Here is a 55,479-nt window from a genome sequence, read left to right as displayed (position 1 = left end):
GTCATACCCGTTACCGGTGCTGCTCCGCTATCGCGCGCTTCAGCACGCAGTAAATCCGTGCATCACTGAGATGCGCCACGTTAAAACGTACAAATCCACCGGCGGTCTGCGAGACGCTGAAGACATTCCCCGGTGCCAGAATGACCCCCTCTTCGCGGCAGCGCCGGGTCAGTAGCGTGGAATCCACGCCGTCCGGCAGGCGGCACCAGAGATAAAACCCGCCGCGCGGTACCTGCCACGGCACGATACCCAGCGTTGCCAGGCGTTCCACCGCCTCTTTTCTGGCGCGATCCAGCCGCGTTGTCACCTCCTGCAAATGCTTACGATAGCTTCCCCCCGACAGCACCCCGGCAATCAGTTCGCTGGCAAGCGGGCCTGGTCCGCCAAAATTGGTGGCGATCTGCAGGTTAACCAGTTCATCGATCCACCCGGCCCGGCAGGCAATATAACCACAGCGCACCGAGGCGGAGAGGGTTTTCGAAAAACTCCCGGTGCGGATAACGCGATCAAGCCCGTCGGGGATCGCCAGGCGCGGCGAAGGGTCCGGCTCGAAGTCGGCAAAGATATCGTCTTCAATGATCAGCGTATCGTGCAGCGCGGCGGCACTTAACACGCGATAGGCAGTCTGCGCAGAGAGGCAGGCACCCGTCGGATTATGCAGAGCGGAGTTAGTGATATAAAGACGCGGGCGCTCCGCAGCAAGAACCTGTTCAAAAACCGCGATATCGGGGCCAGTTGGCGTATAGGGTACGCCAGTGATCTTCACCTGGTGGGCACGCAGCAGCGCCTTAAAGTTGAAGTAGCAGGGGTCATCCACCACCACGCTGTCGCCCGGGCGCAGCAGATAGCGACAGAGTAAATCCAGAGCCTGGCTCCCCGACCCGGTCAGCATCAGCTGGTCCATCGAAGCAGACAGCCCTTCCCGGGCAAAACGCGCCAGCAAAAGACGCCGCAGTTTGGGCGACCCGTGGGAACTGCCGTAGTCGGTCAGCAGGGGGCTGTCGAGCCGGGAAAGCTGCCGCAGCCCTTTACGCAGTGCCTCATGAGGCATCCAGTCGTCGGGCAACCAGCCGCAGCCCGGCGTCAGTTCACCCACTGCTGCATCCAGCGACTGGCGGGAGACCCAGAAAGGATCGACATCCCGTGGCTGCCCGATGCGCGTATCAATCAGACTGCGCCCAACAAGCGGAGTGCCAGACACGTAAAAACCGGAACCGCGCCGTGCCCGGATCACCCCTTCTGCTGCCAGCCTCTCATAGGCTTCGACGACCGTAGAAGGTGACACGCTCCTGGCGGCAGCGAAGCGGCGCACCGACATCAGCCGGTCACCGGCTGCCAGCGTACCGGTCAGAATACTGCGGCGGATTTCGTCAATCAGTGTTTCGGTAAGCGTCATCGGTATCCCAGCCTGTCAGTGATCAACTGTATGGGAAAGACTCCCCATACAGAACAACTTAATTGTAGGGGTAGTGTATCTTCGAATCCGCCGTTCTGACCTCTACTATCCGTGGGATATGCCTGTTTTTATACTTACGCAGAGGACTTATGCAGCGAACAACATCAGGGTGGTGGAGTGGACTTTTTGGCGTGATGATTTTTAGCGGCTCCCTGCCGGCTACACGGGTGGCCATTGGCGGATTTTCACCGCTGTTTCTGACCTCTGCCCGCGCGGTGATTGCCGCACTGGTCGCCGGGGGACTGCTGCTGGCGCTGAGGCAGCGACGCCCCGGGCGCAGCGACAGGGTATCGCTACTGATGGTGGCTGCGGGAGTCGTCGTCGGCTTTCCCTTACTGACAGCCCTGGCCCTGCGCGAGATGACCGCCGCCTGTTCTCTGGTTTTTATCGGCCTGCTGCCGCTTTCCACCGCTATTTTCGCGGTGCTGCGCGGGGGAGAACGGCCAGCGCGGGCCTTCTGGCTGTTCTCCCTGCTGGGTGCCGGGATCGTGACAGGTTTTGCTCTCTCAGCAGGCGGAGGGGGATCGCTGACCGGAAACCTGATGATGGTGGCGGCCATTCTGCTGTGCGGACTGGGCTATGCGGAAGGGGCAGAACTGTCGCGCCGGCTGGGCGGCTGGCAGGTGATCAGCTGGTCGCTGCTGCTGTCGCTACCGGTAATGGTGGTGACGGGCCTGATGACTCTGCCGCACAGCTGGCAGGGGATCGGCGCGCCCGCCTGGTTCAGCCTTGGCTATGTCTCACTGTTCAGTATGCTGATTGGTTTTATTTTCTGGTATCGCGGGCTGGCGCTGGGTGGCATCGCCGGGGTCGGACAGCTCCAGCTGCTACAACCGTTTTTTGGTCTGTTGCTCTGCGCGCTGTTCCTCCACGAGCCGGTTGCCCTGAGTATGGTGGTCAGTGCGGCGGCGATTATTCTCTGTGTTGCCGGCGCGAAGCATTTCGCCTGAGCGCCATTCCACAATAATAAGGAGAACGACGCGGTTTTCTGAGCAAAAAAAACCAGACCGGAGTCTGGTTTTTTAAGGGTTTATGCTTCAGGGAAGGGCATCGAATTACCCGGTGCTTCCCGGTGAATATGCAGGAAGGTCAGGTGACGCTCATACTGGTCGAGAATGTCATTGATGATCTGCTCTTTGGTGTAGTCCATCAAATCGTTCCCCTGCGTACCCTCCAGCAGGAAGGTTTCCAGACGGAAGTAATCCGATTTGCCGCTGCGCGCCCGGTAGGTAAAGGCGGGTACCGAGTAACGCTGCGGCCAGATCTGATAGAGGAAGCTCTGCTCATCCGCCATATCAACCAGCAGTTCCAGATGGTTCAGACGCTCATCCTCCACCGCAGGCAGCTCATTCACCTGCACTTTGGCACCACGACGTTCCAGCTCACGCCCGACTTCTTCCATTGCCGGACGACAGACGTTATCCAGCATTTTTCGGGTGTGGGTCGTTCCCGGATAGTTCATCACGCGTGAAATGCGCTGTTTCCAGTTCAGGCGATCGTCACGCGATACCGCTACCGGTGGCGTGTTCACCGTGGCACTGGCCCGGCGGTGATCTTCAACCCGCAGTGATTTATACAGACCGGCCATCACAAAGAAAATCACAAAGCTGAACGGCAGCCCCATGATCACCGTGGTCTTCTGCAGCGCCGTCACGCCGTTAACCATCAGCATTCCCAGCGTCAGGACGCCAATGGTGACCGACCAGAAGATACGCAGCCAGTTTGGCGCATCATTGTTGATGTCCGCCAGACGCGAGGTAAAGTTGCCCAGCACCAGTGAACCGGAGTCCGCGGAGGTAACATAGAACAGCAGGCCGGTGATGGTGGCCACCGAGGCGCTGAAAGTAAAGCCAGGATACTGCGCCAGCAGACTGTAGAAGCCGCGCTCCGGGTGCGCCATGGTCTCTTCAGCGAAGGCCATATTGCCGTGAATAATCTCGTATAGGGCGCTGTTACCAAAGATCGACAGCCACAGCAGGGTAAAGATAAATGGAATGGTCAGCGTCCCTACCACAAACTGGCGGATAGTACGGCCGCGGGAAATACGCGCCAGGAACAGGCCAACAAACGGTGACCAGGCGACCCACCAGGCCCAGAAGAACAGCGTCCAGTTGTTCATCCATTCCGTTGGACGATCGAAGGCGAAACTGTTCAGCGTCATGCCCATAAAGCGGTTGATGTAATCCCCGACGTTGAGCACCAGCGCATTCAGCAGGAAGCTGGTATCACCGACGAACAGCACAAACAGGATCAGACCAAAGGCCAGCAGCACGTTGAGCTCTGACAGGAAGCGAATGCCCTTATTCACGCCAGAGGTGACCGAGATAGTGGCCATGATGACCGACAGCACGATCAGCCCGGCCTGCGCCGTCAGTCCTTCCGGCACATCAAACAGCACCTTCAGGCCATAGTTCAGCTGCACAACGCCGATGCCCAATGTGGTGGCAATACCAAAAATCGTCCCGAGCACGGCGGCGATGTCCACGGTATGACCGATTGGCCCGTTAATACGTTTACCGAAAATAGGGTACAGGGCCGAACGAATGGTCAGAGGCAGGCCGTAGCGATAGCTGAAGTAACCCAGGGCGATGCCCATCAGGGCATACATGGACCAGCCGGTCAGACCGTAGTGGAACAGCGTCCAGACCATCGCCTGACGCGCGGCTTCCATCGTCTGTCCCTGGCCCTCTGGCGGCATCATATACTGCGTGACCGGCTCGGCGACGGAGAAGAACATCAGATCGATACCGATACCGGCGGCAAACAGCATGGCTGCCCAGCTCATCAGGCTGAACTCGGGCTTGGACTGCTCAGGACCGAGCTTAATGGAACCAAAGCGGGAACAGGCCATAAAGATAACGAACACGATGTACAGCGTGGCGGCCAGCAGGTAATACCAGCCGAAGGTGTTGGATACCCAGTCGAGGGTACGATTAATCCAGCGATCGGAAAAATCAGTGAACAGAATAGTCGTCATGGAGAACAGCAGGATCAATACTGCTGAGGTGTAGAAAACCACGGGGTTGATACGATCTTTTTGAGGCTTTCCTGGTATTTCAGTCGTCGGCATAATGTCTCCGCAAAAAATGATCAGGGAAAGAACCTGAAGTCCGCTCTGCGAAGCGCGCATTAGCGCATACTGGGTAAAATCCGCCGTATATCCGCTAATTACACTGGGAGAACCATCAGGATGAATATTAGTGTAATTTATTGATTAATCGTTATAACTCTTGACTCAAATCGCCTCCGGAAAGTAAATTTTGTGTAAACAGAAGCACGAATGATAGTTTTTATTGATTGAGCATTCAATTAAAAAAATTTCAGCGTCTCAAATTGCCGTCTTTTTCCCCATTAAAACCGCATATCGCTTGACGATTCCCACCCGGTAAAATAAAACTATTTCCTGTCAGGGGAGTCTCGCCAGAGAGACTGAGAGGCTAATGAGCGATTTATCGCGGCGTAGCGACCCTTAGAACCTGACCCAGTTGATACTGGCGTAGGAAGACGCGTACCCTGATGACGGGCCAGCCGGCCACCCAGCGTACCCGCGCGAAGGCCTGTGTTTATTCCGCCTCAGCCTTTTTCCTTATCCTTATCACGGGTCTCATCTAGTTTTGAGAGGCTAACGTGACGCTATTGGTAACCCCCCTTCTCCCTGTCAGGATCCTTACCTCATGAGCCGCTGGTCTGTGATCGGTGACGGCGTTGCCGGGCTGTGCATCGCCACGATGCTGGCAGAGCACGGCCAGGCCGTGGAGGTGATCACTTCACCGCGGCATGATGCGGCATCCCACTGGGCAGGCGGAATGCTGGCCCCCTGGTGCGAAGGCGAAAGCGCCCCGGCGGAGGTTGTTGAGCTGGGCCAGCGGTCTGCCCCGTGGTGGTCTGCACGTGTCAAAGGCGTGGAGCATCAGGGCACCCTGGTAGTCGCCCCCCCGCGCGACGCGCCTGAACTCACCCGTTTTTCGCGCATGACGCACGCCCATCAGTGGGTGGAACCGGTCACGCTGGAACCCGCCCTGGAAGGGCGCTTTGCCCGCGGGCTGTTCTTTGCCGGCGAGGCCCATCTCGACCCGCGCAGCGCGCTGCAGCAGCTGCGGGCCAGCCTGCTTCAACACGGCGTTGACTTCCATCAGGACAAGCCCGGCGGCACGGTTATTGACTGCCGGGGGATCCACGCTGCCCACGAACAGCCGGGACTGCGCGCCGTTCGCGGCGAAATGCTGATCCTGCACAGCGATGAGGTGCAATTCTCCCGGCCCATCCGCTTACTCCATCCCCGCTTTCCCTGTTACCTCGTACCGCGCACGGGGGGGCGCTTTATGCTGGGGGCGACCATGGTGGAAAGCCACGATGACAGCCCGATCAGCGCCCGCGCCATGATGGAGCTGCTAAGTGCCGCTTACGCCATCCACCCGGCACTGGCCGAAGCCAGAGTGCTGGAAAGCGGCACCGGGCTGCGTCCGGCCTACGCTGATAATGTCCCTGCCATTCATCGCCATAACGGCGTCTGGTCCGTTAACGGCATGTACCGGCACGGCTTTCTTCTCGCGCCAGTGATGGCGGAAAACCTGATGCAGCAACTGATACAGGAAAACCTGATATGAAAATTCAGCTTAACGGCCAGCCGGTCGATACTGCCGCCCGCACCCTGGCGGAATTGCTGCGCGAACAGCAGATTGACGCAGGCTGTGTCGCCAGCGCGTTAAATGGACAGTTCGTGCCCCGCGCCCGCTATGAAACGCAGCCGATCACATCAGGCTGTGAACTCGAAGTCCTGTCACCCATGCAGGGGGGATAAACGATGTTTTATGATTTTGTACCCCAGTCACGTTTTCTGCTCGGTACCGCCGGGTACCCCTCTCCGGCGATCCTGCAGCAGGCGCTTGCGGCCTCCGGCAGTGAAATTATCACCGTCAGTCTGCGCCGTGAAGGCAGCCACGGTACAGCCTTTCGCGAGCTGCTGACCGGGCTGAATAAGCGGGTTCTGCCGAACACGGCGGGCTGTCACAGCGTGAAGGAGGCCGTCACCACTGCCCATATGGCGCGTGAGCTGTTTGATACGCGGTGGATCAAGCTGGAGGTGATCGGTCATGCCGATACGCTGCAACCCGACCCGTTCGCCCTGGTGGAGGCAGCGCGTATCCTCTGCGCCGACGGATTTCAGGTGTTTCCCTACACCACAGAAGACCTGATTCTGGGTGAAAAACTGATCGAAGCAGGCTGTGAACTGCTGATGCCGTGGGGCGCGCCAATCGGGTCGGGGCAGGGGCTGCGTAACAGAGAAGGGCTGCGCTCAATGCGCGCCTGGTTTAACGATATTCCGTTGATTATCGACGCCGGGATTGGTGCACCCAGCCAGGCAGCTGAAGCTATGGAGATGGGGTTCGACGGTATTTTGCTGAATACCGCCGTTGCCAAAGCGCAGGATCCGGTTCGGATGGCAGGGGCCTTTGCTGCTGCCATACAGGCCGGATGGGATGCCCGGCAGGCCGGTCTGGTCGAACGTCGCGATATGGCCAGCGCCTCGACGCCGATTTTTGGTATGGCGCAGTTTCACTCACGGGAGCTGTAGCCGATGAGCCGCTATCAACGACAGTCAATGTTGCCGGAAATTGGCGACGAAGGGCAGCAGGCCCTGCACCATGCGCGGGTGCTGGTGGTGGGCGCGGGCGGACTGAGTGCCACGCTGCTTCCGCTGCTGGCCGGGGCCGGTGTCGGTTACCTGCGGATTTATGATGGCGATCGGGTGGAGGAACACAACCTTCACCGCCAGACGCTCTTCGGGATGGGGGATATTGGCAATCTGAAAACAGCGTGCGCACAGCAGGCCCTATACAGGCGTAACCCCGAGTGTGTCGTGGATGTACGGCCACTGGCTCTGAGTGCAAGCCGGGTCGCCGAGGCGCTGGAAGGCATCGATCTGGCTATTGATGCCGCCGATAATTTCGCCGTCACTTATCTGCTCTCCGACGCCTGCCTGCCGCGTCGCATTCCGCTGGTCAGCGCATCTGTGCTGGGGCGGCAGGGCTATGTAGGGGGCTTCTGCGGCGGAGCACCCGGCTACCGTGCACTTTTCCCGCAGTTGCCAGGCAGCGCAGCGAACTGCAATACCGCCGGGGTGATGGGGCCGGCAGTGGCGACGCTGGGCGCACTTCAGGCTCAGATGGCACTCAGTATTCTGCTCGGATTTTCACCCTCACCGCTTGGCTGCCTGATTAACTGTGATTTCAGTACGTGGCATTTCCGGCAGTTTCGCTTTGACGGCGCAGATGAGCCGGACAGACCCGGCGTCCCCTTTATTGACAGGCCGTTGCTGACCAGCAGCGATTGTATTGTTGAACTGCGCAGCGAAGAGGAAGCCCCTCGCAGTATCAGCGATCGCGCTGTCCGCGTTCTGCCAGAGCAGATCGACCACTGGCAACCGCCAGCTGGCCGCCGGATTGTGCTGGTCTGCGCCAGCGGGCTCCGTGCAGCCAGCGCCGCCGCGCGCCTGGAACAGCGTGGCTTCAGGCACCTGGCGATCCTCGCGGCAAACCGTTAATAAAATGAGAGAAGGGATGTCTGAAATGAGCCGATAAACGCCCTTTTTCTATCGCTGGTGACCGCAGGAGATCCAATGCTGGGTGAAAATCTGCTCGCCAGCCGTGACATCATGCTGGAGGCGAGTAAACACAGCCTGATTTTTATAGCGCGGCAGGGCTGATATTGCGCAGGGTTTATTTGCATCTGCTCCTCCTGCTCAGTATCGTGTGCGCAATTTCCCCAGACTCGCCGGACTTAACCATGACCTCTCACGCTGCGAAAGATCCTTTGCATGGCCTGACCCTCGAAGCCCTGTTAATCAAACTGGAGGCGCGTTACGGCTGGGCAGAGCTGGCGAAACGCGTCAATATTAACTGTTTCAAGAGCGACCCCAGTATTAAATCGAGCCTGAAATTTCTGCGCCGCACCCCGTGGGCACGAAAAGAGGTCGAAGATCTCTATATCGCCTCGCTGGAGGAAGACGCTCGGGAGCAGGCAGCGCCGCCGGCCGATGACCCCTGGGCCAGCTGGCAGGGGAAAAAGTAACGCATCCTCTGCAGTCTTGCCTGGCGGCTGGCCAGCGCAGGGCACTCTGCTTTCTCAGGGCTGTTCTATCCTCCCCTGGCGGTGGGCAGGAAAATCATCCTCCCTCCCCATAAACGCCGCAGCAGCGGGTGAAAGCTGGCGATGCGCCAGCACCAGATCAAAGCGGGCATCCGCGTCCGGGAGAGGGTAGTAACGGATCCTGTCTGCCAGAAAATGGCTCATGCTCTGTGGAGCAAGGGTCACACCCGCACCAACCGCCACCAGGGAAAGCACGGCGTGCATGCCGAAGGCCTCCTGCGCCACGTCAGGGACAAATCCCGCCTTCGCGCACAGGCGGATCACCTGCAGATGAAACCCCCGGCCCTCCAGGCGCGGCCATAAAATAAAAGGCTCGTCGGCCAGCGCGGCAAGCGTCAGTTCTGACCGCCTGCCGAGAGGGTGATCCTGTGGTACGGCGATGCACAGGGCATCGCTGTCGAAGGGCGTCAGGCTGATGTCATCAGCACTGGCCACCGGGGGGATCACTACCCCCACATCCAGCGCCTCTTCACGCAAAGCGATAATTTGTGCCGCCGTTGTGGCTTCGCGCAGCTCGAGACGCACCTGCGGGTGTGTCAGGCGGAACTGGCGTATCACATCCGGTAAACAACCGTAAAGCGCACTGCCCACATAGCCCAGTCGCACAATGCCGGTTCGCCCGGCAGCCACATCACGGGTCAGAATGACGGCCTGCTCTCTTTGCTGCAACTGAAGATAAGCCTGAGCCAGAAAGGTTTTCCCGGCGGGCGTTAAGCCCAGCACGCGGTTACCACGTTCAATCAGGATGACATCAAGATCGTGCTCCAGTTTCTGTATGGCACTGGTCAGCGGAGGCTGTGACATATTCAGCCGCTTTGCCGCCCGGTGAAAATGCAATTCTTCCGCCACCGCGACAAACTGCTCCATCGCACGTAGCGTGATCGCTGAGGTATTACCCGTCCCCATCTCATCCCCCTCACGTCAATACGATATAAAAAATCTATCATGAATGCCGGTAAAGAGTATTTTTAATATCGCAGCAGCCCTCCCATACTTCCCCCTCATAGGTTTAACGTTGAGGAGAGAGCATGAATTTTAACAACAGTACGGTGCTGATCACCGGAGCAGGGCGAGGACTGGGCCTGGCCTATGCCCGCCTCCTGGGCAAACTGGGGGCAACGGTACTGATTCAGGATAACGGTGCCGCCAGCGATGGGGAGAGCGTCGATCCGCAGGTTGCGGAAGACGCTGCCGCCACGCTCCGATCGGAAGGGTTAACGGTGCGGGCGATAGCGGGCGATATCAGCACCCGGGAGGGCTGTTATGCTCTCTTCAACCGCGCGGAAGCCCTGACGGGACAGGTTAACACGCTGATTCACAGTGCGGGCTGGGTGGCGTATCAGCCGGTGGAAGCCATCGGGGATGCGGCCTTCGACAGGATGATGACCATTGCCGCAAAGGCACCGCTCTGGCTGGCACAGGCTGCCTGGCCCGGGATGAAAGCCGCAGGCTATGGGCGGATCGTCGTGACCACTTCCTGCCGGGCGCTTTATCCGCAGTATGTGCAGCACGGACTGACCGCTTACGCGGCGTCACGCATGGCGGTCGTTGGCATTATGCACGTGCTGGCCGCCGAGGGCGCAGAATCGGGGATCGTGGTGAATGCCGTGTCTCCCGTGGCGAAAACGCGGATGTGGGGAGTGGACGGCGAACCGGGTGATCTGCGGCCCGCAGACGTCGCGCCCGGCGTGGCTTTTCTGGCTTCCCCAGCCTGTCGCGAAGGTGGCTGGATACTGCGGGCGGCTAACGGCCAGTTTCATGCCACACGCGCAGCAGAAGCCAGTGGTGTACATTATCCTTACGATCTGCGCGCAGTGCATGCCGCCACGCCAGACGATGTTGCCGCAAACTGGGCGCAGATTGCCGTACATCATCCTGAGCCGCGCGGATGAATGCGGTATCTGTCGCCGTGGCAGGCGAGTTGCTTCTCGGGGAATCTCCGATCTGGCACCGTGCCGATCGGCAGGTCATCTGGGTCGATACCCCGGGCGGCGTTCTCCATCGCTTTGATCCGCTGACCGGTCACCACCGGACGCTGACCCTGCCCGCTCCGCTGGCGTTTGTCAGAGAAGCGCCGGACGGCGGGCTGGTCATCGGCACAGGCTGCCACATTGAGCGGATTGACCGCGCAGGCCGCAGACAGCGTATCGCCACCGCCCCCCACGCGCAGCCAGGTTACCGCTTCAACGATGCCTGTTTTGATGCCTGCGGCCGTCTCTGGGTCGGTCTTATCAATGAAGCGCTGACAGCGGGTTCAGGCTATTTGTATTGCCTGTCACCGGACGGGCGCTGGCAAACGATCGACGATGGTTTTACCCTGATCAACGGCCTCACCTGGCGTGATGACCAGCGGATGTTGTATATCACGGACTCCCTCGCCGGCATGATTTATGCCTGTCCCCGCGATCCCCTGACCGGGCGGATGGGGATCTGCAAGCCGCTGGTTACCCTCGCGCGTCAGTACGGCAAACCGGACGGGTTGGTGGTCGATCGCGAGGGTTATCTGATTAGCGTGCTTTTTGACGGGGCGGCTGTTGCCCGTATCTCGCCCGATGGTGAAACCGTTCGCTGGCTACCCCTTCCTGTGCCGCGCCCGACCAGCTGCACCTTTGATGGCAGCGGAACAACCTTATACATTACCTCAGCCCGGCTGGGCCTGTCTGCCCGTCAGCTGGCTCTCGCGCCCTGGTCAGGATCGTTGCTCAAAGTCGAATACGCCGTTGGGGATTTTCTGGAAAACATCGGTGATGTTATTACCCAAAACCGTTAATTTAACTTACTATATCGCCTTACTTTTTCGCCTTTATTTTCTGTCAGACTTCACCCCCTGACAGTTTTACTCTGGTCAGAACATTCGTTTTTCATCTGAACATGCCGCCCGACGGTAACGGCGACATATCAGGCTGGAAAACAACGAGGCATACGCTGATGTTTTCTCGCTTTTTTATCTATCGCCCGGTTTTTGCGTGGGTCATTTCCATTCTTATCATGCTGCTCGGTGCGCTGGCCATCTCGCAGCTCCCCGTGGAGCAGTATCCCGATGTTGCTCCGCCGTCGGTCAGCATCAGCGCCACCTACACCGGTGCCTCTGCCGAAACACTGGAAAACAGCGTTACCCAGATCCTTGAACAACAGCTGACCGGGCTGGATAATCTGCTTTACTTCACCTCCAGCAGCAGCTCACAGGGCAACGTCAGCGTTGATGTCACCTTCAGCCAGGGCACCGACCCGGACACGGCGCAGGTACAGGTGCAGAATAAGGTGCAGCAGGCGCTGTCGCGGCTGCCAACAGAGGTTCAGCAGCTTGGCGTCACCGTCACCAAGTCCCAGTCAAACTTCCTGCTGGTGATGGGCCTGTATGATACAACCGATAAAAGCAGCAGTTCAGATATCGGCGACTGGCTGGTCAGCAATATGCAGGAACCTCTGGCGCGCGCAGAGGGCGTCGGCGATATTCAGGTCTTTGGCGGTCAGTATGCAATGCGCATCTGGCTGGACCCGGCAAAACTTTACTCTTATGCCTTACAGCCTTCGGATGTAGCCGCCGCTATCCGGGCGCAGAACGTCCAGATTTCCGCCGGCAAGATCGGCGGACTGCCGTCACCTGACAATCAGCAACTGACGGCCACCGTGCGCGCGCAGTCGCGCCTGCAGACCCCGGAGCAGTTTCGCAATATCATCGTTAAAAGCGACCGTAGCGGGGCCATCGTGCGCGTCGGCGACGTTGCCCGGGTCGAACTCGGCAGCGAATCTTATGATATGAGCACCCGCCTGAACGGTCATCCTGCGGCCGGGGTGGGGGTGATGCTGGCACCGGGCGCAAACGCGCTGGACACGGCGAAGCGGGTAAAGGCCACCATCGCAGAGTATCGTCACTCCATGCCGGACGGGTATGAAGTCTCGTATGCCCTGGACAGCACCGACTTTATCAAAATCTCCATTGAGGACGTGGTGATCACCCTGATTGAAGCAATAGCGCTGGTCGTGGTGGTGATGTACCTCTTTTTACAGAATATCCGTGCCACGCTGATCCCCGCACTGGCGGTCCCCGTCGTGCTGCTGGGCACCTTCGGCGTACTGGCCGTTATGGGCTACACCATCAATACGCTGACGCTGTTTGCCATGGTGCTGGCCATCGGTCTGCTGGTGGATGATGCGATAGTGGTGGTGGAAAACGTCGAGCGCATCATGCACGACGAGGGACTCCCTGCCCGGGAAGCCACTGAAAAATCGATGAAGGAAATTTCAGGTGCCCTCGTGGCCATTGCCCTCGTGCTGTCAGCGGTATTCCTGCCGATGGCCTTTTTCGCCGGCTCAACCGGCGTCATTTACCGTCAGTTTTCCGTCACCATTATTGCCGCCATGACCTTTTCCGTGGTGGTGGCCCTGACCCTGACGCCAGCCCTGTGCGGCATGCTGCTGCGGCCCGTCACACCTCATCGCCGTGGCTTCTTCGGGGGCTTTAACCGGCTGTATGCCGCGACCGAACGAAAATACCGCCACAAGGTGCTGGGCACGCTGCGTCGCCCGGTGATGATGGTGGTGCTGTACGGTGCCATGGGGCTGATCCTCTTTGTGGTGTTCACCCGTCTGCCGGGCAGTTTCCTGCCTAATGAGGATCAGGGGAGCGTCATGCTGCAGGCAACGCTGCCAGCCGGAGCCACCAGCAGCCGCACGGAGGCGGTTAACCAGCAAATTGTCGACTGGTTCCTGACGGAGGAGAAAGACAATGTTGAGGTGGTCTTTACCATCAATGGCTTTAACTTCAGCGGGGCTGCACAGAACGCGGGTATGGCCTTTATCAAGCTAAAAAACTGGGATCAGCGTCCGGGGGCGGAGAACTCCGCTGAAGCTATTGCCGCCCGCGCGACGGCCGCACTGTCAGGCATCCGTGATGCCCAGATCTTCGCCCTCACCCCCCCCTCGGTGCCGGGCCTCGGGCAAAACAGCGGCTTCACCTATGAGCTGCTGGCCAGCGGGGGAACGCCGCGCAGCCAGCTGGAAACCCTGCGTGATACGCTGCTGGAAAAAGCCAGCCACCGCCCGGAGATGGCGGCGGTGCGCAGTAACGTTCTGCCACAGATGCCTCAGCTGCAGGTGGATATAGATATCAATAAGGCCGTGGTGCTGGGCCTGGCACCCGCCGACATTACCGACACGCTGACCGGGGCCTGGGGTGGGGCCTACATCAATGACTTTATCGATCGCGATCGCGTGAAGCGCGTCTATATGCAGGGCGACGCACCGTATCGCTCCGCGCCGGGCGACCTGGATAAATGGTTTATCCGCAATGCCGACAGCGGCATGACGCCGTTTTCCGCGTTTGCCACCACCCGCTGGACGGTCGGACCGGAAAGCCTAAACCGCTACAACGGCTCTGCCGCCTTCGAGATCCAGGGACAGAACGCAGAGGGGTACAGCTCAGGCGAGGCGATGGCTGCGCTGGAGGCGCTGCAGGAACAGCTACCGCCTGGCACGACAGGCGCATGGAGCGGACTTTCCCTGCAGGAAAAACAGGCCGGAGGGCAGTCCACTGCCCTGTATGCGATTTCGATTCTGATTGTTTTCCTATGCCTGGCCGCCCTGTACGAAAGCTGGGCGGTACCGTTCTCCGTCCTGCTGACAGTTCCGCTGGGCGTGCTCGGCACCGTACTGGCCGTCTCGCTGCGGGGGCTGAATAACGATATTTACTTCCAGGTCGCCCTGCTGACCACCGTCGGGCTGACCTCGAAAAATGCTATTCTGATTATCGAATTTGCCGAAGAAGCGGTCAGGCAGGGACGATCCCTCAGCGCTGCTGCGCTGCAGGCCGCGCGGTCACGCCTGCGGCCGATTATGATGACCTCACTGGCCTTTATGGCGGGCGTGGTGCCGCTGGCGGTGGCCACCGGGGCGGGGGCCAACAGCCGCATTGCCATCGGTACGGGGATTATCGGCGGAACGCTGGCCGGCACCGTGCTGGCACTGTTCTTTGTTCCGCTGTTCTTTGTGCTGGTGAAGCGTTATCTCACCGCGCATCGCCGATCAACCTGATGCAACGCTGCGGAAGGCAGGCCGCTACGGCTAGCGGCTTAACTGGATCCAGCGCCGTCCGGCCAGTACGGTCAGCATCACAATGGTGACGCCCGCCGCCAGGTGCAGGGTGAAGTCCAGCCGGTGCAGGTGAACCTCATGGCACAGCGACAGCAGCATGGATGACATAAAGGCTATGCCCGCCCCGGCCAGCGCCAGGCTCTGCCCGGGGCGCAGCGATCGGGTGCGGTACAGACAGGCAATGGAGATGGCGATCATCGGCAGGCTGGCACTGAGCATAAACAGATAGCAGTGCAGGCCTTCTCCCCAGTGCCCGGCGCCCGTCGGTGGCGAGGCCGGTACACTGTTCAGCAGGTTAATGGCCAGCCAGACAGCGGCCAGCAGCGCGCACCACTTCAACCCGGACGCCTGGCGACCGGCGATGCTGACGGTAAAGGCCGCGGCCATCGTGCCCGTGCCCGTGGCCAGCGACAGCAGCAGGGTGATCAGCGCCAGCCAGGATCCCGGCTGGGACCAGTCGGTAAACCGGCTGTGCAATGCCCAGCTGGTCAGCATGCCGCAGGGCAGCACGGCGGCGGCCCACGCGGCCACGCGCCAGGCCGTTGGCCAGGTGCGCGTGACCGGCCTGACAGTCTGGCTGAGTTCGTCGATCAGTTGGTCATGATTTCTCATCATTCCCCCGTCCATATTTACGCAGATTGAGCATGGCGCGATGTAACAGTGATTTCACCGCAGAAACCGACAGGTGGCTGGCCGCTGCCGTCTGTGCCAGACTTTGTTCACGCAGATGCACCGACTCCACCATCTCGCGCTGGCGCGACGGCAGCGCGCCCAGATAGCCGGTAAGCTCGTCATAAACGACACTCTCGTCCCCGACATCGGCCGCCTGGCGGAGCAGGGCGTCATCATCCTGAACCTCCGGGCGGCGGCCGCGCTGCCGCAGGGCATCAATCGCCCGCGCCGAGGTGATCGCAGCTACCCAGGGCAGAATGGGACGCTGAGGATCGTAGGTATGGCGTACGCGATGGATTGCCAGCAGGGCTTCCTGCACGACATCTTCCAGCAGGGCGTCATCGCTGATTTTTTTGCGCGCAAAGGCACGGATGGCCGGTACCATCGCTTTCAGCAGCTGGTTATAGGCCGCCTTGTCACCCGCCTGCGCCTGCGCCATCAGTCGCGGCCATTCCCGTGCGCGGGTATCAGTGCCTGCCATAAACGCTCCCGCCAGTCAGGGCATTCAGCGGGTGGTCAGCGGACATCGCAACAGCGTTCACTCATCGGTTCATTCACGTTTTCTTTCCGTTGTTTGCGGCATGTTCGAGTGCAGAGATCACGATGCGCGGCGTCAGTACCTGCGGCAGCACCACCGGTTTCCCACCGTCGGCAGGATACACCACGTAGAGCGGCAGGCCACCCCGGCCGAAGTCACTGAGTGCCTGTTCCACATCAGGATTGTACTTCGTTGAATCCGCAACCATATAGAGTGTGTTGGTCCGCGCCATCGCGGATTTCACCGCCTGCGTTGACAACGAGGTGCGATCGTTCACCTGACAGGTGATACACCATGAGGCGGTAAAGTTCACCAGGATCGGTTTCCCCTGGCCTTTGATCGCGTCAACATTCTGCGGAGACCAGGCGACCGCGGCTGCCGCGTCCGCACCTGCTTCCGCCTCCGGTTGAGCAGACAAGGACGTCAGGCTGGCCAGCGGGGGCACCATTATCAGCACAAACAGCCCCGTGGCGAGATGCTGTGGCCAGTGACGCCGCCCCATCATACGGCGTTTTTGCGCGATGCCATACAGCCAGGCGGCAAAGCTCAGTACGATGCAGCAGGCGAGGATCAGCGCCAGAGCCCCTGAACCCGCCTGACGTTCCAGCACCCAGATCAACCAGGCCACCGCGCCCAGCATCGGGAACGCCAGCGCGTGTTTCAGCGTCACCATCCATGCACCGGGAGCCGGTAAGAGGCGGGCCAGCAGCGGGAAGAAGGCGATCAGGGTAAACGGCGCGGCAAAGCCCAGCGCCAGGGCAGTGAAGATCACCAGACTCACCAGCGGCGGCTGAGTCAGCGCATAGCCAACAGCGCTGGCCATAAACGGTGCGCTGCAGGGAGTGGCAACAATAATCGCCAGCGCCCCGGTCAGCGCCGAGCCGGTCAGCCCGCCGCGACCGCCGCCGACTTCTCCCACCCGCTGCACGGAGAGTCCGACCTCAAACAGTCCGAACAGATTAAGGGCGGAAGCCAGCATCACGAGGATCAGCAGGGCGATCACCAGCGGCGACTGGAGCTGGAAGCCCCAGCCGACGGCCGATCCGCCGGCGCGGGCCAGTAACAGCACCCCCACCAGCAGCAGCATGGTGACCACAACACCGCCGAGAAACGCCAGCCCTTCCGCCCGTGCCTGAGCAGGCCGGTCGTGATGGCGGATCATACTCAGCGCTTTGAGGGAAATCACCGGAAAGACGCACGGCATCAGATTGAGAATAAGGCCGCCAAGAAAGGCGGCAGCAAGGGCAGTCAGCATAGCGTTACCTGCGTTGAGTCGGGACGTTACGCCGGATTGGCCTGGCGATATTTTTTCACGGCATCCATGGCTTTCTGGATATGTGTGTCCGGGTTTTTATCGGTATAACTCAGCAGGATTTTACCGTCCGGCGCAATCACGTACGACGTACGATCCGACAGAGTCTGCCCCTTCATCTGCATGGTGCTCTGGTACTCTGCAGCCACTTTAGCCCCCGGATCGGCGGCGACCGTGAACTTGTCACGACACTCCAGCTGGGAGAACTTCTCAATCTGATCCACATTCCCGGCGGTCACGCCGATAACGGTTGCGCCCTGCTTGCTGAACGCATCGGTGGCTTCGGCAAAGTCATGGGCTTCCAGCGTACAGCCCGCGCTGAAGGCGGCCGGGAAGAAGTACAGCACTACCGGGCCTTTCTTCAGGGCCTGCTGCAGCGAGAAGGTGGTCGGCTTACCGGCCAGCGCCGCCTTCAGCTGAAAGTCAGGGGCGTTTGCACCGGCTGGCAGAGCGGCAAAGGCAGACGTGACGGGCAGCGCCAGCCCGAGAAGGGCGGTGACAGCCAGCGTGCAGAGGGTTCTTTTCATACGCATAATAGTTCTCCAGTGTGAGGCAGGCGACAGCGCCCTGATAACCTTAACCAGAGTTTCGCACCGGACAGGACAAAGGTTGCGGTCGGAAGAAAATATTTTTCTCCCGACCGTCTGGCATTACGTCTGTATCCGTTTAAGGGTGTCATCGATGCGCTGCTGAATAGTGCGCAGCGTCTCTCGGGTGATCTGCCCGGGGAACATCTCGCCGGCCAGCCGGGTAAACCCGGACGCCACCTCACAGTGGCGCTGTATCACCTCCCCGGCCTGTGAGGCGGTCAGTTCAGCCTCCTGCTGCCCCAGCGCTAACAGGTGTGCGCGGCCAATATCCAGCGCTTCCCCCATCACATCCATCTGGTGATAACCACCCGGCCCTTCACACCAGGTGACATCATACGCCGGGGCCAGTTGCCACTGACCCGAAGCGGACATCAGATAGGCAAAGTTTTTGGGATGATCGTCGCGGTTGTTAAACACCACGTTGAACACCACCCGCTCAAACGCCAGCACCTTCTGTCGGACATCATGGGTACACAGCCCGGTAGCACGGAGAAAATTCGTATAATCCAGCGCCCCTGGCGTCTGGTAGTTGGCCCCGGTGAATGCGGCCAGACTCTGCATCGGCACGCGCAGGCCGTTCTGCCGGTCAAAACGCCGTGAGGCAAACGCGGCCTGGCCGTTGGGCAGGGCAAACCAGGCGGTCTCCGGCGTGCTGATACCGCACGCACGCAGGCACTGCGCATAAACGGCTTCAATCGCACAAACCTCAGGGTGTTCCTGCCGGGCGGGGAATTTAATCAGCCACGCCTCTCTGTCTGCACTGGCAACGGTGGTAAAGGCCCCGCTGGCGGCATCACGATACAACAACGCTTTCGGTCTCGCCCCCTGTGGTGAGCCACCCATCAGCAGCAGCCGCTGTAAAAATTGCCCGCCCTCACCGTCCAGCACTTCCTGCACCTCAGCCGAGAGCTGCGCCAGGGCAATATCTTCCGCCTGGCGGGTCTCCTCCTGCTGCGAGGGGACAAACGACATCGCGCCCATGGCGTTATCCCCGATCCAGGTCAGCCGCTCAAGAGGCCCGATGCGTGCCGCGTTTAGCCCGCGCTGGCGGAACAGCCTGTCCATCAGCAGCATACCCCAGCCGTCGGGCAGGGCATCATATACCGGGCCAGGCAGGCCCATCTGATGGGCCGGGAACGCTCTGCGCAGGCGTGGGCCGCTGAGCGGCAGAGTGAGCGAGGCCAGCTCCAGCCCACGGCGGACCGCCTCTTCGCTGTATTCAAACAGGATCTGCGGGCGTCCGGTGAGGGCGGTTGAGGAGACCAGGCTTCCCCACAGCCAGCGGTCACCCCATCCTTCGTACCAGACATCGACTTTACTCACCATCATGAATACTCCGTTTTACACGCTGGCGGGCCGTGTTTTTCTCATAGCGCAGCAGGTCGTCCAGGCTGTCGATTTTCGGCGCGAACAGAGCCTCCAGTTCCTTACCCCGCCCCAGCACCATCGCTACCCTGACCAGATTTTCAAACCCCACGCTGCGTCCTGATTCCAGATTGGACACGGTATTGACGCCAATCCCCGCCCTGGCCGCAACGTCGGCCTGGGTCATCTGCTGTGTGAGCCGCTCTTTGCGCAGACGCCCGCACAGCAGCCTGACAATTTCATCGGGTTTGCTGAGAGTTAAATCCATAATAACGGGCCTTAAAGTGATTTTTCATCGTTAATACCCAATATTATAGAGTTAATCAGCTGACAAGGGAAAGACAGGTACCGTATTTTATGCAATTGTGCAGAAGGCGTAGCAAGGAAGTAAAAAACCCGTTATGACGGCAACCCGGGCAGCCGCCCGGTCAGAACGCGGCCCCGGCAGATGCCCGGTTCAGACGCACCTGTTTTTACCCCCGGTGAGGTTGCCAGCCAGAACAGGTGACCGTCCTCCGCCCGCGGCCGCAGGACGGATCAGTAGAGCGTCGTTTTCAGCCGTTCAGGCAGCGCTTTATCATAGGCTTCACCGTCAATCTCATCGTGCGAGATTTGCTTCAGGATCGTGCCGGTACTCGGCAGGGCCGTGCGCGGAAGGTGAAGCGCGGGATCCCACATCCGGGAACGGAGAATGGCCCGGCTGCACTGGAAAAACACCCGCTGTACGGTGATGCGAATGACGGACAGAGGAAGATGATTATCCACGGAAAACCGGGCAAGCAGGGCCGGGTCAATACTGATTTCAGCCGTTCCGTTGACGCGCAGGGTCTCCCCGATACCCGGGATCAGAAACAAAAGTGCCACGCGGTTGTCCAGTAAAAGGTTACGCAGGCTGTCAATCCGGTTGTTCCCCCGACGATCGGGCAGCAGCAGCGTCTGGGCGTCTTCAATGTGGATAAATCCGGCCGGATCGCCCCGGGGCGAGATATCCATACCTTCAGCGCCTGACGTCGCCAGCGCAACAAAAGGTGAGGATTCAATAAAGGGACGATAGGCCGGGTGAATATGGTCGGTCACTTTGGTCAGGGAGGGTTTGGCAACCGCACCATACAGACGCTCCAGCGCTTCCACCTCAGTAATGGTTGCAGAAGGGGTTTTCATAGCAGTCCTCTCATCAGTGAGCTGACCTTGATTATCACCATCACGCCTCCCGGAAACCAGTAAAACTCACCGCGATTGCGGGTCAGGGCAGTCTCATGGCGACGCCCCTGCAGCTTTCAGCACAATCAAAGCAGGCCGTTGCACATATCTGGCAGTGATCGTGATCGTGCTGGCTGCATATTTTTCCGCATTTTTCACACGCGTCGGCGCAGAGCTTACAGACCTGAGGCGCATATTCGCTGTCCATTGCCAGCAGCTGCGCGGTCATTGCGCATAACGCAGCACACTGCCTGTCAAGGCGGATACAGTCCCGCAAATGTTCCAGATTCGGCTCCTGCAGGCAGGCGGAGGCACAACGTTCACAGGCCGCCAGGCAGCTGAGACAGGCACTGACACATAGCTGATTCATCTCTGACATAAAAGGATCCTCGCATCATAATGAAAAGGGGAAGGGCGTCAGACGGCTGAGTGTCCGTCCGACGCGGTAAGCGCTTCTTCGGGGAGAAACGCGGCCAGCTCACGGGCATCGTGGCTGCAAAATAGCGTGATATTCGCAGAGGCAGAGCAGGCCAGCTCTCGCAGTCGCTGTTGATTCGTCCGGCGGGCATGCCCATCAGCGGACATCAGCCACTGATAAAAGCGCAGCCCGGGTGTGCAGTGCCGCCGCTCGCCCGACATCTCGCTGCGATAAAACCAGGCATCGCCGCCGTGCAGCAGCCAGCCTTCCGGGGTATCAATGGCGATACCCGCATGGCCTGCCGTATGGCCGGCAAGGGGGATCAGGAGGATTTCCGGGGGGAGCCCATCCAGTCCGGTCACGGAATCAAAACCAAACCATGTTTCCCCCTGTGTCTGATAACCCGTCCAGCCGGAAGCCCCCTGCCACTGTGCCGGCCGGTATCGCGATCGGGCAAGCCAGCTGTGACGCGACCGGGCGGTATCGATTTCCTGCTGCATCAGGTGAATCTTTGCCCAGGGAAAATCAGAGAGGCCACCCGCGTGATCGAAATCAAGGTGGGTCAGAATAATGTGTCTGACATCGCGGGCAGAATACCCCATCGATTCAATCTGGGATAAAGCCGTCAGGGAGTGTTTATACTGGATGTTATTCATCAGGCGAAAGAAACCGGCGATGCGCTGATCCGCCCTGCGCACATCATCCCGGCCAAAGCCGGTATCGACCAGAATGAGCCCCTGTCTCTCCGTTTCGATCAGCAGGCAGTGACAAACCAGGTGCGCCTTTATCCCTTTGCTGAACCCGTCGTATAAGGCACCGCCCCAGGGACACATACAGCCACAGTTAAGGTGATGAATTCGCATACCGCTCCTCTCAAATGCTGATCATGACGTTTAACGGACACACCGTACGGTGTTGAAGGATTCGCAGATTGCTCCTAAGCGGGACGTTTTTACTGAAAACGGCTAGCACGACATATTCAGCGCCAGATAACCCGTTCCTGAGTCTTCACAGAAAATGTTTCGTCATACCTGCCACGTTCATTTTTAAATACGTTTCCCGGCGACGGGTCTTTATCACATTGAAAGCGTAACGAAGCGGAAGCCATGTTTTCTATAACGGCACAGCGGGGCAGAGAATGGAGAAGCAGGGAGGTTTGAAGCTCTCGTAATAGTTGACGACTTTGTTGAAGAATTATTTCCATCCGTTTCTTATCATAGGGAGATCCACTGAAACCGCTAGCGATTTCAGTCAGGATTTTTTCACGCTTCTTTTCGTTACGGTAGCGATCCTTAATTCTCTTAAATGTTGTTTCATCTGTCATCCGCACCTCCTCGGTGTATTCAGGTGAAAAGCCGTTACAAGAGGCTAACTTAACCACTCTCCTTGGTGTAAAGAACGATTAACCGGCTACTTCTTTACAGTGGTGAATAGGGTAAACAGTAAAAAACGAACTCTAATAATATACAACTTGTACAACCCAGCTATAAAATTAGGAATATTCCTAACAAATGATTTAGCTACTGATTTACAAGAACAATATCTTAAAAAATCGCTGCGCTATCACGCATAATTGTACGAGATATTTTAACTTGTATAATTTAAAAGACTAAAAAAACAACAGAGGAAAAATAATTCCTCGATGATTTCTTTTTAATTACTTGAGGTTAAGTAAAAACGAAAAAAATAATAATAATTTTTTATCACTTCCATTTGCGCACGAGAAACAGTTTGTCTAACTTTAAATGCACACGGAATGTCGATGAACAAGCGAAACGTAACGGAATAAGGACGTTCTCTAATCTGAAAATATGAGGAACACATTATGACTGAACATCGTGGTGGATCTGGTAATTTTGCAGAAAATAAAGAGAAAGCGTCTGAAGCGGGCCATAAAGGCGGTCAGCACAGCGGTGGGAACTTTAAAAACGATCCAGAGCGTGCTGCAGAAGCCGGCCACAAAGGCGGTCAGAATAGTGGCGGGAATTTTAAAAATGACCCGCAGCGTGCTGCTGAAGCCGGCCATAAAGGCGGCCAGAACAGTGGCGGTAACTTTAAAAACGATCCGGAAAGAGCGGCCGAAGCCGGCCGCAAAGGTGGACAAAACAGTCATCGCAATGATTGATGTCACCGTGTGAAGACCGATCAGGGCCTGTGAAAGCGCGATGGCGTTTCACGGGCCCTGAGCATACATCAGCAACAGAGCGAATATGGGGAAGCCAGCAATGCCTGACGTTTCAGGCGAGAGTCTGATATCACGCTACCCTCTAACGGAGAATGGAATGCAACCTGAAAAAAGTTACCACTGCTGGCTACGTGATGCGTGTGCGATTGAGCGTCACGCAGAGATCGCCCTCAATGAATTAAAACAGCACCTGACGCTGTGGCCTGAACTGCAGGACCATGTAGAAACGCACATTCAAGAAACCAAGTCTAACATTGCCCTGCTGACTGAATTTATGCAAAAGCGCCAGATCGATTCGGTTGCGCTGGGCAGCGAGCGAGTGTCTCATTTCCGGAACTGTATCCAGGGGATAAACAGCCTGCTGATGTCACCGGACCCGGTCAATAATTTCATCGGCAGTTATCTGCTGGAAGCTTACGAAATCGGCTGTCTGACGCCGCTGATTGCGGCGGCAGAAGCGCTGGGAGACCAGGAAGCTATTCAGTTATTCGATAAAATTATCCAGAAAGATTTTAAGATGGTCAGGTGGGCACTTGAGCACCTGCCGGATATCACACGGAACCAGCTTTTCCCCGTGGACAACCGCGCGGAAAAGGTGAGCCACGAGATCCATTGAGATAAGGCACGCACTGATGATGCAGCATGCCGACCCGGAACTCTTATTATTACTTTATGGTGTTCTGCCCGTCTGGCTGATTGCCGGATTTTGTGACTGGCTGTGTCACCGGGCATCGGACATTGAAACGACGTCAGGCAGTAAGGAATCCTTTATCCACCTGCTGATGTTTCTGGAAATGGGGATCCCGCTGCTGGCGGCACTTTTCATGCAGGTCAATGCCCTGCTCCTGCTGGTTATGATTACCCTTTTTTTCTGTCACGAAGCCACAGCCCTCTGGGATGTCAGCTATGCCGTTACGGCGAGACGCGTCTCGCCCGTTGAACAGCATGTGCACAGTTTTCTCGAAATGGTGCCTTTAATGGCGCTTCTGCTGGTTATTTCCCGGCACTGGCAGCAGTTTCTGTCTCTGTTTGGTGCCGGGACAGAGCCCAGCGATTTTACATTACGCCTGCGGGAGGCACCGTTACCGGCGGGTTACCTGGTGAGCGTCATGACGGCGATTATCCTTTTTGAAATTCTGCCTTATCTGGAGGAGTACTGGCGTGGGCGCAGGGCCGATCAACGCAGGGTTACGCGGGGCGACCCGTCTGGTTAAGTCACCCTGCGGCGGATCATGACTGAGGCTCCCCGATATCAGGCGCTTCAGTCGCGGAGACGCTGGAAAGCGTCACGCTGTAAAATCCGCGTTCATCAACGAAGCCGGTCGCATTTAATCGCGCATCCTCCGCCAGCAGCATCAGGCCGGGAAACGCCGCACTCAGACGCAGGGTCATCGGGTAGAGCATGTTTTCATTCAGATCAAAGCCCTGGTGCAGAGCGGACTTGCGCAGATAGACGGCGGGATAGGTCACCCCTTTAGGGATCATGCTGTCCCATTCACTGTCCGGCACCAGAACATCGCGCCAGCCCACCATCTGCATCGCCTCAAAGAAAGAGGTAATGCGGCGGAGATCGGACAGCGCTTCTTTTTTTCCTGTACAGGTATTCCAGATATATTCAGCCTTTGCCCGCAGTCCTGCCCGATAATGTAGACGTTTACCTTCTTTAAGAAAGAAATCAATCTCGGGGGCAACACTTACCGGGAAAACCTTTTTTCTTTTTGCCTGTTCAAGCCAGCGCATAATAAAAATATGTTCTTCAAGGAGTGAGCGTTGTCTGTTCTGATGAAAGAGCCTGACGGCCACCAGCAGGGCCCAGGAGAAATCTCTCACCGCAAAATTCATTCTTTTAACCTCTGGCAAAGCAAATCCTCCAGTAATGTTCTCTGGTGTTATAAACACTCGTTACGTAAACAGTAAAGCGCTAAGGCCGGATACAAATGACGTGAGCGATTGAGTAATAATTCTGACTTTTACTTTTTTAAATAAAAAATGACTGAGACACGAATTTTCTTATATACGCGCCCCCGTTCTGGTCAGTCGCCAGTCGGCAGCGGACAACGTCATGTGAAGGTCATCAGAGACAGGTGTTGCTCTTTTCTCCTGGGAAAAGCCGGCATGCTTTCCGTGCTGATGGCTGTATTCCATCAGCCATGCAGAAAGCCTGACGATACAGCGTTCCGCCTGTTCCTCGGACACTTTACCGATAAAGAGCAATGAAGGTTGCTCTTTATTATCAGTGAGATAAAGCTCATTGCACCACTTTCCTGAGCAATCACATCTACCACGGATGATTTTGATAGCGACAAAATTCAGTCGTGGCCAGGCTGATATCAGCGCGAAGATTCGTTGTTTTTCCATTACCGCCTCAGGGTAAGTTCGTTATAAGAATGCGAATACTTTCAGCATCACGTTCACGAGGAAAAACTCTACTCAATCCGAAACGAGCCATTCCCGACAGTATATAGACCTGGATGCAGGGAGGAAGAAGATGCGGGTTCGATTAATAAAAACCCTCACTCTTCTCCACCGAAAAACAATTGTGGCAAAGCATCAAAAAAAAGCAATCTATACAAAAAAATAAAAAATGTACAATATTAACATTGCCATCGTAAAACCCGACAAACCTTGCAATTAAGAATATTCTTATCATATTTTTTAAATATGAACATGATCTTCACCCCATCCTGACTAAACTTAAAACCGTCTGTGGAATACTTCCCTTTCTTTTATTCACTTTTATTTGGATATGACGATGAAAATTACAACGCTGGAAGACCTTTTTATTCATGACTTATCTGACATTTACAGCGCCGAGAAGCAGATTACGCGAGCGCTGCCAAAAATGGCGCGGGCAGCAACAGATGAAACACTGATTTCTGCCTTTAAAGCGCACCTGGAAGAAACGCAGGGCCAGATTGAACGTCTGGACAAGCTGGTTGAGGTGACCGATGGCGTTCGCATTAAAAGAATGAAGTGCCACGCGCTGGAAGGCCTGGTCGAGGAAGCACAGGAGATCATTGAGGCGGTGGAGGCCGGTCCGGTGCGGGATGCCGGTCTGATCGGCGCCGCGCAGAAGGTGGAGCACTATGAAATCGCCACTTACGGCACCCTCCATGCCATGGCGCTCCGTCTGGGCTATAAAGAAGCGGCCAGCCTGCTGGCAGAAACGCTTGAAGAAGAGAAAGCCACCGATGAAAAACTGACCGTAATCGCAGAACAACAGAACTGAGGGACCGGTCTTGCTGACCGTCAGCCCGTGAGTCCACGCGGCACGCGCATTTGTTCAACGAGGAGAATGCTATGAACTACGAAGACCACTATCTTTCCTGGGTAAAAGACGCTCATGCCATGGAAAAACAGGCGGAGAGTATGCTGGAAAAAATGGCGGCACGACTTGAACACTATCCGGACCTGAGGGCGAGGATTGAACAGCATATTGAAGAGACACGTGAACAGCAGGCGTTGGTTCAGTCAGTTATTGATCGTTACGACACCTCCAGCTCGATGGTGAAAGATGCCATGGGCAAGCTCTCTGCCATGGGCCAGGCGATGGGAGGCATGATGGCAGACGATGAGGTCGTAAAAGGGGCCATTAGCGGCTACGTCTTCGAAAATTTTGAAATTGCCAGCTACACCTCCCTGATTGCCGCCGCGGAACTGGTCGGCGACATCGAAGGGGCGCGCATTTTTGAACAGATCCGGGAACAGGAAGTGGCCATGGCCGACTGGGCGCTGCAACATCTTCCTGATGTGACGGAACAGTTTATGGTGCGCTCTGCCACGCCCGGTGTGGAAGCCAAAAAATAGATGATCCTACGGCCTGCTTTCGGGCAGGTTTTTCATGAACAGCGGGAGTAAACCATGTTCAGACACGTCAAACAACTGCAGTACACCGTCCGGGTCGCGGAACCCAATCCCGGCCTGGCAAACCTGTTACTTGAACAGTTCGGCGGCCCTCAGGGTGAACTCGCCGCCGCCTGCCGTTACTTCACTCAGGGGCTGGGTGATGACGATCCCGGACGGAAAGATATGCTGATGGATATCGCTACCGAAGAGCTGAGCCACCTTGAAATTATCGGTTCGCTGGTCGGCATGCTCAATAAGGGGGCGAAGGGCGCACTTGCTGAAGGCACGGAACAAGAGGGGGAGCTTTACCGGGAAATTACCGGGAAGGGTAATGACAGCCATCTGACCTCCCTGCTGTACGGGGGCGGGCCGCCGCTGACTAACTCGGCTGGCGTTCCCTGGACCGCAGCTTATATTGACACTATTGGAGAAGTCACAGCCGATCTGCGCTCCAATATTGCTGCCGAAGCGCGGGCAAAAATCCTCTATGAACGGCTAATTAACGTCACTGACGATCCCGGCGTTAAAGACGCGCTGGGATTTTTAATGACCCGGGAAGTGGCCCACCAGCTCTCTTTTGAAAAGGCGCTGTACGCCATCCGTAATCACTTCCCACCGGGCAAACTGCCGCCTGTGGAGCAGTATGCCAACGTGTATTACAACATGTCGCAGGGTGGAGACGTCAGGGGGAGCTGGAATTCTGACGAAAACTTCCGCTATGTCGACGATCCTGCACCAGCCGTGGACGGTGGGGATGGCGGTGCCAGTGTGGCCCTGACGCCGGAAGCCCAGGCAAATCTGGATAATCTGAAATTGCGTACCGCGTCGGATATCACGCTGGATCCGGTCACGGGTGCAGAGCTGGGTTCGGAGCCCCCCGTTGAAAAATAAGGGAGCCGCACCCGCATGTGAAAACAGGTTAGCCGGGGCAGGGGTTAACCTGTTTACAGGAGAATACGGTGTTTCGTTTGTTGAAAAATCTGTTCAGCAGCCCTGAAAATCTGCTTAATGTGCTGTCCAGCGAAGACATGGAGGAAGCCCGGCTGGAAAAGGAGGCGATCCTGATCGACGAGGATGGCAATGCCAGCGTCAATACCGACAGCCCGGAAATGAAAGCGAGTTTTGCGCGACATGTGGCGGCGCTTCGCGATGCCGGGGGCCGGGATATTAACGATAATCACGCTGACCGCTAATCGGTTTTCATGCCCCCGGGCAGGTTAAATCCCGTTATCGTCCGCTGGAACAGCGTGACCCTGAGCGTGGTTTAAGATGCGCTCCGGGGTTGAGAAAGATGTGTTTCCCCTGGCATGTTCACCTCCTCCCGCTACCCTCTTTAACTGGATGACATGGCCTTTTTGCCAGGCATCTGCCTGCGGGTCGACAGATTCACTGCTAAGATCCTGCCGGGACTGTTTAATACTCTGCGTATTCGTCCCGAACCGGCGATCGCGATCGGCAAGCAGGCGCGGATCGAGCTGACCATCGGCGGTGAATCCCATCATCAGCGCCGGGATGCCGAGGGGCAGCGTTTTATCGCGATCGGTATGCCAGGTATGCCAGGTTTTCCCATAAGTATTGACGATCCTCGCCATAAGCTGCTTTTCAAGCGGAGCAGGCAGGCCGGGAGCTATCAGTGTGCCCGACTTTACCTCATAGCGGTGGCTGTGCCAGAGCCGCTTCTCTTCCTCCGGCAGGCCCTTATAGAGACGCTCACTGATGATATATTCAATGCCCATCAGCCGCGCGTCGCGCGTGTTTCCATCATAAATCACCGCCTGCATGACGTCGTCATTCAGCACGGTCACATAATGGTGTGCCTCCATCTGACCGTTGCGGTCCCCGCTGTAAAAGTGGAAACCATCAAGATACGTGTTAATCGCCGCAATTGGGGGTCTGGATTGAATGACCCCGGCACCGGCGGATAACGCGCTCAGTCCGGGGGAGGTCGGCTGGCCAGGTGACGTCACCTGGGGCCCGGTGTTGTTGCCGCCGCAGCCTGAAAGAAAAACGCAGGCCATCAAGGATGATAGTGTTAACTTCATGTCACCTCCCGGTCAGTCAGCCTCAGATAAAAGGGCTGTTTACACCGGGTAAGTCTAGACCATCAGGCTGTCGGCATCAGGGAAGTATCAGGCGTTTCCCCCGTCAACGGTATACAACTTATTCCGCTGTGAGCACTGCCCCACTCTTCATTCTTTCATTTAAGAGTACACTCAGCTCTTTCAGTGCAGCGCCGTTGAACAGGTGGGACACGGCCTCTCCGGGAACCGGCTTGCCGAAGAGATACCCCTGGGCAAAATCGCAGCCATGTATCGCCAGCCACTGTGCCATGTCTATTTTTTCAATCCCTTCAGCGGTGACCTGCATCTCCAGGCTTTTACCCATCGCCAGGATGGCATCAACCATCTGGTTTTTATTCGACGACTGCAGGGCAATAAAAGAGCGGTCAATTTTAATCTTATCGATTGAAAGCTGCGTCAGATGGTACAGGCCGGAGTAGCCGGTACCAAAGTCATCCAGTGATACGGATATCCCCATCGCCCTGAAGGTATTCAGATTCGCTTTCGCGTTATGCAGGTTGGCAATCAATGCCTCCTCCGTGATCTCAATTTCCAGGCGTGAACAGGGGAAGCGTTCTTCCAGCAGCAGCTGGCGCAGGTGTTCCGGGAAGTCCAGGTCGTCAATCATCGAGGCAGAGACATTGACCGCCAGCGTCAGATGCGGCTCCCAGCTCAGGGCGATGCGGCACGACTGGCGCAGCATCCGTTCGGTCAGGGCGGGCATGAGGCCCATTCTGTCGACGTCAGCAATAAAATCGGCAGGCATCAGCAGCCCCCGCCCGGGATGATGCCAGCGTGCAAGAATTTCAAAGCCTGAGATCTGCTGGCTGTGCAGGTTAACGATGGGCTGAAAGTAAGGAACAAACTGCCCCTGCTGCACCGCGTCAGTGATTTCACGTTCAAAACGCTCTCTGGCACGCACGGCCTCACCGTAAGCCGGATCGTAGAACCGGTACGCGCCGCGCCCGGTATGTTTACTGTGATACATCGCCGTATCGGCGCATTTCAGCAGCAGGTCCGGCTCATTCGCATCCAGCGGGGCGAGGGCAATACCAATGCTTACCCCGGCGGAAACAGGGTGGGGAGTAGATACCAGCGGCTGAGAAAGGGCCATGCAGATGCCCGATGCCAGCAGAGCCAGCTCATCCTGGGTCATGCTGCCGTCGACCAGCAGGGCAAATTCATCGCCACCAATCCGGGCAACGCTAATCCCCTCACGGCGGAAATGCCTGAGCCGCTCTGCCAGCTCACACAGCACCTCATCGCCGGTGGCGTGCCCGAAGGTATCATTGATGGGCTTAAATTTGTCGAGGTCAATGATCATCACGGCTGTGCCGGTTTCAGGGGTGCTGAGCGCCTGCCTGAGGCGTTCCATAAAGACCCGACGGTTATGCAGCCCGGTGAGCTCATCATGACGCGCCAGCCGCAGCGTTTCCTTGCGGGCCGCCATAATTTCCCCATAGCTCTGGCTGAGTGAAATCAGCAACCGCCGGATAATCCAGCCGGGAATGAGAATAGACAGTATGGCAAAAGCGGTCGAGGTGAACACGAAGCGCCAGCGTTCCGCCGTTTCAAACCCACCGTCATAGGGAATACCCAGCCAGGGCAGAACGATGCCTTCGAGCGTAAATTCCCACAGGGTGGCCAGGGCTGCGACGCTGATGAGAGAGATAAACAACCAGAAAGCCAGTCGCCATTGTAATTTAGAAGACCGATCTTCCACGTCAGAGATCCTGATAATTAAGGAGGGATTATTCATCACTATCGGCCAGGGTCCTCTAAACTTGAACGACCGGCGACAGACCGGTGCGTTACGAATTCTGCCGCCACGCGGACGGCAGGGGCAGAGACACGACAACATTCGCAGAATGAGGAGAGTTTATGAGGGTATCACTCAGGGGGCAGGTGGCGCTGGTCACCGGCGCGAGCTCCGGTATCGGGTACGCCTGTGCAGAAGCGCTGGCAGCGGCCGGCGCGAGTGTGGCGATCAACTATCACCGTCAGGCTGAACCCGCAGAGGCACTGGCCGACAGGATCCGCGCCGCGGGTGGCCGTGCCATTGCGCTCCAGGCCGACGTATCGAAAGAAGCTGAGGTGAAAGAGCTTTTTGCCCGCACGATAGCCGAATTTGGCGTTCTGGATATCCTTGTCGCGAACTCCGGCCTGCAGAAAGACGCGCCCGTCAGCGAGATGACGCTGGCAGACTGGAACGGAGTACTGGCGGTCAACTTAACCGGACAGTTCCTGTGCGCACAGGCCGCCGTGCGGCAGTTCCGTCAACAGGCACACCGGCCTGAGGTGAGCAGGGCCGCCGGTAAAATTATCCATATGAGTTCGGTACATCAGCGCATCCCATGGGCGGGGCACAGTAATTATGCCGCCTCTAAGGGCGGGGTGGATATGCTGATGCAGTCGCTGGCACAGGAGCTGGGCGGTGAGCGCATTCGCATCAACGCCGTCGCCCCCGGTGCAATTGCGACCGCAATCAATCAGGAAAGTACACGGGGAGAGGCGGGAGAAAAGCTGCTGAAGCTGATCCCTTACGGCCGCATCGGTGACGCGGAGGACGTGGCAAACGGGGTCGTCTGGCTGGCCAGTGATCTGTCAGACTATGTTCATGGCACCACGCTGTTCATCGATGGCGGCATGAGTCTCTATCCCGGATTTCGCGATAATGGCTGAGGGATAAACTGCGGTGACCGGGTCCGGGTGTGGTGCGGGTTCTGGCTTTAATTCCGTATACGGATACCCGCCAGTACCGCCCGGAGATCCCCGTGCGACGTGGCAACCCTCGGGAATAAGGAAAAGGCAGAGCGGAGTTATAACGTCGATAACCGATATCGTTCGGATGTCTCGCTTTTTTCAGTGGGAACTGACGGATAATTCAGCCTGCTTTTATCACCATATCGTCAAGATTCAGTCAATAGTTTACCGGCAGAGAATCCCCCCAGCGGAAAATCATTTTCCTGCTCTATCTTGAACATATCTTGATAAAGGCTGCTTAGTATAGCCATTCGATTAACAGCAATTAATTATATTATGAGCAAGTTAAAAAGAGTGCTTTATGGCTGGGAAAAATCCGATGCTAAAATATACCGGAACGCTTATCAGTTATTTGGCGGAAGCCTGAATGTTAACCCCGATGTGCTTGATTTCATTGCCAATCATGAAAACCTGCGTATCAGCTACTTTCATCGCGAGAAAAATGGCGTAATTACAGGTGCTTACCCGCTTATTGAAGAGCAGTGCGTTGGCGTGAATCTGTGGGGGAAATACCCCTTCTCCTATGACGAAATTATGCTGCCGCTGTCTCCTCATGCGAAAATACTCTTTCCTGAAAAATCCAACAGATTATCACCCACCCATAATAATTTGCTGCTAAACGCCAATTATACTCTGGCTCGTAAAAATGCCATCTGCATCGTTAAGCAGCAGTTCTCGACCAAGAGTGAGAAAAACCGCAGGAATGAATTTAACCGTTTTATTAAAGCCGGGGGGATGGTGCGCGATCAGTCAGTGTTTTCTGCTGAAGAGCTCTCTGAGATCTATGTGCATTTATTTACGGCAAGATTTCAGGGAAAGGTGAAGTGTTTTGATACGGGGCTTCTGACAGCCACCCTGACGTCACTGAGGCATCTTGTTTTTGGCAGCATTCTTTTTGTCAGAGACGCGCCCTGCGCGATGGACCTGGTTCTGCATGCTGAAAGTGATAATCAAATCTATTTTGACGTCCCCAACGGCGGCGTTGACCCTTGTTTTTCATCCCTGAGTCCGGGAAGCCTGCTGATGTGGAAAAACATACAGGCGGCCAGGCAGCACTGTGAAACGAGACAAAAAGAGATGCGGTTTTCTCTTGGCGCATCAGATGCAGACTGGCGTTATAAACAACGGTGGGCAACCCCTTATAAAACCGGAAAAGTGATCGTCTGAAGCACCGACGCCAATCGTTGATAAAAAGGGGGGAGGGGATCTCTTCAGCCAGGGTCTTTCTTACGCCTGCAGCGTTCGGAGCACTTACGCACCTCCTCCCAGCATGCCTTCCACTTTTTTCGCCAGCTAAAAGGGCGTCCGCACACCGTGCAAATCTTTGTCGGAAGCGCGCTTTTTTTCATCCTGGTTCTCCTGTCTGACGTTTATCCCCGGCAGCTTAGCGCCCGGAGTCCCGGAAAGGAGAGTATAACGGATAACATTGGCACTGCAGGCTGGCGCTACCGATCCCCGTATACCCAGCGGCAAGGGGCCAGCGTCGTGCCCGCCAGATCGGCTGGCGGGTACGACACTCTGCTGGCTTCGGCTTACAGCGTGGCCGTATCCGCCTTAGCCAGCGGACGCAGGCCGCGTCCGGTCAGGGTAAAATAGGAGATCACGGTAAAGGTGGTGGTGATCAGCCCCAGGATCAGGTAGGCCTGATGGAAGCCTACTGTGTCATACATTCTTCCCACCCAGGCGGACAGCACCACGCCGGAGAGCTGTTTGGACAGGTTAAATCCAATCAGGAACAGAGTGGCCGACACCCGGGGATCGAAGACCGACGAGATATATTTAAAGGTGCCCACCAGCAGGAAAGGCAGCTCAAACATATGCAGCATTTTCAGCAGGATCACCTCGACGCCGCTGCTGGCGAATGAGGATCCGATAATCCTGACTGACATGATGGCTCCGGCCACGAGCAGGGCGTTTTTTGCCCCGATGCGGTTAATGATAAACGGTGCGCAGAACATGATACAGGCGTTGAGTAATTCCCCGCCGGTGGTGACGAACCCGAAGATCTCAGTGCCCCGCTGGGGCGAAGAAAAGAATCCTTTAAAGAAGTTGGCAAACTGCTGATCGAAGACGTCATAGATGCTGGCGACACCGATGACGTATAACAGGAAGGCCCAGAAGCGCGGCATTTTTAGCAGTTCCAGCGCCATCGCCAGCGAGAACTCGCGCTGGTTTGCACCGAGTTTATTCAGCACCTGAGCCGTCTGATTCGGCTGCGGACGGGACACCACCAGCAATACCGCCAGCACTACCCCGAAACCTGAGGCGATCCAGAAGGTGATATTGGGGTTGATACTGAACAGCAGCCCGGTGATGGAGGCACAAATAGCCCAGCCCACACAGCCCGACACCCTGACTTTGCCATATTCAAAGCGGTTGGTCCGGCTGACCCGCTCAATATAGGCTTCCACTGCCCCCGCGCCGCCGGAGAATACAAACCCCAGGTACAGCCCCCCCGCCAGCGCACCGGCATAAATATTGTACTGCAGCAAAGGCGCGAGAACGTAGATAAAGAACGGGGCGAACAAAATCAACAGCACGACTATCGCCCAGAGCAGATGCTTGCGCAGGCCCAGCTTGTCGGAGATCAAACCGAAAGCCACCTGGAAAACGATGGCAAATAAGGCGATAAAGGAGAACACCAGACCGGTTTCAGACTTAGTGAGGTGATTGACGTCCGAAAGCCATATCGGGAAGAAGGGAAAATAAGCCGACATGATGAAATAGTAAAAGAAGAAAAACAGCATAAAATAGATAAAGTTATGCCGTTCCTGCGTAGAAAGCTGCGTCATTTTCATAGTGTCACCTGGATTATTATTCTGTCATGGGGATGAAACGCCCCGTCCACGCTTCCTGATGTTGAATAGCACCACTGCATTTTCTGCCCCCCGGGGGGGTGCCGGGTAGCCGGAACACCTCGTTCTTCCGTGTTCCAGTCCTGCCCGCCCAAAATGTATAGCGCCATACATTTAAACTGGAGTAAAAACGATATCAGTCAGTATGAGCAATGCTTTTGACCGGTATTTTTGAGCCAAATCACGCTAATAGCTGATTATTTCCTGTAATGTCGTACGCATGACATTTATTATCTATTTAATACATTTTCCGACAAGAAGTGTTTATGACCAGGAAAAATAATGAATAAACGGCAGGCAACACTGGAAGATGTAGCCAAAGCGGCGGGCGTCTCCCAGCAGACGGTGTCACGGGTGCTGAATAACCCTGACATTGTCTCTGAGCGGACGTGCAACAAAGTGCTCAGCGCCATGAATACGCTGAATTATGTCCCTAACCGCTCGGCGCAGATTCTGGCGGGCAAGACCCTGCCCACGTTTGGCCTGCTCACCACCTCTCTGGCCCTGCATGCTCCGTCGCAGATAGCGTCATCCTTTAAACACCATGCGGAAAAGGTGGGGTATCAGGTGGCCATCTCGATGTTGAAAGACGGGCAGCTGAATGATCTGCAGACCGCGCTAAGTGAGTTCAGCGCGCAGAAGATCAACAGCGTAGTGATGAGCCTGCCGCTGGAAAAAACCGAGGCGGAAACGCTGGCACAGGATAATCCGCATATGCAGCTGCTGTTCCTCGACGTGCCTCCCACTGCCGGCGTCTGTCATCTCGGCTTTCTGCACAACGACGGAACAGCCAGCAGCGTCAATCTTCTGCTCAGTCTGGGTCATGAAAAATTTGGCCTGCTGGCCGGACCTGAGAGCTCCATTTCCGCGCGGCTTCGCCTGGCCTGCTGGCGCGACGCGCTCTGCAAGGCCGGCGTCCTGGAGCGAGACGTCGAATACGGCGACTGGAGCGCCAGCAGCGGCTGGGTAAAAACCATCGAATTATTCAGCCGCCATCCTGACATCACTGCGATGCTGGTGGCCAGCGATCAGATGGCCTTAGGGGTCATCAGCGCGCTGCGGCATCTCAACCGGCGTGTCCCCCAGGATGTGTCCGTTATCGGCTATGACGATACGCCCGAAAGTCAGTATTTCCACCCGGCCCTGACCACGGTCAGGCAGGACTTTGACCTTATCGGTCAACGAGCCGTCACTCATCTGTTAAACAGGATGAACTCCCCGCAGGCTGTCTTTACCGACCTGCTTCCCACCGCCCTGATGATCAGGGAGTCCACCGCCCGACCGGCGGTTACAGGGGCGGAGGATCCGCTGATCCGGCAGCTTAAGGCACTGGTTCAGCAGCTTTAATGCCGTACCGGGGGGAAGCAGGGAGTCATCAATTATCGCTGGCTGGTGGCCAGCGGATGAGCAGTGTTGCAAGCGAACTTAAAAAATGAGGTGGGTTGGCTGTCGCTTTCCTGAGCGGAATATGCCTGTCAGTAAAATACAGGCCTAAAATCAACCTGACACTAAATACCAGCAGTCGCGGCATTGACGGTCACCTGAATGAAGACAACAGCGTTATTTTAAAGCGGCTCTATGGGGTGAACGATGCGCAGAAAGGAACGGAATGGATGGAAAAAACCCTGTCGCAATACACGATGGGTGTAATAAAAGATGGAAACAGTAAAACAGTCACGCCTGTCGTTCAGGCAGCTCGTAAAAAACGGGGGAGAACGGAAAAATATGACGTCAAAGCGACAATATATATGAATTTTTCCTGAGCGGTTTGCTCACTGCCCATTCCCGTTACTCTCATCCAGCTGTCAGTAAGGTCTTCCTCTCCTGGCATCTTCCCTGAAGAGACCTTATTGGCTTACATTAAAACAGGACGTCACGCCCGCTGTTGAACACGGGTTTTACAAGAAATTGAGATGACAAATTCAAGCTCATCGCGCAGGGAAATAAGATCCCTGAAGTAGCATTGCGAAACATTATAACCGTAACGCCCGGTATCGGAGGCGTGATTATGCAGACATTCAGACACTTTCCCGTAGATATAACGAAGCGAAGGCGTATCAAGTACTTCATCGTCACAGACATAATTGAGAAAGGAGATAATTTTGGCGCACTCATCAAAGCCATACAGCCTTATCCTGTCCAGGATATGATTTTTGTGCAGCTTTCTGCTGATTTTTTCGTATGTAAATGTCGGTAACAGCGTCATGGCGACAGACCTCACGATTGTTATACTTTTGGGCAACCTCCGGTATGACTGTCACGGGTTGCCCGTCTGCAAAAACGATAACAAACCAGGGCTGAATGCAGTGCAAAATATTCAATGCACTCCAGTATATAAACGATTAATCCAAATTTATTAATATAAACAGAATATGATACCACAAAACATCACTGTCTGACGGTGACAATCTGAGTAGTGGCGCTGTCCCTCTCGCCCGCCGGCATCAGTATTTGACGCACATAAAAAGATTGGAATAGGGCCCACCAATCAACACGGCGTCATCGCGTATAATTCTGTCATTCAGAAAGACGTGATGATCGTCACCCGATATCTCACCTAATAACTGATAAAAACTCCCCTCAGGCGTATCATCCGTAGGTCCTGGTCTGATATGCCTGACGGTATATTCATAACCGTTGAGATCATCTACGTTAGCGGTATCAAGGATAATCTCCCTGGATAACGTCGACAGGCCTTGATCACTTTCTGCGGTTCCTTTAATCAGCATCACGGCCCCTTCCTTGTTGCGCTGAAAATTGATTACGGCATCAATAAGCAGCGTCTGTGAAGCATTTATGCCCAGGTCCATTCTGACATACGACAGGCATCGGACTTCAGTCACTGCCTGCTCACGATAGTATCGGGATAAGAAAAACGAGGCGATGGCGATAGCCACAATGAAAATGAATGTGATGATAAGGTTAGCCCCCCTCATTCCACTCTCCAGTTACGGTAATAATAGTTATCACAGGAGATTAATCTTTTATTATCTCCCCGGATGCAAAAAGCTAAAAATGTTCTGCCCAAATCCGGGCCTGCATTTGATTTATTAAATCCAAAATACAGGGTGCGGTCTTTGCCGCAGACCAGCTTATTTTCAACCATGATTTCCCGGACCTGACCGTAAATAAACTTACTGTCCGCGGGAGTGAAATGCCCGAGTAAACCAATCTGGCATCCATCGTACGTGACAACGTTCAGCGACTGTTTATTACTGTCGGCGTGATAAAAATAAAGGACCGGGACCAGTCCGGCGATAAGACAAAGCAACAGCGATATCATATAACGCCGCAGGGGGTATGCCGTTCGCACTCCGCTGGCGGAGGGATGCGTCAGCTCAAACGCTTCTGTGGTTACAGCAGGACCCGTATCTTGAGTACATTCTGAAACCCGCACATCAGGATTCAGCCTTACTCCCACCCTGGGGATGGTGATAATCAGGTCATTCAGACCAAATTGGGCAAACAAACGTCTCAGCAGGCTGATGTATTGATTGAGGGTATGACCCGAACTGTTGATACCGTGACTCTGCCATAACGTATCAATGATGCTGTCCCTGGATAAAATCTCTGATTTGGATTTGAGCATCAGCTCCAGCAACACTGACTGCGACAGGGTCAGTGAAATACTTTCATGGGTCTCTGTCTGGGTCAGGGTGTTCAAATCTGCGTTAAAAAGCACGATATCGTCGATATTATAATTCATAGCAGATCGTCAGTTTCCCGGCAAAAGGTGCCCGATCGGGCATATGTGATGATAGCACGGTAAACGTAAACAGGTTGATGAGAAGGTTACCCCCCGCGTTTAAAAAGGGTTCTTACATTGTGAAATCATCGCCTCTATTGACCGTTCAATCTCAGGCTCATCCGGGCCATAGTAGAAATCAACGCTGGTCTGCTTTTTACCAAAAGGCGAGGCATCCAGCCATGCCACCGTTTCATAATTTTTATCCAGCAGATTGTAGCGCTCTGTTCCTCCCGGTAAGGGATCGTCTTTCTCCATGCTCAAATGCTGGCGGTATGCCGCCTGGTAAAGACAGTCAGTCCCGACATGCCTGTGAGCATTTAAATACGCTGTTTTCACTTTTGGGTGCATGCCAACGCGGCCCATATCAACACAGCCACACAGGGCTAATGCGGTTAATACCATGGCAATTTTTTTCACTGTAACCTCTTCTCAACGTGGTTAAAAGATACCTCTCACTGCACTTTCGCCGCCGCTGTCTTAAACCCCACCGCATAAAATTCACCAGCAGGCGCAGGCATTTTCGATAACCGTTAACGGATTAAGCTGCACTTTACACAGAAAAATCTTAACGTAAAAGGTTTATTAAACTGAAAACTCTTTGTTTATTTATCACTGTCATTTTCATTTATCTATCCGGCAGGTCATCGTTCAATTTTCAACAACATGAATACTAATCCGTTACAAACAACGACTCTTCTATATATAAGATATTTAGGATTGAGGTGCTAGCCTTATCCGCGTCTGAAATGTCTTTTTCTTTACGCGAAAATGCCTGTAACTTTGTTTTTAAAAAGGGTAAACGCAGAGTTTTTCTGATAAGCAGACTAACTGGCATAAACGCGTTTCCACGGTCCGGTTTTTGCCCTCATGGCATAATCTTTCTCCGACGGCTTGCCTTATCTTTCCAACGAAGAAAATAAGACAAGCTGTTATTTTTAGGGCGATATTACCCCGCCCCTGCCAGAGACGGATAACCTCGTTAACAGAGAAAACTATGTACCGAAATAAAAGAGAACTGCTCGCCGATATCATGCTCGGTGAAGCCGTACTTAAACTGCTGCTGGACGGCGACGCAATAAGTTCTTCGGCACTGATCCAGGCGCTGGCAGGCATGGCGGCCAGTGAGAAAGACTCACAGCGCCAGCGGGCATGTCTTAGGGCCATTAGCAATACGTGCAGCAGCCAGAGAGAAATGGCTGACGTGGCCGATGGGCTCGCTGACTCATTGAGCGATGGGCCATCAACGTTAATGGCGGGTAAACACCAGACGCCGGACTGGCGGTCGGGCTCATTATCCTCATCCGATAAGTGGCACTGACCGTCGGGTCAGTGCCCCCGGTTTATCTCTGCCGGCTCCCTCTTTTTTATCGTTAACGCTGTAAATTGGACTGGAAAACCTTATGAAAAATACCCTACCGGCTGAACCGTCCCGCAGGAATATCCTGAAGAAAGTTCTGGCTGTTTCGGCACTTTCCGTCACCGGGATCGGGACATTATCGCTGCCAACCCTCTCTTTTGCGGCATCACTCAGCAAAGAAGAGCGCGATCGTATGACGCCGGATGCCGTCATCGAACGCTTTAAACAAGGCAATCTGCGCTTTCGGGAAAACCGTCCGGCAAAGCATGATTACCTGGTACAGAAGCGCAGCACTATCGCGGGTCAGTACCCTGCAGCGGTAATACTGAGCTGCATTGATTCACGCGCCCCAGCGGAGATCGTCCTGGATGCGGGGATAGGCGAAACATTTAATTCCCGGGTTGCAGGTAATATCAGTAATCGCGATATTCTGGGCAGCATGGAGTTTGCCTGTGCGGTTGCCGGCGCGAAGGTCGTGCTGGTGATGGGACATACCCGCTGTGGTGCAGTACGTGGGGCGATTGATAATGCTGAACTGGGTAATCTGACGGGACTGCTGAATGAAATTAAACCTGCAATTGAAAAAACCGAGTATCCGGGAGAACGTACGGGAAATAACTACGACTTTGTCGATTCTGTGGCAAGGAAAAACGTCGAGCTCACCATCGCCAATATCCGTAATAACAGCCCGGTGCTGAAGGATCTGGAACGTCAGAAGAAAATTAAAATCATTGGCAGTATGTATCATCTTACTGGCGGTAAGGTTGATTTTTTTGACGTATAACCGAAAAAAAATATGACAGTGGAAAGTGGTGAGTATGAAATAATTTCTCTTGCCCTTTTACGTTAATACTTTACAGGGTTATAAAATATTTCAGTTGAGAGTGTCTCTGTCTCTCATCTGGAAATACTCACCATCACAATTACCTTAAAACCCAGGATGACCTGGTATTTCAGGAGCTGACATGCACACTTTAATGAAGAAGCTGGCATTATTTATTATTACTTTTGTATTATCAACGAACCTGTCGCATTCCGCCGAATTATCAAATTCTTTGAAAATAGATGCTTTTCAACAGGAGTCCGGCGCTTATACCGTAGACGGCAAGCCGGATAAATACATCACCCTGGTCTGGATTGATGTACGTAACGACAGCAATCAACGTTTTGAATTTGGGAAAGGCTGTTTCGTTTTATTCGCTAAAAATGGGCAGTCAGTGGTTTCCCAGGGTGCCAGCCCGGAAATTTCTAAAATCATAGCGGATGGACTCACCCCGGGTGCCAGTGTCGCCGGGAATATCATCTTCGAGCACAATTTCAGTGATATGTCTGAGATGCGCTATGTGAAGTGGTCAAACGATCGCTGCCAGACAGGCTCCCGTACCAGCCTGTTGCTGCATAAATAAAAACCTGACCATTAATCACGAATTTTAATCCTTTTATCGCTGACGCCGGGCCCTGCGTACAGGCGTCAGCGTCAGCAATGAAAGGGACGTTGCGCCGTCATTTAATACCCTGTTCAACCATCGTCCTGCGGACGCACAAACCCGGCAGCCCCTGGTAATCCGTCATTTTTAAAACAAATATGCCTGCGATGACACGTGGAAGAGAATGATAATGAACAACTGCAATGATATTTTCATCTTTGGCGATGAGCAGGTTTTTTTTCCTAAGTTCAGAAAAATGCTGAGTTTGAAACCTGCGGCCAGAGGGACAGGCAGGATCCTTCAGCTCAGGCAGACCACCGCACGAGTATTATTTGTTATTTTGAAATCAGGTGATAAAGAATATGTCCCGGATGATAAAATCCTGTACGAAGTTTGGGATACTCATGGATTAAGTTCATCGAGCCAGGCGCTGTACCGTAGCGTAAACATGATTAATAAAAAAATCATTGAGATGTCCGGACGAAAAGAGGGGGAATGCATCAAACGGGTTTACCGCCGCGGATACCGGATTGAAAACGTTAAGAGGCTGTCTGATTGCCACTTTTGCGCCTTTTTCATTAATGGCGTTGATAAAAAGAGATATGAAAACGGTTCGCTGAAAGCCTGTTACTCCGCCTCTTCACCTTGCCCTCGCTGATTCGTTATCCACATCAGACAGACCTTGCCGGGCAGTTATCCCCCATTACGGAGCACGGCGCACATTGCCAGGAACGGTATGGCCCTCTCCAGACGGGATACAACAGATCCCGTGGTAAGGCAGACGCCACCGTCACAGGCGGTAAGGTGGGTTCTGACACCCGCCAGGCCCACACTACATCACAACGCATTAATTTTAATCAGTTTTTATCAAAAAACATAAAACACTGCCCCTTTTTGCTTCACATTTTACGGGATTAAAAACCTATAAAACTTTAATATTTAGATTTTAATTCCATATTTTATACAAAAATTGGAATTTAAATCCAAAAAATTGTTTTATTAGTCTTGTTAAATGCTGTTAATGAACTGGCCAATGATACGCTTATTATCTTTGATAACATGCCGTTCAAAGAGGTGTGGAGATTAAAAAGTTTGGAAAGTGAAGAAAAAGGAATGTACCTGATAAATGACAAAGTGCTTTTTATTCCCAAAGAAAGAGTACTTGTTAATTACGCTCTGAAGAACAACCGAAAACACAACGTCATCAAACTACGAAAAACGGTCAGCCGGCTTCTTTACCTTCTTCTGAATAACTTTGAAGAAGATTACGTCAGCGCTGATTATATTTTATATGAAGTGTGGGACAGCTATGGATTAAGCTCATCTGAACAGGCTTTGAGGCGGAGCATCAATCGTGTCAATACCATTCTTCGTGAGATGGACGTGGACGAGAACGCGATCTTAAAGGTTGACCGGAGAGGCTATAAGATCAATAACGTTAAAAAAATCTTCCCGTGTATTTTATGTGAGCTCTATGCAAAGTGCAAAGCACTATAACTTTTCGCCTGTCTGCCCTGATAAGATGAACGCCCGTCATCCTACATAATTAATGTTCGATTAGTGTTAACGACGATATCCTCCCTGACGTCTGTCGCAGGCTCCCCCCTCAGGGCCTGGTTATTTCTTCTGCTATTGTTCCCCTTTATCCCGCCATTCCCCCCTTGAGCGGCAGGTCGTTCAGCCTGCCTGCTGCCTTGCAGCTGCCGGTTCTGCACCCCACGTACTTCCTTTTTATTATCGTGTTGCGCTTATCCTGCTTGCAGAGTCGCTATTCTGAAGTCTGAAGCTTCGGCTTTATGAACAGCCTGACGTGATCCACTGCGTACATCTACCGGAAAGAACAGGACATTATTACGAACTGTTGTTTGATTTTTTTTCATTTAAAAACAACCCTATCTTTCATCTTTTTTACAAATCCCACACAAAAAGTATAATATCCTGCCGTTTTATACACCTGCAACACTTAAGAAACATCTCACCCTAAACGAAACACCCAGCACATAAAACTGAAAAGCTAGATTACTGCAGCCTTTACAACCAAAATAATCACAACTATCAGACCAGACAGACAACTTTTCTTTTGACTACGCATTTTCACGTAATTTCATAAGATGCACGGGTGATACATGCTAAGGCCTGAGAGAGAGAGCTGTTAACAGAAATTACCCTCCCATTCTCAAGCGGGTATTTTATTTTTATTTTCTCCTGGCATCTTCTTATGAAGAGACAGTGTTAAAAAGTCATTGACTGGATCACCTGATCTTTTCCCGGATTGATAAGAAAGAAACCAAGGGTGGAGGGCAATACATATTTAATCGTATTCCCACCCCGTTAAATGTGCTACCTGACGTGGCAAATATCGTAATAATACCATTATGGAATAAAGACAATGAACGTTAAAAATAATACTAAAACTCTGCTGGCGCTGGTTATTACCTCGCTGATGCCAGTCAGTTCAGTTATCGCCGCAGGGACAAGCGGTGGTACGGTCAATTTTAATGGCAGCGTCGTGACGTCTGCCTGTGCTATTGGCGCAAAAAGCGCCGTTATCGATGTGCCAATGGGTGAGGTCCGAACCGCTGCACTCGCGGCAGCGGGCAGTGAAGCCAGCACGGCAAAATCGTTCGAGATTACGCTGGAAGATTGCGAAATCGCTGATACCTCAGCTTCAACCCCGGATGCTCCGATTGCGGCCACTGCCGTGTCAGTCACCTTCAGCGGTACACCCGACGGCACGGACCCCAACAGCCTCGCCGTGGGCGCAAACGGAGGCAGCGCTGCCGCGCAAAACGTCGCAATACGTCTTTATGACGCGCAAGGCAATGTGGTGAAGCTGGGTGAAGCAGCAGAAGCCATTCCGATTCGTAAAGGCTCAAACACCCTCAGTTACAGCGCAAAATATTATTCACCCAAAGGCAGCGCCACGGCCGGTGATGCCAGTGCCGTCGCGACCTATACCATTACCTATTCATAAGTCGCAGGCCCGGTCTGCGACCGGGTCTTCTTTCACGTTAAGGAGAAACCAGTGCGTGCAAAAATAGGGATTTTTCTGGCTTGTGCGCTGTGCTCATTAGCCGTTCACGCCGGAGGCGTGGGGTTGGGCGCAACCAGAATGATCTATTCCAGCTCAACATCGCAATCCATGCTTCAGGTCAGAAATACCCATACTGAAGCCTCCTTTTTGATTCAGTCATGGATTGAAAATGACCGGGGTGAACGGACGAACGATTTTGTGATTACGCCCCCCTTGTATGTGCTGAAACCCGCCAGTGAAAGCGTGGTTAAAATCCTTTTTAGCGGCAATGCCTTACCACAGGATCGTGAAACCCTTTACTGGATGACGGTGAAAGCCATTCCCCAGCAGAATAAAGAGAGTGCGGGTAATTCACTGCAGTTTGCCTCCGCGAACCGAATCAAAATATTTTATCGCCCTGTGGGACTCCACGGCGAAGCCGGGGAGGCAGGCAGGAAAATTACCGGCCGTTTTCATGCAGGCAATATCACGCTGACGAACCCAACGCCTTATTACATCACCACGATCAATGTGAGTGTTGACGGTAAAGCTGTGCAGCAGGTCATGATACCGCCAAAAGGCGGCGTTACGCTGTCAGAATCATTTAATGGTGCAAAGAACTTCAGTTATCAGACCATTAATGATTACGGCGCATGGACGCCTGTCACTCTATTGCCTTTACATCAATAAGCGACACCGTGAAATTACGAACGCTGTGTGTTCTGGTTATTTACCAGCTTGGCAGGCAAGCCATCGCCGCAGAAAACGCGTTGCAATTTAATCCGGCTTTTCTCAGTGGCGAAAATCCAAACACTGCCGATCTGTCATGGATCAACGCAGGCAGTGCTTTACCCCCTGGTGAATATAATCTGAACGTTTCTGCGAATAATAATTATGCCTTCACCGGGGATATCGCATTCAGGGTTGACGGCAGAGGCATCGGCGATGCCCAGCCATGCCTGACGGAGAAGCAAATTTCCGCGCTGGGTGTCGATATCCGTCAGGCTAAAGGCGGCAAACTACCGTTAGTCAGCCCCTGCTATTTTCCTGGAGAGCTTTTTGATGACACTCACTTTAGCCTCGACCAGCAAACGTTGAGCCTCAATTTCACCTTTCCCCAGCGAGCAATGCGCACGCTGCCGCGCGGCTTCGTCAACCCGGACAGCTGGGAATATGGTATTACGTCGGCATGGGTGAACTACGTCATTAACGGGTCGAATTCCGAATATCGGGGTAGCGAGCGCACGCGTGAACAGCAGCTGTTCATGAGTTTAAATAGCGGCGTTAACCTCGGCGCATGGCGACTGCGCGATTACACGACGTGGGCAAAGGACAGCAACGAACTCACACACGTACAAACCTGGCTGCAGCGGGATATACCCGCTCTCCGGGCTCAGATTTATGCCGGAGAAACCTATTCCTCTTCGCAGATTTTTGATGCCGTTGGCTTACGCGGTGTCGCGTTAAAAACCGATGATAATATGCTGCCGGCAAGCCTGAGCGGATACGCTCCGGAGGTGCGCGGCATCGCACGCAGCAACGCCACGGTCACGGTGCGCCAGAACGGCAACATTATCTATCAGACCTCCGTGCCGCCGGGAGAATTTGTCTTGAAGGATCTCTATCCCACCTCAACGGGTGGTGACCTCGACGTAACGATTAATGAAAGCGACGGCGGGATCACCCGCTACACGCAGCCTTTTGCCAGCGTACCGAACCTGGTACGTAACGGACAGGTGCAGTATGCCTTTGGGGCAGGCCGTTACAGGCCCGGTACTCAGCAGAACGCGCCTGCTTTTGCCCAGGGGGAATTTTTTTATGGCTGGCGATACGGGCTCACTTTTTACGGCGGAGCGCAGGTTGCGGATCAGTACAACGCGATAGCGACCGGCATCGGGCAAAACATCGGCAGATTTGGCGCATACTCGCTGGATATCACTCATGCCCGCAGCGAGCTGGCGGATGAGCGGCATTACGCCGGTAATTCTGTCCGCCTGCGCTACAGTAAGCTGCTGAACGACTACGGTACCCGCCTGAACTTCTTCTCGCTGCGCTACTCCACGAAAGGGTTCTATACCCTGTCTGACACCACCTATAAAGTCATGTCCGGGAGCGGGACGGAAAACAGTACCGCGAGAGACACGACCAGCACCTCTGATTATCAGAGTGCCTACAACCTGCGCCTGACGCGTAAAGCGAAGAACCAGGTGTTATTAATGCAGCCGCTGGGTGAGCTGGGTTCGCTGTCGCTCTCCTGGGATCAACAAACCTACTGGAATACGCCTAACACCACGCAGAGTATGCAGCTGGCCTGGAACGCGACGTTCCATCGGGTCTCCGTCGGTGTGAGCGTGCAGCGCAGCACCAGCATCTACGATAACGAGAAAGATAACATTCTGGCGATGTCCGTTTCTGTGCCCTTAGGCAGTCCGGCACACTCTACGCGCGTGCGCTTCGCCACGACACAGGCCAATTCGACCGGGGCCACCCATAGCGCAGGGGTCAGTGGCTATGTGCCGGGGAATGAGAATCTGTTCTACAGCGTGAATCAGCGTTACAGCCAGCAGCAGCAGTACGGCGGCGATGCCGCACTGCAATATGACGGTCAGTGGGGCGATTACAACGTCGGCTACAGCTATGGTCAGGACTCAAAAACCGTTAACTATGGCATCAACGGGGCCGTGGTGCTGCATGAAGATGGCCTGACGCTGAGCCAGCCGCTCGGAAATACCAATATTCTGGTGAAAGCCACAGGCGCCAGCCAGGTGGCAATACTCAATCAGAAGGGCATAAAAACCGACAGTCGCGGCTATGCCGTGATCCCTTACGCTACCCCGTATCGGGTGAACCAGGTTGCGCTGGATGTCACGACAGCGGGCAGTGACGTTGAGGTGGAAAATGCCATCGTCAACACCACACCGGCTGAAGGCGCGATGGTGCGCGCGACGATCACAACCCATCAGGGCGCGAAAGTGATGTTTATCGTTCGGCATCGTCAGGATGTGCTGCCTTTCGGCACCCTCGTCTCCTTTGCCGAGGGCAACACCAGCAGCATTGTCGGCGATGGCGGCAGTCTGTATTTCTCAGGCTTAACCCCGCAGGGAACGCTGCAGGCTGCCTGGGGACAGGGCCACGACCGGCAGTGCACTATCCGCTACCGGCTGACTCAACAGAACTATAACCCCCATACGGGGCTATATGCGCAGGAGGTGCTATGCGAGTAAGCCTTCGTCTGGCCGCTCTTGTGCTTTTGCTGACCGGTATGCGCCCAGCCCAGGGATATGACGTCCTGGTCTCGGTAACAGGCACCCTGATTGGTAATACCTGTGTGGTCGCCGCCGATTCGCTGGTGAAGAACGTCCCGCTCGGCACCATTGGCATTAAGCAGTTCAGCAGGGCAGGGGCCGTCAGCAATATCAAAACCCCTTTTACGCTAAAGCTGGAAGAGTGTGGCCCCACCTTTGCCGGCGTCAGGATCACCTTCAGTGGTACCCCGGACAGTGTATCGCCACAGTTCATCAAGGTGGCGGAACCCGGGGCGACGGGCGTGGCGGTACAGATCCTCGATGCTACAGGCTCACCGATCCCGCTCAACACTCAGACCAAAGCCTATGGCACTGAGGGGAGTGACAGCGTTGAGATGACCTTTTATGCCCGATTGATTGCGACGGGCGATGCTGTCAGCGTCGGCCCGGTGTCGGCCATTGCCACCTGGACTACGGAGTATCAGTAATGCGTCACTGGATAGTGATCGGCTGTCTGCTTTTCGCCCACAACGCCTGTGCGCTGGACTGGAAATCAGACATTACCATTTCCCCCCCGCCCATGACCTACAAAGGCCCGGCAGATTCCGTTACGCCGGGTCAGATTATTGGCAATGCCTGGAGCGCTTCGGCCACTGTTCAGGAGGTTTTCTGGTGCGGATGGATAGCCACCTGCAACAAAGGGACGATGGAGCCTGGCAGCGGTGCGATATCCACCGGCATGACGGTGGCAATAGATGGCGCAAATTATGCCATTTTCGAAACCGGCGTGCCGGGTGTCGGCTTCGTTATCGGTCTTCGTGATTTTAACGGCACAACCTATATTCCGCTGCAAACCGGTGTGATTCAGACGTATCCCGCGCAAGGAACCAGTGCCGTGGCAACGGATTTAGGCTGGTCAGCAAAGGTGACGTTTGTGAAAACCAACAAGACGCTGAAATCGGGCACCTATCAAACGGCGAGTATCGATGCCGCGATCCTGACGGCGTATAACAACGAAACAAAAACCGCCAGAGTCAGAATCAACCCGACCACTATTACTGTGACCGCCAGCGGATGTACGGTCAGCACAACACAGGCAGACGTCAAACTGGGCACCCTGGATGTCCGCACCCTGCCCAGCCCAGGCAGCGTTTCCGCCTCCGGTACGTTCAACGTGAGCCTGACCTGTGATGAGAAAGTGGCGGTGAATGCGGTCATGACCGATCAGACCACGCCGGCGAATACCTCTTCGGTGGTCACGCTGACAGGCGATTCGACGGCATCCGGCGTCGGCGTACAGTTTTTCTACAATGGTACCGGCCCGCTGATGATGGGGCCTGATAACACCAGCGAAGGCACAACTAACCAGTTTTATATTAAAACAACCACGTCGGCGCAGACGCTGACACTGCCGTTTCAGGCCAGGTTCGTGCGCACCGGGGATCTGACACCCGGCACGGCAAAGGCCTTAGCGAGCATTACCTTTTCCTATCAGTGAACCTGCCTGGGCATAAACGGCCAGGGCGGGAGCCGGTTTTTTGAGATTTTACGCTACCACTTTGGCTTAACTCATCGGGTTTGTTCTATGCTTTTTATCGTCACGTCCTTTTCCCCCCTTCCTGGAGGAGCAGCACATGAGAGCATTAACCTATCACGGACCGCATAAGGTCAGCGTCGACAACGTTCCGGACCCGGCCCTGCAGGCAGCGGATGACATTATTCTTCGCGTCACGGCAACGGCAATCTGCGGTTCGGACCTGCATCTTTACCGGGGAAAAATACCCGGCACGCATCACGGCGACATATTTGGCCATGAGTTTATGGGTGAGGTGGTGGACGCCGGCAAAGAGGTCAGCGCGGTGGCAAAGGGCGACCGCGTGGTGATCCCGTTTGTGATCGCCTGTGGCGACTGTTTTTTCTGCCATCTGCACAAGTATGCCGCCTGCGAGAATACCAACAGCGGGAGAGGCGCCATCCTGAACCGAAAAGGCATCACGCCTCCGGCAGCCCTGTTCGGCTACAGCGATCTCTACGGGGGCATTCCCGGCGGACAGGCTGAATATGTTCGGGTCCCCAAAGCCAATACTGGCCCCTTCCGGGTTCCCTCAACGCTGCCGGATGAAAAAGTCCTTTTTCTTTCAGATATCTTACCCACCGCATGGCAGGCGGTGAAGAATGCCGAGATCACCCGGGGTTCCAGCGTTGCCATTTACGGTGCCGGCCCGGTAGGGTTACTCAGTGCCGCCTGCGCCCGGCACGAAGGGGCGGAACAGATCTTTATGGTCGATCATAATGATTACCGTCTGGCCTTTGCCCGTGAGCGCTATGGCGTTATCCCGATTAACTTTGATGAAAATGACGATCCTGCCGCACTGATTATTGAAAACACGGCGGGCCACCGCGGTGTGGACGCCGTCATTGATGCCGTGGGCTTTGAAGCCAAAGGCAGCCTGACCGAAACCGTGCTGACCACGCTGAAAATTGAGGGAAGCAGCGGCAAGGCGCTGCGGCAGTGTATTGCTGCCGTGCGGCGCGGTGGGGTGGTCAGCGTCCCCGGCGTTTACGCTGGCTTCATCCACAGCTTTATGTTTGGTGATGCGTTTGATAAGGGCCTGACGTTTAAGATGGGGCAGACCCATGTTCACGCCTGGCTGCCGGACCTGCTCTCCCTTATCGAAAAGGGCCACCTGAAGCCTGAAGAGATTGTCACCCACCATATGCCGCTGGAAGATGCTGCGAAAGGATACGAAATTTTTGAAAAACGCGAGGAGGAGTGCCGGAAGGTGATCCTGGTGCCGGGGATGGCCACGCGCTAACGTCTCCCGGGGGCAGAAGACCGCCCCCGTCCCTTACCCGGGCAAGCTCCGTTCTGCATGCCCCGGCAGTGGGAAACACCCGCAACGGAGAACTTTCTGCTGAGGCTTATTGAATGTGTTTCCACAGTAACTGGGCAATGCTGATAGCGGCTAAAAAGGTGACAACCGGCCCGATAATCCTGTTCGATCCCTCAAGGTTGATCAAAAAGAAAATGCCAACGGCTATCAAAGGCAGCGACGTCAGCATAAACAGGGCGGAAAATTTTACCTTCTTCGCGGTAGAACTGGGAGCGTGAGGCATGATGTTTATCTTCGTTATTAACAGGTTGTGCCGCACATTTTACTTTTCAAAACAGAATAATACTATGTGCCATTTTGCAGAAATACCAGCGGTGCTGAAGACGATTGCCGCTGGCAAAAGGTCTGTAAAATCGTAGAGACAAAAGGAATGATTCTTCAGAGTGAAGCCTCATTAACTAATGTGAGATAGCGGGAGCCAGATATGTTTTTGCCGCTAACCACACAGACAACTTTTCGCCCGCTCAGTTCTTTTGCATAACGAAGGACCGCCGCAACGGCGGGTACTCCTGAAGGCTCGACAACATGGCTATGTAGATTAAGCATTAACAGCATCGCTGCTTTAATTTCGGCTTCCGAAACGAGAAGGACACGATCGACGCGGTCGCGTATAAGTGGCCAGGTCATCGTTTCAGGTTCTATATAGCCACTGATACCTTCGGCGATTGACGACGTAATTTCCACAGGGATCGTTTCGCCAGCATCTTTCCAACGCGCAAATGTCGGGCTCGCTTCACTTTGTATTGCCCATACTTCGGCTGCAGGGTTTATGGCTTTGATGGCCGTTGCAATACCGGAGGCCAGGCCGCCGCCGCCAATGTTAACCAGAATAACGTCAGCGTCTGCCCAGTCTTCCATAATTTCCAGACCGACAGTGCCGCCCCCGGCAATCATCTTTTCATTATTATAGGCGGAGACGAATAGTGCGCCTGACTGTTGCGCTGCAATAATGGCAGCCTGTCTCGCATCTTCAATATTTTCAAAAAACGTAACCTGAGCACCATAACTTTTCATCGCCGAGACCTTAATGGGGTCTGCTGACAGCGGCAAGAATATGGATACGGGTATGCCTGCTACCTGTCCCGCACAAGCAAGCCCTAAGCCATGGTTCCCCGCCGTCGGGGCGATGACGCCGGCACGTTGCTGGTCTGCGCTGAGACAGGCAAGAACGTTTGCGGCGCCTCTCAGCTTAAAGCTACCGGTATGTTGGAGATTTTCCATCTTGAGCCTGACCTCCGTCCCAACAAGGGCAGACAGCGCGAACGAAGGCACCAGCGGAGTTCTGCATACTGTTGTCTTAATTAGCCGGGAAGCTGCGTAAATATCTTTCAACATGACACTGCCCATTGGCCTTAGTGTGTGGTTTGTCATAGTATGCCCGTGAAGTTATATAAGACATTAACTATATAGGTAATTGGCTATATGAACAACTCAAAGACATCCATGGCCGATATCTTTCGCGCCCTCGGTAATGAGCACCGGCTCGTGATTGTCGAATGGCTGTCCGATCCAAGGTCACATTTTCCTGAGCAGCAGGACGGCGATCTGGTTAAAGATGGTGTATGTGTCGGGTTTATCACTGAAAAAATTGGGTTAAGTCAGCCCACCGTGACAGGCCATCTACAAAATCTAGCTAAAGCCGGAATTGTGACCTCGAAACGTATCAAAAACTGGGTATTCTATAAACTTGATCGCCAAAGGATGGATGAAGCAACGGCAATGCTGTCGGAATATGGGAAGCTGGCGACTCGCCGCTTATAGCGGACGATGTCTGGGCCAGCCTTCATTCTCTGCATAATATCGCCAGATATTATCGGTTCACAGCCAGCAAAGACTCAATACTTTCACCTCTGGAGATGAATGACAGGTCAGGAAAAATTTATTGCCACCAGGGTGATACTTTTGGAAGAGAAACTTATTTTGTACACTCACTGGATGCAGCCTTTACCCTGGCAGTATTATCCGACATCGAAGATTATGACATCTATAAAAATTCAATCAGATATGCCGTGCGAAATATAGATACACAGACGTAGAGAACATTATGAAGAAAATCATTGACGACAGTTTGGTTATAAAAGCCACAATATAAGCACTTTTTAGTAGTATCGTTGGTTCATTAGTGTTTTTAATGTATCTTTCTTGGGGAGATAGTAGCACATCCGTATTGGGTCTTATTTTTACTTACTTTTTCATCGTCATGATGAGTATTATTGGGACCATAATGGGTTCTTTAATAATTGGTGTACCATTACTGATGATTTCAGAGCGATTTTATCCTGATGCCACTGTAAAAGGTAGCTTATTTATAGTGTGCTCTACAATCTTCATGTGGCTGGTTGTACTGGCGTGGCCTGTAACCAAGATATTTGAAATTCATTATTCGGATGTTTTGCTTTTAAGCCCCTATGCTTTCTGTTCGGCTTTCACACTTACCTATCTGGCTTACTGGAATTAATGGACATGGCATTTTCGGGCATACTTATCCTTCCGGAGAGCCTGCTGATGTGCTCACTTACCCTCTGAACACCGGGCATCTCCTGCATCACGCCCAGCCATGATTTCGGTATCAGGAACATCAGATTGTAAGATTCACATATTCGCGGTAATCCTGGCGGATCAGGATAAATGTTTCCGGGTTATTACACGGTTAACGATTGCACACCATAATCAGCCGAAACTATCGCAGTGATACGTGATGCGTACGACCTGGCTGCCGATAATCGGGACAGTCCCCTGGTTAACTGGAATTGCTGATGCGCCCATCGTTACTGAAATATCTCTTTGCCTTACTGAACCGCCATCGCGGTCAGCATTCTTCTGCTTCATTAAAAGCACTGGCTCAATCCATGCCTGTCATTGAGTTCAGTCCTTCCGGCATCATCCAGAAGTCCAGCCCTCTGTTTCTGGAAGCAATGGGGTATCGTGCGGAGGAAATACTGGGTCGTCATCACAGTATGTTTTGTCCTCCTTCGTTGATTAACACACCGGAATACAGGAACTTCTGGCAGCGTCTCGCTGCTGGCGAACGTTTCAGTGATAAATACCTTCGCCTGGCCCGGGGCGGGCGTCCCGTTTGGCTTGAAGCAAGCTATATCCCGGTAACCGACCGACGGGGCAGAGTATTCAAAATCATCAAAATAGCTGCGGATATTTCAGAGAGAATGGAGTCTGCGCTGGAGCAGCAATCTGTGATTAATGCGATCAGCCGGTCAATGGCGATCATTTCATTCAGCCCTGGCGGCGTGGTACTCGATGCTAACGATAACTTTCTGAAAGCTACCGGCTATACGCGGGAACACGTGCTCGGGCAGCATCACAGGATGTTTTGTTCAGACAAACTTAGCGCAAGCGAAGCGTACCGGCAGTTCTGGGAGAGGCTCAATCAGGGAGAGTATTTTTCCGGTCAGTTTCCACGCCTCAACCGGAAGGGTGAAACCCTGTGGCTCCGCGCGACCTATAACCCGGTTTTTAACAGTAATGGCCAGCTCTATAAAATCATCAAATTCGCTTCCGACGTGACGGAACAGGTCATACGCAATAAGAGTGAGCAGGATGCGGCCGTCCATGCCTGGAATATGGCCGTAGAGACGCGGGGAAGCGCTCAGGCTGGCGCAGCGGTGATTGATAACAGTATCCGGGTCATTAACAGGATTGCGGAAAACATGAACGTTGTCTCCGCCGACATATCACGTCTTAACAGTCAGTCGGTCAGCATTGACGGTATGGTGGAAACCATCAGAGGCTTTGCCATGCAGACTCGCCTCATTGCTCTTAATGCGGCGATAGAGGCCGCAAGGGCAGGGGCATCAGGCAGGAGCTTCGCCGTTGTTGCCTCCGAGGTGCGTACCCTTGCAGCCAGCGTCAGCGGCGCGACAGAAGAAATTGAACGGATTGTCTCCGGTAACCATCAGCTGGCCAGAGAGGTTCTCAGGGGCATAGAAGTCAGTCTTGAAAATACTGGTCAGGGTGTCACCCTGATGCGTGAGGCCGGTGAGGTGATTACCAGCATCCAGCAGAATTCTGAACGTATGGAAAATGCCGTCAGGGAAGTTGCCCGCTCGGTTGACGCTTAATATTGGGGCCGATTCAGTGCATACCGCAGCCGAAGCACAATCGTTCGGCTTCTCAGCAGGTAACGAGCCACTCACACGTTGTCTCTGGCCCAACATACGACGTATCACAGCGTATATACGCTACCCTGTGATACCGTCTATGACCCGGTGGATCCTCTCGATGCCTCTTATGACAGTTCTCAGTGCCATCAGATATCTACAGTTCTTTAATCACTCTGGCTGGATTCCCTGCAACAACACAGTTTGGCGGCACGTTTTTCGTTACCACTGCGCCTGATGCAACAACAACATTATCGCCCAGCGTCACTCCCGGGTTAATGATTGCGCGGCCGCCGATCCATACATTATGACCAATCGTAACCGGCTTACCGTACTCAATTTTGAACCCCAGAATATCGTGATAAAACTGCAAACTCTGTTGCAAATCAGAGACGATCAATTCAGGAATCAGCGCATTCATTTTCAGCATGACATGCTCCTGTTGATTTCAAAGGTATAAAATTATAAAGACGGCATGCTAACCACGTAGCAGACGCCGGCAGTGGCGATCCGTAAGGCCAAGTCGTTGTGATGCAAGCGAAGTGGTGAGCCTGCCATCAATGACGTCCTGCAGGATCTTGAGGCGGTTAACTTCATTCATCGTAAAGCACTCCGAACCGTAAGCCGTCATCAGTTGCGTCCTCAGCCGGGAACCCCTGGAAAAAGGACGATAAAGCGGACATCTCAATATAGCCAGAGGCGGATATCTGAATTTAGCCGTTACATTATCGGTACGCACAACGTTAATTATGTTAAATCGCATATCAGATCAGGTACCCGGCTGTGGGCTGTGCTCACGGGTACCTTGCCTTCCTCTCTTTGCCGCCGTCCTTCAATCCACTTGCCCCCTGGAGATCAGATATATTCACTCGGTTCGGCCGGACCTGGGTTCATAATCCAGTCGAGGGTCAAACTTCCTGTAAGACCCAATCTGGTTAAGGCCATGAGACGGTTATAATGCCCGGCCCCTGGTAGCTCCCGGGTTGAGCTGTGGAGGATTTGAGTTTGGACAGGATCGCCACTTGGCGAGCGTAGTTACCGGCGGTGAAGTCCAACGTCGTTACTCCCTCTGCCTCTATATATAATCCGGAATCGATTCCGTCCGACCCGGAGCGTAGTTTCACATCACTCGTTGTCGATAGAGTAACCGTCGACGTGCCAGAGCAACTCACGGTCCA

57 protein-coding genes, 3 pseudogenes and 1 riboswitch are annotated in these 55,479 nt (G+C 54.4%); of the genes and pseudogenes, 34 read left to right on the top strand and 26 right to left on the bottom strand.

What is annotated here, in order from left to right:
* Positions 1 to 10: 10 nt before the first annotated feature.
* Positions 11 to 1,396, bottom strand: a complete 1,386-nt coding sequence (locus ACZ3HG_RS18790; RefSeq protein ID WP_465333815.1) for an aminotransferase-like domain-containing protein — start codon at positions 1,394 to 1,396, stop codon at positions 11 to 13.
* Between the two features lie 149 nt (positions 1,397 to 1,545).
* Here ACZ3HG_RS18790 and ACZ3HG_RS18785 point away from each other — a divergent pair, with 149 nt between their 5' ends.
* The gene (locus tag ACZ3HG_RS18785) at positions 1,546 to 2,406 is read left to right on the top strand and encodes a DMT family transporter (protein ID WP_191937198.1); all 861 of its coding nucleotides are present in this window, start codon (positions 1,546 to 1,548) and stop codon (positions 2,404 to 2,406) included.
* An 80-nt stretch (positions 2,407 to 2,486) separates the two neighbouring features.
* Here ACZ3HG_RS18785 and ACZ3HG_RS18780 read toward each other — a convergent pair whose 3' ends face one another.
* A complete protein-coding gene (locus ACZ3HG_RS18780) occupies positions 2,487 to 4,526 on the bottom strand; it encodes a choline transporter (protein WP_191935474.1) in 2,040 nt (679 codons plus the stop codon).
* A 328-nt stretch (positions 4,527 to 4,854) separates the two neighbouring features.
* Positions 4,855 to 4,976, top strand: a riboswitch (TPP riboswitch).
* A gap of 154 nt (positions 4,977 to 5,130) precedes the next feature.
* Here ACZ3HG_RS18780 and ACZ3HG_RS18775 point away from each other — a divergent pair.
* The 5 genes from ACZ3HG_RS18775 to ACZ3HG_RS18755 all read left to right on the top strand — a co-directional run bounded on the left by ACZ3HG_RS18775 (position 5,131) and on the right by ACZ3HG_RS18755 (position 8,527).
* Complete coding sequence (locus tag ACZ3HG_RS18775; protein WP_465333813.1) at positions 5,131 to 6,063, top strand: FAD-dependent oxidoreductase; 933 nt, start codon at positions 5,131 to 5,133, stop codon at positions 6,061 to 6,063.
* On the top strand, positions 6,060 to 6,257 hold the full coding sequence (thiS, locus tag ACZ3HG_RS18770) for a sulfur carrier protein ThiS (RefSeq protein ID WP_465333811.1): 198 nt from the start codon (positions 6,060 to 6,062) through the stop codon (positions 6,255 to 6,257). The genes ACZ3HG_RS18775 and thiS overlap by 4 nt, the downstream gene beginning before the upstream one ends.
* Before the next feature lie 3 nt (positions 6,258 to 6,260).
* Complete coding sequence (locus tag ACZ3HG_RS18765) at positions 6,261 to 7,031, top strand: thiazole synthase (RefSeq protein WP_191935476.1); 771 nt, start codon at positions 6,261 to 6,263, stop codon at positions 7,029 to 7,031.
* Positions 7,032 to 7,034: 3 nt separating this feature from the next.
* Positions 7,035 to 8,000: a HesA/MoeB/ThiF family protein gene (locus ACZ3HG_RS18760; protein ID WP_465333809.1), complete on the top strand. Its 966-nt coding sequence runs from the start codon at positions 7,035 to 7,037 to the stop codon at positions 7,998 to 8,000.
* 242 nt (positions 8,001 to 8,242) lie between these two features.
* The gene (locus tag ACZ3HG_RS18755; protein WP_191935478.1) at positions 8,243 to 8,527 is read left to right on the top strand and encodes a VF530 family protein; all 285 of its coding nucleotides are present in this window, start codon (positions 8,243 to 8,245) and stop codon (positions 8,525 to 8,527) included.
* Between the two features lie 54 nt (positions 8,528 to 8,581).
* Here the strand turns inward: ACZ3HG_RS18755 and ACZ3HG_RS18750 are convergent, their stop codons facing one another.
* Positions 8,582 to 9,511 carry a LysR family transcriptional regulator gene (locus ACZ3HG_RS18750; RefSeq protein WP_465333807.1) on the bottom strand — a complete coding sequence of 310 codons (930 nt, stop codon included), beginning with the start codon at positions 9,509 to 9,511 and terminating at the stop codon, positions 8,582 to 8,584.
* A gap of 122 nt (positions 9,512 to 9,633) precedes the next feature.
* Here ACZ3HG_RS18750 and ACZ3HG_RS18745 point away from each other — a divergent pair, with 122 nt between their 5' ends.
* The 3 genes from ACZ3HG_RS18745 (at position 9,634) to ACZ3HG_RS18735 (ending at position 14,638) form a co-directional block, all read left to right on the top strand.
* Complete coding sequence (locus ACZ3HG_RS18745) at positions 9,634 to 10,497, top strand: SDR family NAD(P)-dependent oxidoreductase (RefSeq protein ID WP_191935480.1); 864 nt, start codon at positions 9,634 to 9,636, stop codon at positions 10,495 to 10,497.
* Positions 10,494 to 11,375 carry an SMP-30/gluconolactonase/LRE family protein gene (locus tag ACZ3HG_RS18740; RefSeq protein WP_465333805.1) on the top strand — a complete coding sequence of 294 codons (882 nt, stop codon included), beginning with the start codon at positions 10,494 to 10,496 and terminating at the stop codon, positions 11,373 to 11,375. The genes ACZ3HG_RS18745 and ACZ3HG_RS18740 overlap by 4 nt, the downstream gene beginning before the upstream one ends.
* A gap of 158 nt (positions 11,376 to 11,533) precedes the next feature.
* Positions 11,534 to 14,638 carry an efflux RND transporter permease subunit gene (locus ACZ3HG_RS18735; protein ID WP_191935482.1) on the top strand — a complete coding sequence of 1,035 codons (3,105 nt, stop codon included), beginning with the start codon at positions 11,534 to 11,536 and terminating at the stop codon, positions 14,636 to 14,638.
* Positions 14,639 to 14,668: 30 nt separating this feature from the next.
* Here the strand turns inward: ACZ3HG_RS18735 and ACZ3HG_RS18730 are convergent, their stop codons facing one another.
* From ACZ3HG_RS18730 to ACZ3HG_RS18685, 10 genes are all read right to left on the bottom strand, one after another.
* Positions 14,669 to 15,310: a DUF1109 domain-containing protein gene (locus ACZ3HG_RS18730; protein WP_191935506.1), complete on the bottom strand. Its 642-nt coding sequence runs from the start codon at positions 15,308 to 15,310 to the stop codon at positions 14,669 to 14,671.
* Positions 15,297 to 15,851 (bottom strand): sigma-70 family RNA polymerase sigma factor, encoded by a 555-nt coding sequence (locus ACZ3HG_RS18725; RefSeq protein ID WP_191935483.1) that lies wholly within the window; start codon positions 15,849 to 15,851, stop codon positions 15,297 to 15,299. Before ACZ3HG_RS18725 ends, ACZ3HG_RS18730 begins: the two co-directional genes overlap by 14 nt.
* Positions 15,852 to 15,924: 73 nt before the next feature.
* Complete coding sequence (locus ACZ3HG_RS18720; RefSeq protein ID WP_191937189.1) at positions 15,925 to 17,163, bottom strand: protein-disulfide reductase DsbD family protein; 1,239 nt, start codon at positions 17,161 to 17,163, stop codon at positions 15,925 to 15,927.
* 26 nt (positions 17,164 to 17,189) lie between these two features.
* The gene (locus ACZ3HG_RS18715; protein WP_198425000.1) at positions 17,190 to 17,753 is read right to left on the bottom strand and encodes a peroxiredoxin; all 564 of its coding nucleotides are present in this window, start codon (positions 17,751 to 17,753) and stop codon (positions 17,190 to 17,192) included.
* 117 nt (positions 17,754 to 17,870) lie between these two features.
* Positions 17,871 to 19,136: a type II toxin-antitoxin system HipA family toxin gene (locus ACZ3HG_RS18710; protein ID WP_191937219.1), complete on the bottom strand. Its 1,266-nt coding sequence runs from the start codon at positions 19,134 to 19,136 to the stop codon at positions 17,871 to 17,873.
* Entirely contained in the window at positions 19,126 to 19,443 is a 318-nt protein-coding gene (locus tag ACZ3HG_RS18705) for a helix-turn-helix domain-containing protein (protein ID WP_191935485.1), read from the bottom strand. Before ACZ3HG_RS18705 ends, ACZ3HG_RS18710 begins: the two co-directional genes overlap by 11 nt.
* A gap of 269 nt (positions 19,444 to 19,712) precedes the next feature.
* The gene (locus ACZ3HG_RS18700; protein ID WP_191935486.1) at positions 19,713 to 20,336 is read right to left on the bottom strand and encodes a pyridoxamine 5'-phosphate oxidase family protein; all 624 of its coding nucleotides are present in this window, start codon (positions 20,334 to 20,336) and stop codon (positions 19,713 to 19,715) included.
* 82 nt (positions 20,337 to 20,418) lie between these two features.
* Complete coding sequence (locus ACZ3HG_RS18695) at positions 20,419 to 20,745, bottom strand: four-helix bundle copper-binding protein (protein WP_465333918.1); 327 nt, start codon at positions 20,743 to 20,745, stop codon at positions 20,419 to 20,421.
* A 47-nt stretch (positions 20,746 to 20,792) separates the two neighbouring features.
* Positions 20,793 to 21,656: an MBL fold metallo-hydrolase gene (locus ACZ3HG_RS18690; RefSeq protein WP_191935488.1), complete on the bottom strand. Its 864-nt coding sequence runs from the start codon at positions 21,654 to 21,656 to the stop codon at positions 20,793 to 20,795.
* A 116-nt stretch (positions 21,657 to 21,772) separates the two neighbouring features.
* Complete coding sequence (locus ACZ3HG_RS18685; protein WP_465333802.1) at positions 21,773 to 22,117, bottom strand: hypothetical protein; 345 nt, start codon at positions 22,115 to 22,117, stop codon at positions 21,773 to 21,775.
* 501 nt (positions 22,118 to 22,618) lie between these two features.
* On the opposite strand from ACZ3HG_RS18685, the pseudogene ACZ3HG_RS18680 reads away from it, so the two are divergent.
* The 4 genes and pseudogenes from ACZ3HG_RS18680 to ACZ3HG_RS18665 form a co-directional block, all read left to right on the top strand.
* Positions 22,619 to 22,780, top strand: a pseudogene (locus tag ACZ3HG_RS18680) (con-10 family general stress protein); the annotation flags it as partial.
* A 24-nt stretch (positions 22,781 to 22,804) separates the two neighbouring features.
* A pseudogene (locus ACZ3HG_RS18675) lies at positions 22,805 to 22,918 on the top strand (con-10 family general stress protein); the annotation flags it as partial.
* A gap of 157 nt (positions 22,919 to 23,075) precedes the next feature.
* Positions 23,076 to 23,594, top strand: a complete 519-nt coding sequence (locus tag ACZ3HG_RS18670) for a DUF892 family protein (RefSeq protein WP_465333800.1) — start codon at positions 23,076 to 23,078, stop codon at positions 23,592 to 23,594.
* 16 nt (positions 23,595 to 23,610) lie between these two features.
* A complete protein-coding gene (locus ACZ3HG_RS18665; protein WP_465333798.1) occupies positions 23,611 to 24,192 on the top strand; it encodes a diguanylate cyclase in 582 nt (193 codons plus the stop codon).
* Between the two features lie 16 nt (positions 24,193 to 24,208).
* Here the strand turns inward: ACZ3HG_RS18665 and ACZ3HG_RS18660 are convergent, their stop codons facing one another.
* Positions 24,209 to 24,820, bottom strand: a complete 612-nt coding sequence (locus tag ACZ3HG_RS18660; RefSeq protein ID WP_465333796.1) for a DUF2913 family protein — start codon at positions 24,818 to 24,820, stop codon at positions 24,209 to 24,211.
* Between the two features lie 168 nt (positions 24,821 to 24,988).
* Positions 24,989 to 25,336 carry a hypothetical protein gene (locus tag ACZ3HG_RS18655; protein WP_465333794.1) on the bottom strand — a complete coding sequence of 116 codons (348 nt, stop codon included), beginning with the start codon at positions 25,334 to 25,336 and terminating at the stop codon, positions 24,989 to 24,991.
* A 394-nt stretch (positions 25,337 to 25,730) separates the two neighbouring features.
* On the opposite strand from ACZ3HG_RS18655, the gene ACZ3HG_RS18650 reads away from it, so the two are divergent.
* The 4 genes from ACZ3HG_RS18650 (at position 25,731) to ACZ3HG_RS18635 (ending at position 28,017) form a co-directional block, all read left to right on the top strand.
* The gene (locus ACZ3HG_RS18650) at positions 25,731 to 26,207 is read left to right on the top strand and encodes a YciE/YciF ferroxidase family protein (protein ID WP_191937182.1); all 477 of its coding nucleotides are present in this window, start codon (positions 25,731 to 25,733) and stop codon (positions 26,205 to 26,207) included.
* Between the two features lie 71 nt (positions 26,208 to 26,278).
* The gene (locus tag ACZ3HG_RS18645; RefSeq protein ID WP_062748751.1) at positions 26,279 to 26,785 is read left to right on the top strand and encodes a ferritin-like domain-containing protein; all 507 of its coding nucleotides are present in this window, start codon (positions 26,279 to 26,281) and stop codon (positions 26,783 to 26,785) included.
* A gap of 54 nt (positions 26,786 to 26,839) precedes the next feature.
* Positions 26,840 to 27,715 (top strand): manganese catalase family protein, encoded by an 876-nt coding sequence (locus ACZ3HG_RS18640; RefSeq protein WP_191935494.1) that lies wholly within the window; start codon positions 26,840 to 26,842, stop codon positions 27,713 to 27,715.
* Between the two features lie 68 nt (positions 27,716 to 27,783).
* Entirely contained in the window at positions 27,784 to 28,017 is a 234-nt protein-coding gene (locus ACZ3HG_RS18635; RefSeq protein WP_191935495.1) for a hypothetical protein, read from the top strand.
* Between the two features lie 24 nt (positions 28,018 to 28,041).
* Here the strand turns inward: ACZ3HG_RS18635 and ACZ3HG_RS18630 are convergent, their stop codons facing one another.
* Both ACZ3HG_RS18630 and ACZ3HG_RS18625 read right to left on the bottom strand, forming a co-directional pair.
* Positions 28,042 to 28,866 carry an OBAP family protein gene (locus ACZ3HG_RS18630; RefSeq protein ID WP_191937181.1) on the bottom strand — a complete coding sequence of 275 codons (825 nt, stop codon included), beginning with the start codon at positions 28,864 to 28,866 and terminating at the stop codon, positions 28,042 to 28,044.
* Positions 28,867 to 28,984: 118 nt separating this feature from the next.
* Positions 28,985 to 30,607, bottom strand: coding sequence for a putative bifunctional diguanylate cyclase/phosphodiesterase (locus ACZ3HG_RS18625; protein WP_465333791.1), 1,623 nt, complete (start codon positions 30,605 to 30,607; stop codon positions 28,985 to 28,987).
* Positions 30,608 to 30,765: 158 nt separating this feature from the next.
* Here ACZ3HG_RS18625 and ACZ3HG_RS18620 point away from each other — a divergent pair, with 158 nt between their 5' ends.
* Complete coding sequence (locus ACZ3HG_RS18620; protein ID WP_191935498.1) at positions 30,766 to 31,566, top strand: glucose 1-dehydrogenase; 801 nt, start codon at positions 30,766 to 30,768, stop codon at positions 31,564 to 31,566.
* 357 nt (positions 31,567 to 31,923) lie between these two features.
* A complete protein-coding gene (locus tag ACZ3HG_RS18615; protein ID WP_191935499.1) occupies positions 31,924 to 32,814 on the top strand; it encodes a GNAT family N-acetyltransferase in 891 nt (296 codons plus the stop codon).
* Between the two features lie 44 nt (positions 32,815 to 32,858).
* Here the strand turns inward: ACZ3HG_RS18615 and ACZ3HG_RS18610 are convergent, their stop codons facing one another.
* Positions 32,859 to 32,996: a DUF2256 domain-containing protein gene (locus ACZ3HG_RS18610; RefSeq protein WP_465333789.1), complete on the bottom strand. Its 138-nt coding sequence runs from the start codon at positions 32,994 to 32,996 to the stop codon at positions 32,859 to 32,861.
* A gap of 183 nt (positions 32,997 to 33,179) precedes the next feature.
* The gene (locus tag ACZ3HG_RS18605; RefSeq protein WP_062748764.1) at positions 33,180 to 34,445 is read right to left on the bottom strand and encodes an oligosaccharide MFS transporter; all 1,266 of its coding nucleotides are present in this window, start codon (positions 34,443 to 34,445) and stop codon (positions 33,180 to 33,182) included.
* A gap of 339 nt (positions 34,446 to 34,784) precedes the next feature.
* Between ACZ3HG_RS18605 and ACZ3HG_RS18600 the strand changes: the two genes are divergently transcribed.
* On the top strand, positions 34,785 to 35,849 hold the full coding sequence (locus ACZ3HG_RS18600) for a LacI family DNA-binding transcriptional regulator (RefSeq protein ID WP_465333787.1): 1,065 nt from the start codon (positions 34,785 to 34,787) through the stop codon (positions 35,847 to 35,849).
* Positions 35,850 to 35,944: 95 nt separating this feature from the next.
* Complete coding sequence (locus ACZ3HG_RS18595; RefSeq protein WP_465333785.1) at positions 35,945 to 36,265, top strand: hypothetical protein; 321 nt, start codon at positions 35,945 to 35,947, stop codon at positions 36,263 to 36,265.
* 110 nt (positions 36,266 to 36,375) lie between these two features.
* Here ACZ3HG_RS18595 and ACZ3HG_RS18590 read toward each other — a convergent pair whose 3' ends face one another.
* The 4 genes from ACZ3HG_RS18590 to ACZ3HG_RS18575 form a co-directional block, all read right to left on the bottom strand.
* On the bottom strand, positions 36,376 to 36,708 hold the full coding sequence (locus ACZ3HG_RS18590) for a hypothetical protein (protein ID WP_191935393.1): 333 nt from the start codon (positions 36,706 to 36,708) through the stop codon (positions 36,376 to 36,378).
* A gap of 238 nt (positions 36,709 to 36,946) precedes the next feature.
* Positions 36,947 to 37,438: a FidL-like protein gene (locus tag ACZ3HG_RS18585; protein ID WP_191935394.1), complete on the bottom strand. Its 492-nt coding sequence runs from the start codon at positions 37,436 to 37,438 to the stop codon at positions 36,947 to 36,949.
* A complete protein-coding gene (locus tag ACZ3HG_RS18580; protein ID WP_465333783.1) occupies positions 37,435 to 38,208 on the bottom strand; it encodes a winged helix-turn-helix domain-containing protein in 774 nt (257 codons plus the stop codon). The genes ACZ3HG_RS18585 and ACZ3HG_RS18580 overlap by 4 nt, the downstream gene beginning before the upstream one ends.
* A 99-nt stretch (positions 38,209 to 38,307) precedes the next feature.
* Complete coding sequence (locus ACZ3HG_RS18575; RefSeq protein ID WP_191935396.1) at positions 38,308 to 38,667, bottom strand: hypothetical protein; 360 nt, start codon at positions 38,665 to 38,667, stop codon at positions 38,308 to 38,310.
* 577 nt (positions 38,668 to 39,244) lie between these two features.
* Between ACZ3HG_RS18575 and ACZ3HG_RS18570 the strand changes: the two genes are divergently transcribed.
* The 11 genes from ACZ3HG_RS18570 to ACZ3HG_RS18520 all read left to right on the top strand — a co-directional run bounded on the left by ACZ3HG_RS18570 (position 39,245) and on the right by ACZ3HG_RS18520 (position 50,108).
* The gene (locus ACZ3HG_RS18570) at positions 39,245 to 39,568 is read left to right on the top strand and encodes a hypothetical protein (RefSeq protein WP_465333781.1); all 324 of its coding nucleotides are present in this window, start codon (positions 39,245 to 39,247) and stop codon (positions 39,566 to 39,568) included.
* An 82-nt stretch (positions 39,569 to 39,650) separates the two neighbouring features.
* Positions 39,651 to 40,391, top strand: coding sequence for a carbonic anhydrase (locus tag ACZ3HG_RS18565; RefSeq protein ID WP_465333779.1), 741 nt, complete (start codon positions 39,651 to 39,653; stop codon positions 40,389 to 40,391).
* A gap of 181 nt (positions 40,392 to 40,572) precedes the next feature.
* Positions 40,573 to 41,013 (top strand): hypothetical protein, encoded by a 441-nt coding sequence (locus ACZ3HG_RS18560; protein ID WP_465333777.1) that lies wholly within the window; start codon positions 40,573 to 40,575, stop codon positions 41,011 to 41,013.
* Positions 41,014 to 41,224: 211 nt separating this feature from the next.
* A complete protein-coding gene (locus ACZ3HG_RS18555) occupies positions 41,225 to 41,692 on the top strand; it encodes a hypothetical protein (protein WP_465333775.1) in 468 nt (155 codons plus the stop codon).
* 434 nt (positions 41,693 to 42,126) lie between these two features.
* On the top strand, positions 42,127 to 42,531 hold the full coding sequence (locus tag ACZ3HG_RS18550; RefSeq protein ID WP_191935401.1) for a winged helix-turn-helix domain-containing protein: 405 nt from the start codon (positions 42,127 to 42,129) through the stop codon (positions 42,529 to 42,531).
* Positions 42,532 to 43,423: 892 nt separating this feature from the next.
* Positions 43,424 to 44,008 carry a fimbrial protein gene (locus tag ACZ3HG_RS18545; protein WP_465333773.1) on the top strand — a complete coding sequence of 195 codons (585 nt, stop codon included), beginning with the start codon at positions 43,424 to 43,426 and terminating at the stop codon, positions 44,006 to 44,008.
* Positions 44,009 to 44,059: 51 nt separating this feature from the next.
* Positions 44,060 to 44,737 carry a fimbria/pilus periplasmic chaperone gene (locus ACZ3HG_RS18540; protein WP_465333771.1) on the top strand — a complete coding sequence of 226 codons (678 nt, stop codon included), beginning with the start codon at positions 44,060 to 44,062 and terminating at the stop codon, positions 44,735 to 44,737.
* Positions 44,738 to 44,745: 8 nt separating this feature from the next.
* Positions 44,746 to 47,271 (top strand): fimbria/pilus outer membrane usher protein, encoded by a 2,526-nt coding sequence (locus ACZ3HG_RS18535; protein ID WP_465333769.1) that lies wholly within the window; start codon positions 44,746 to 44,748, stop codon positions 47,269 to 47,271.
* Entirely contained in the window at positions 47,262 to 47,780 is a 519-nt protein-coding gene (locus ACZ3HG_RS18530) for a fimbrial protein (RefSeq protein ID WP_255851926.1), read from the top strand. The genes ACZ3HG_RS18535 and ACZ3HG_RS18530 overlap by 10 nt, the downstream gene beginning before the upstream one ends.
* A complete protein-coding gene (locus tag ACZ3HG_RS18525; RefSeq protein ID WP_191937170.1) occupies positions 47,780 to 48,790 on the top strand; it encodes a fimbrial protein in 1,011 nt (336 codons plus the stop codon). The genes ACZ3HG_RS18530 and ACZ3HG_RS18525 overlap by 1 nt, the downstream gene beginning before the upstream one ends.
* Positions 48,791 to 48,926: 136 nt before the next feature.
* Positions 48,927 to 50,108 (top strand): zinc-dependent alcohol dehydrogenase, encoded by a 1,182-nt coding sequence (locus ACZ3HG_RS18520; protein ID WP_191937169.1) that lies wholly within the window; start codon positions 48,927 to 48,929, stop codon positions 50,106 to 50,108.
* Positions 50,109 to 50,564: 456 nt separating this feature from the next.
* On the opposite strand, the gene ACZ3HG_RS18515 is transcribed toward ACZ3HG_RS18520, so the two are convergent.
* Positions 50,565 to 51,521: a threonine ammonia-lyase gene (locus ACZ3HG_RS18515; protein WP_465333766.1), complete on the bottom strand. Its 957-nt coding sequence runs from the start codon at positions 51,519 to 51,521 to the stop codon at positions 50,565 to 50,567.
* An 87-nt stretch (positions 51,522 to 51,608) separates the two neighbouring features.
* On the opposite strand from ACZ3HG_RS18515, the gene ACZ3HG_RS18510 reads away from it, so the two are divergent.
* The gene (locus ACZ3HG_RS18510; protein WP_191935407.1) at positions 51,609 to 51,947 is read left to right on the top strand and encodes an ArsR/SmtB family transcription factor; all 339 of its coding nucleotides are present in this window, start codon (positions 51,609 to 51,611) and stop codon (positions 51,945 to 51,947) included.
* A 995-nt stretch (positions 51,948 to 52,942) separates the two neighbouring features.
* Positions 52,943 to 54,262, top strand: a complete 1,320-nt coding sequence (locus tag ACZ3HG_RS18505; RefSeq protein WP_465333764.1) for a methyl-accepting chemotaxis protein — start codon at positions 52,943 to 52,945, stop codon at positions 54,260 to 54,262.
* 196 nt (positions 54,263 to 54,458) lie between these two features.
* Here the strand turns inward: ACZ3HG_RS18505 and ACZ3HG_RS18500 are convergent, their stop codons facing one another.
* Complete coding sequence (locus ACZ3HG_RS18500) at positions 54,459 to 54,722, bottom strand: DapH/DapD/GlmU-related protein (protein ID WP_465333916.1); 264 nt, start codon at positions 54,720 to 54,722, stop codon at positions 54,459 to 54,461.
* 66 nt (positions 54,723 to 54,788) lie between these two features.
* Positions 54,789 to 54,932, bottom strand: a pseudogene (locus ACZ3HG_RS18495) (ISNCY family transposase); the annotation flags it as partial.
* Positions 54,933 to 55,479: the final 547 nt, after the last annotated feature.

Source organism: Erwinia sp. PME.40.26/001 (genome assembly GCF_055556675.1).
This window is presented reverse-complemented; position numbering and strand designations above follow the sequence as displayed.

Bases quoted from the DNA above. Each gene is read 5' to 3' on its own strand.
- ACZ3HG_RS18785 (WP_191937198.1), top strand. From the start codon at position 1,546: ATGCAGCGAACAACATCAGGGTGGTGGAGTGGACTTTTTGGCGTGATG.
- ACZ3HG_RS18530 (WP_255851926.1), top strand. From the start codon at position 47,262: ATGCGAGTAAGCCTTCGTCTGGCCGCTCTTGTGCTTTTGCTGACCGGT.
- ACZ3HG_RS18730 (WP_191935506.1), bottom strand. From the start codon at position 15,310: ATGAGAAATCATGACCAACTGATCGACGAACTCAGCCAGACTGTCAGG.
- ACZ3HG_RS18545 (WP_465333773.1), top strand. From the start codon at position 43,424: ATGAACGTTAAAAATAATACTAAAACTCTGCTGGCGCTGGTTATTACC.
- ACZ3HG_RS18725 (WP_191935483.1), bottom strand. From the start codon at position 15,851: ATGGCAGGCACTGATACCCGCGCACGGGAATGGCCGCGACTGATGGCG.
- ACZ3HG_RS18775 (WP_465333813.1), top strand. From the start codon at position 5,131: ATGAGCCGCTGGTCTGTGATCGGTGACGGCGTTGCCGGGCTGTGCATC.
- ACZ3HG_RS18565 (WP_465333779.1), top strand. From the start codon at position 39,651: ATGAAAAATACCCTACCGGCTGAACCGTCCCGCAGGAATATCCTGAAG.
- ACZ3HG_RS18660 (WP_465333796.1), bottom strand. From the start codon at position 24,820: ATGAATTTTGCGGTGAGAGATTTCTCCTGGGCCCTGCTGGTGGCCGTC.
- ACZ3HG_RS18740 (WP_465333805.1), top strand. From the start codon at position 10,494: ATGAATGCGGTATCTGTCGCCGTGGCAGGCGAGTTGCTTCTCGGGGAA.
- ACZ3HG_RS18685 (WP_465333802.1), bottom strand. From the start codon at position 22,117: ATGACAGATGAAACAACATTTAAGAGAATTAAGGATCGCTACCGTAAC.
- ACZ3HG_RS18700 (WP_191935486.1), bottom strand. From the start codon at position 20,336: ATGAAAACCCCTTCTGCAACCATTACTGAGGTGGAAGCGCTGGAGCGT.
- ACZ3HG_RS18780 (WP_191935474.1), bottom strand. From the start codon at position 4,526: ATGCCGACGACTGAAATACCAGGAAAGCCTCAAAAAGATCGTATCAAC.
- ACZ3HG_RS18525 (WP_191937170.1), top strand. From the start codon at position 47,780: ATGCGTCACTGGATAGTGATCGGCTGTCTGCTTTTCGCCCACAACGCC.
- ACZ3HG_RS18790 (WP_465333815.1), bottom strand. From the start codon at position 1,396: ATGACGCTTACCGAAACACTGATTGACGAAATCCGCCGCAGTATTCTG.
- ACZ3HG_RS18710 (WP_191937219.1), bottom strand. From the start codon at position 19,136: ATGGTGAGTAAAGTCGATGTCTGGTACGAAGGATGGGGTGACCGCTGG.
- ACZ3HG_RS18640 (WP_191935494.1), top strand. From the start codon at position 26,840: ATGTTCAGACACGTCAAACAACTGCAGTACACCGTCCGGGTCGCGGAA.
- ACZ3HG_RS18615 (WP_191935499.1), top strand. From the start codon at position 31,924: ATGAGCAAGTTAAAAAGAGTGCTTTATGGCTGGGAAAAATCCGATGCT.
- ACZ3HG_RS18580 (WP_465333783.1), bottom strand. From the start codon at position 38,208: ATGAATTATAATATCGACGATATCGTGCTTTTTAACGCAGATTTGAAC.
- ACZ3HG_RS18510 (WP_191935407.1), top strand. From the start codon at position 51,609: ATGAACAACTCAAAGACATCCATGGCCGATATCTTTCGCGCCCTCGGT.
- ACZ3HG_RS18505 (WP_465333764.1), top strand. From the start codon at position 52,943: ATGCGCCCATCGTTACTGAAATATCTCTTTGCCTTACTGAACCGCCAT.
- ACZ3HG_RS18655 (WP_465333794.1), bottom strand. From the start codon at position 25,336: ATGGAAAAACAACGAATCTTCGCGCTGATATCAGCCTGGCCACGACTG.
- ACZ3HG_RS18515 (WP_465333766.1), bottom strand. From the start codon at position 51,521: ATGTTGAAAGATATTTACGCAGCTTCCCGGCTAATTAAGACAACAGTA.
- ACZ3HG_RS18610 (WP_465333789.1), bottom strand. From the start codon at position 32,996: ATGAAAAAAAGCGCGCTTCCGACAAAGATTTGCACGGTGTGCGGACGC.
- ACZ3HG_RS18735 (WP_191935482.1), top strand. From the start codon at position 11,534: ATGTTTTCTCGCTTTTTTATCTATCGCCCGGTTTTTGCGTGGGTCATT.
- ACZ3HG_RS18560 (WP_465333777.1), top strand. From the start codon at position 40,573: ATGCACACTTTAATGAAGAAGCTGGCATTATTTATTATTACTTTTGTA.
- ACZ3HG_RS18695 (WP_465333918.1), bottom strand. From the start codon at position 20,745: ATGAATCAGCTATGTGTCAGTGCCTGTCTCAGCTGCCTGGCGGCCTGT.
- ACZ3HG_RS18760 (WP_465333809.1), top strand. From the start codon at position 7,035: ATGAGCCGCTATCAACGACAGTCAATGTTGCCGGAAATTGGCGACGAA.
- ACZ3HG_RS18645 (WP_062748751.1), top strand. From the start codon at position 26,279: ATGAACTACGAAGACCACTATCTTTCCTGGGTAAAAGACGCTCATGCC.
- ACZ3HG_RS18605 (WP_062748764.1), bottom strand. From the start codon at position 34,445: ATGAAAATGACGCAGCTTTCTACGCAGGAACGGCATAACTTTATCTAT.
- ACZ3HG_RS18500 (WP_465333916.1), bottom strand. From the start codon at position 54,722: ATGAATGCGCTGATTCCTGAATTGATCGTCTCTGATTTGCAACAGAGT.
- ACZ3HG_RS18590 (WP_191935393.1), bottom strand. From the start codon at position 36,708: ATGACGCTGTTACCGACATTTACATACGAAAAAATCAGCAGAAAGCTG.
- ACZ3HG_RS18755 (WP_191935478.1), top strand. From the start codon at position 8,243: ATGACCTCTCACGCTGCGAAAGATCCTTTGCATGGCCTGACCCTCGAA.
- ACZ3HG_RS18745 (WP_191935480.1), top strand. From the start codon at position 9,634: ATGAATTTTAACAACAGTACGGTGCTGATCACCGGAGCAGGGCGAGGA.
- ACZ3HG_RS18715 (WP_198425000.1), bottom strand. From the start codon at position 17,753: ATGCGTATGAAAAGAACCCTCTGCACGCTGGCTGTCACCGCCCTTCTC.
- ACZ3HG_RS18705 (WP_191935485.1), bottom strand. From the start codon at position 19,443: ATGGATTTAACTCTCAGCAAACCCGATGAAATTGTCAGGCTGCTGTGC.
- ACZ3HG_RS18765 (WP_191935476.1), top strand. From the start codon at position 6,261: ATGTTTTATGATTTTGTACCCCAGTCACGTTTTCTGCTCGGTACCGCC.
- ACZ3HG_RS18750 (WP_465333807.1), bottom strand. From the start codon at position 9,511: ATGGGGACGGGTAATACCTCAGCGATCACGCTACGTGCGATGGAGCAG.
- ACZ3HG_RS18665 (WP_465333798.1), top strand. From the start codon at position 23,611: ATGATGCAGCATGCCGACCCGGAACTCTTATTATTACTTTATGGTGTT.
- thiS (WP_465333811.1), top strand. From the start codon at position 6,060: ATGAAAATTCAGCTTAACGGCCAGCCGGTCGATACTGCCGCCCGCACC.
- ACZ3HG_RS18670 (WP_465333800.1), top strand. From the start codon at position 23,076: ATGCAACCTGAAAAAAGTTACCACTGCTGGCTACGTGATGCGTGTGCG.
- ACZ3HG_RS18555 (WP_465333775.1), top strand. From the start codon at position 41,225: ATGAACAACTGCAATGATATTTTCATCTTTGGCGATGAGCAGGTTTTT.
- ACZ3HG_RS18600 (WP_465333787.1), top strand. From the start codon at position 34,785: ATGAATAAACGGCAGGCAACACTGGAAGATGTAGCCAAAGCGGCGGGC.
- ACZ3HG_RS18690 (WP_191935488.1), bottom strand. From the start codon at position 21,656: ATGCGAATTCATCACCTTAACTGTGGCTGTATGTGTCCCTGGGGCGGT.
- ACZ3HG_RS18630 (WP_191937181.1), bottom strand. From the start codon at position 28,866: ATGAAGTTAACACTATCATCCTTGATGGCCTGCGTTTTTCTTTCAGGC.
- ACZ3HG_RS18585 (WP_191935394.1), bottom strand. From the start codon at position 37,438: ATGAGGGGGGCTAACCTTATCATCACATTCATTTTCATTGTGGCTATC.
- ACZ3HG_RS18720 (WP_191937189.1), bottom strand. From the start codon at position 17,163: ATGCTGACTGCCCTTGCTGCCGCCTTTCTTGGCGGCCTTATTCTCAAT.
- ACZ3HG_RS18650 (WP_191937182.1), top strand. From the start codon at position 25,731: ATGAAAATTACAACGCTGGAAGACCTTTTTATTCATGACTTATCTGAC.
- ACZ3HG_RS18570 (WP_465333781.1), top strand. From the start codon at position 39,245: ATGTACCGAAATAAAAGAGAACTGCTCGCCGATATCATGCTCGGTGAA.
- ACZ3HG_RS18520 (WP_191937169.1), top strand. From the start codon at position 48,927: ATGAGAGCATTAACCTATCACGGACCGCATAAGGTCAGCGTCGACAAC.
- ACZ3HG_RS18620 (WP_191935498.1), top strand. From the start codon at position 30,766: ATGAGGGTATCACTCAGGGGGCAGGTGGCGCTGGTCACCGGCGCGAGC.